The sequence below is a fragment of the Hamadaea tsunoensis DSM 44101 genome (assembly GCF_000428945.1).
GTDB lineage: Bacteria > Actinomycetota > Actinomycetes > Mycobacteriales > Micromonosporaceae > Hamadaea > Hamadaea tsunoensis.
In genome coordinates, this window is sequence record NZ_AUAX01000016.1 from 114,497 (window position 1) to 169,392 (window position 54,896).

Consider the following 54,896-nt stretch of genomic DNA (forward strand, 5'->3'; position numbering starts at 1 on the left):
TGGCGTTGGTGAGCCGGTACATGTCGGTGTGCACGCCGAACAGCTTGGCCTTCATCAGCTCCACGTACATGACGTCGCTGAGCAGGAACGTCATGCACGTCGTGCCGTGGTTGGCGTTCTGGGTGTACACGCCCTGGAGCTTGCCGTTGTTCCAGCCCCGCGCCTCGATGCCCTTCCACCAGGTCACGTCGACCGCCGTGTGCAGGCAGACCTGCACCGAGCCCGGCGCGACGTTCTGGATCTGCGTGACGCGGATCGAGTCCTCCGACGACACGGTCGGGAAGTTGGACCAGGACAGCGACGTGTCGGCGTTCGCCGGGCCGGCGAGCGCGACGACGGCCAGCACCGCGAGTCCGACCGCCACCGCGGCCCGCTGCATCATCTTCATCGGTTTCCCCCTTGTCCAGTGCGTCGCGTCCGTCTGATCGCGACGGTCAGCGTCGTGCTGACGAGTACCGACGGTAGGAACCGGGGCCCGGGCGGACATCCGTGCCAGCACGTAATCGGCGGCGATCGTCGGATGGCCGACGATCACGCTCGCCGGGCGCCGCGGCTGCGCACCATGTGGTCATGGCGATCGGACGAGCGGCGGTACGGTCGGCCGCGCTGCTCCTGGCCGCCGCGGCGACCACGGCCGCGGTGTGCGTACGCGGTGCGCCCGGCGCGGCCGACCTGATGCCCTTCCTCGGCGTCGGCCTGCTGCACGTCGAGGTCGGCCTGCGGCTGCGGTCCCGCCGCCCGGAGAGCCGGATGGGCCTGCTCATGATCATCGCTGGGGGGATCTGGCTGGCCGACGAGATCGGCCGGCAGCTCACCCCGGGCCGGTTCGCCGACAACATGCTGCTCAGCGTCGTGTACGGCCCGATCATGCTGCACTGCGCGCTCATCATCCCGGTCGGCCGCCTCACCGGTACGCTCGACCGCCGGGTCGCCTGGGCCGGCTACCTGTTCTGGCCGGTCCTGGTCGGCGGCCACCGCCTGCTCGGGCTGCGGCCGGCGGGCCTGGCGGAGCTGCGCTCGGCGTACTATCCGCTGGTCGGCGCGGCGCTGGTGGTGTTCTTCGTGGTGCGCTACCACCTGGCGAGCCCGCTGTACCGCAGATCCTTCACGCCCTTCTGGACGGCGATGGTCGCCAACACGGTGATGACCGCGGTCGCGGGCGTCCTGTTCGACGCCGAGCCGACGTGGTCGCAGCTGGCGCTGTGCGCGGGCGCGGTCGCGGTCCCGCTCGGCGCGGCCGGCAGCCTGGCCCGCAGCCGCCCGCCCGGCACGACCCTCGCACTGGTGGCGGAGCTGGGCCGGACCGAGACGGATCGCGCGGCCCTGCGGGCTTCCGCGGCCCGCGCGCTCTCGGATCCCACCGCCCGGATCCTGCTCCCCGATGCCGCGGGGATCCTCGTCGACGCCGAGACCGGCGCGGCGCCGGCCGCCGGGAGCGCCCGTACCGTCCTGTATGGAGGCAGCCGGGTCGTCGGCGCCATCGCCCACGACCCCGCCGTCGCCGCCTCCCCCGACGTGCTCGCCGCCGTCCAGCGGATGGTCGCGCTCGTGCTGGCCAACCAGCTCCTGCTCGCCGAGGTCGAGGCGCAGCTGCGCGACGTGCGCGACTCCCGCCGCCGCATCGTCGAGGCCGGTGACGCCGAGCGCCGCCGGGTCGAGCGCAACGTGCACGACGGCGTACAGCAGCGGCTCATCGCCGCCTCCCTGCTGCTGCACCGGGGCCAGCGCGGCACCGGCGATCCGGCGCTGGTCCGCCAGGGCGCCGCCGAGCTCGACACCGCCATCGGCGAGCTGCGCGAGATCGTCCGCGGCCTGAACCCCTCGGTCCTCGCCCAGCACGGCCTGCTCGGCGCCGTCGAATCGATCGCCGAGCGGTCCGCGGTCGCGGTCACCGTCGAGGACACCCTCGAACGTGAGGTGCCGGCCGATCTGGCGGTCACCGCGTACTACGTCACCCTGGAAGCCGTGGCCAACGCCGAGAAGCACGCAGCGGCCTCCGTCATCAGCGTGCGGCTCGCGAACACCGGCTCCGCGATCAGGCTGACGGTACGCGACGACGGCGCCGGCCGGGCCGGCTTCGTGGCCGGCGGCGGCCTGATCGGCGTACGCGACCGGGTCGAGGCCTGCGGCGGCACCCTGGACCTGTGCAGCCCGCCCGGCTCGGGCACCACGCTGACGGCTGTGCTGCCCCTGGCGGCGGCATGACCGGTGTCGTCCTGGCCGACGATTCGGTGCTGCTGCGCGCGGGTCTCGAACGCCTGCTCGCCGCCGAGGGCTTCACCGTCCTGGCGTCGCTGCCCGACACCGGCGTACTTCTCTCCACTGTGGAGGCAACCCGGCCGGACATCGTCGTGCTCGACATCCGGATGCCCCCCGCGTACGCCGACGAAGGCCTGCGAGCCGCGCAAGCGTTGCGGCGCGACCATCCGACGCTGGCGATCCTGCTGCTCTCGCAGTACGTCGAGACCCGGGACGTGCTGGCCCTGCTGCGCCAGCGCGGCGGCGGGATCGGCTACCTGCTCAAGGACCGCATCACCGACATCGACCGCTTCCTCGACGACGTACGCCGGGTCGCCGCCGGCGGCACGGCCGTCGACCCGCTCGTCGTGGCCCGGGCGCTGGACCGCCCCCGGCCGCCCGGGCACGACCTGGACGCGCTGTCGGACCGCGAACGGGAGATCCTCGGCCGGATGGCGGCCGGGCATTCCAACGCCGGGATCGCGGCGCTGCTGTTCCTCGGCGAGCGGACGGTCGAGGCGCACATCCGCAGCATCTTCGCCAAGCTCGGCATCCCGGCGGAACGCGACGTCAACCGGCGCGTCCTCGCGGTGCTCTCCTACCTGCGCACCTGAATCTCACTCGGCGGCCGGTGCATGGATCTCGCTCAGCAGGCGGGCCCGCAGCCGCTTCGCCAGCGGGCCGCGGTAGTACGCCAGCACGTCGGCCAGCGCCTCGCGTACATCGGGATCCTCATGCTCCGCCAGGTACGCGAGCTCCTCCGCGCCGCCGCGGCTGCGCCCGCCGAGCCCCCACAGGGCGTCCACAATAGACTCCGGGTCGGCGGCGGCCAGCAGCGCGGCCATGAGCTCCGGCTTCGACGGATCGGGCTCGTCACGGTCGAACCGCGCGCGGATCCGGGCAGCCTTCGGTGTGCCCCGCGACAGGCACGCCGGGCAGGCACAAGGCCGGCGGCCATGCGCGTCCGGCAGGTACCGCCCATTGTTCTCCGGGCCGGTTCGCAAGCGACAAGATCAAAATAAAGATCACATCCATGTCCCGGGTTCGCCGATCTCACCTCCGCTCCTCACGCGGGAGACCGTTCCGGCCCGTCGCTCACGCGACGGGCCTCCACTGCCAGGTGAGTGGGGCGAAGCATCGTTCGCCGCGGATCGGGCACCCCTCCACCGCGCAGACGTCGGCGATCACGATCGTGCGCGCCGGGCGCGGAAGCCGGCTCGATCATGGCGGCCGGCCGGGTGATCGAGTACCCGGATGCTGCAGAAGTGGATCTCCATGGCTTGATCAAGTACCGGGGAGCTGCACAATCGGACGGTTTTCTGCAGGATGCGGGAACTTGATCAAGCCGGCACCCCACGAACGAGCAATCCCGTCAAGCCGGCCCGGGACGGTTGATCGCTTACCGCTATTTCGGCAAGCCGGGCCTGAATGCCTTGATCAAATACCGTCTATCCGGCAAGACGGCCCTCCCGTGCCGACATAGAGGTATTTGATCAAGGGAATCAGGGTCACGGTGCCGTAATAGCGGTATTTGATCAAGGTGATGCACGTCGGCGGGTGAGGCGGGAAGCGGCCACCGCCCATGGATCCCACACCCGCGACGCGCGCCACGAACTTGATGACCGCGGGGGAACCGCTCACCCATGTGGCCGGAGCCCGCTTTGTCGCCAAGATCGGCCGCCTCGATATCGGACGGACGAGGCGCCCTTCGTTGGCTATTGCCGGGTGACGGCCACCTTGAGCCGGTCCTCCCCGCTGATCATGTGCGAGTGGTCGTCGTCGCCGACGCTGATGCGGACCCAGTTGACCACCCCGGTGAACTTGCTGTCTTGCGGCGTGTACTCGTCGCTGACCGGTGACGCGTTGTCGATGCCCACGTCGACGGTCTCGTCCGTGGAGAAGATCATCGGTACGGTGCCGTCGACCCGGCCCTCGCCGTCGAGTTTGCTGTTGATGAGCAGGGCCACCTCGCCGCCCTTGCCGACGCCGCCGCCGTCGTAGGTGAACTCCATGCGTACCTGGTGGGTGCCGGCCGGGACCTCGGCGGTGCCGCCGACGTAGAAGCGGCTGACACCGAACAGGTTGTAGCAGTAACGGAGTTTGCGTTCGTGCACGTAGAGGCACCAGCCGCCGAACTCGCCGCCCTGGACGACGATCACGCCGCGCGCCCCGCCCTCGGGGACGACGATCTCCGCGATGACCGTGTGGGACTTGTTCTTGATGTTGATCACCGAGTTCTCGGTGAGCCGCCGCATCCCGCCGAACAGCGTCTGGGTGTCGCCGCGGATGAGCACCGGGCGGCCGGCGAGGTCGGAGTTGAAGCGTTCGACCCGGCGGTCGTCGAGCGGGAAGACGTTGTACTGGCGGGCCTCCAGCAGGAAGAGCCGCTGCAGGTCGGCCAGCCTGTCCGGCTGGTCGGCGGCGAGGTCGCGGGCCTGCGTCCAGTCGCTGTTCGTGTCGTACAGCTCCCAGACGTCCTCGGCGAAGGGGCCGCCGTCCTTCGGGTCCCAGGGTGTGGAGTGCTTGGTCACCGCGGTCCAGCCCTTGTGGTAGATCCCCCGGTTGCAGACCATCTCGAAGTACTGCGTCTCGTGCCGCTCGCCGGCCGCCGCGTCGTCGAAGGCGTACGCCATGCTCACCCCTTCGTACGGCTTCTGCTGTACGCCGTTGACGAACTGCGGCTCGGGCAGCCCGGCGGCTTCCAGCACGGTCGGGGCGACGTCGATGACGTGGTGGAACTGGTCGCGTACCTCGCCGCGGGAGCGCATGCCGTTGGGCCAGTGCACGATCGTGCCGTTGCGCGTACCGCCGAAGTGGGAGGCGACCTGCTTCGTCCACTGGTAGGGCGTGCACATCGCGTGCGCCCAGCCGACCGCGTAGTGGTTGTAGGCCCTCGGCGTACCGAAGTCGTCGATGCGGGCGGCCATGAACTCGGTGGTCTGCAGGTCGTTGGCGCCGTTGAGGTTGATCAGCTCGTTGAAGCTGCCGTGGAGGTCCCCTTCGGCGCTCGCCCCGTTGTCGCCGATGATGTAGTAGATCAGCGTGTCGTCGAGGACGCCCAGGTCGGCGAGCGTGTCCACGAGCCGGCCGACGTGATGGTCGGTGTGTTCGAGGAAGCCCGCGTACACCTCCATCTGGCGGGCGAGGATCGGCTGGAGGTCGTCGGGGATCTCGTCCCAGGCCGGGATCTCGTCGTGCCGGCGGGTCAGTTCGGCGTCGCGCGGGACGACGCCGAGTTCCTTCTGCCGTTGCAGGGTCTGCGCGCGCAGCACGTCCCAGCCCTGGTCGAACGCGCCCCGGTACCTGTCCGACCATTCCTTCGGCACGTGGTGCGGGGCGTGCGTCGCGCCGGGCGCGTAGTACAGGAAGAACGGCTTGTCGGCGGCGAGCGCGCGCTGCCGGCGTACCCAGGCTATGGCCTTGTCGGTCATGTCCTCGGTGAAGTGGTAGCCCTCCTCGGGCGTGCGGTCGGGCTCGACCGGGGTGGTGCCCTCGTAGATGGCGGGGTAGTACTGGTTGGTCTCGCCGCCGATGAAGCCGTAGAAGTGCTCGAACCCGCCGCCGGGCGACGGCCAGTGGTCGAAGGGGCCCATCGGGCTCGCTTCCCAGACCGGGACCTCGTGGCACTTGCCGAACTGGGCGGTGGAGTACCCGTTGAGCCGCAAGGTTTCCGCGAGCGGCGCGCAGGTGTTGGGGCGCAGGGAGTTGTAGCCCGGCGCGGCGGTGGCGATCTCGGTGATGCCGCCCATGCCGACGGTGTGGTGGTTGCGCCCCGACAGCAGGGCCGCGCGGGTGGGCGAGCAGAGCGCGGTGGTGTGGAAGCGGGAGTACCTGAGCCCGTGCGCGGCGAGCCGCTCGGCGGTCGGGGTCCGGCATGGGCCGCCGAACGCCGAGGACGCGCCGAAGCCGGTGTCGTCGATGAGGATCACCAGCACGTTCGGCGCCCCTGCCGGTGGCCGGACGAGCCGGATGGGCGGGTGGACCGCCTCCGGGTCGCGGGCGTCGTACACCGCCGTCGCCGGTCGCTGGACGTCCGGGATGGGCAGAACGGTACGAGGCAGATCCTGATCCGGCACGGTGACCCCCGAGGGTGAGCACGATTCGGATCCCACGCTATCAGCGCATAAGCCATCTCACCGTACTAATACGGACTATCCGAACACTCGGCCGCGCAGGTCTCCGCCCTGCAGGGCCAGCTCACCGATCTCCCAGAGGAAGTCCGGTACGCGCGGGTCCACCCCCGACGGCAGCCGGTAGCCCTCCTGACGGACGCCGACGGCCAGGTCGAAGAGGCGCACGAGCAGGTCGGTGCCGGCCTCCTGCAGGTCGCGGCCGTTGCCGTAGGTGATGCCCTCCAGATGCAGGCGGCAGTGCCCGGTGCGGGTCTCCAGGGTCAGAGTGGGGGTCCAGGGGGTGTGGTCCACAATCCGAGTCTGCCCGGTGAGCTGCTCGTCCCACAACCGGGTGACCCGTCACGGCACGCCCGCAATTCATCGATCACGTATTCCGATCACGATCGCGGTGACGCGAGGGGCAGGACGCCTTGACGGCACGGTGGACGAGACCACGTCGGCACGATATCCGGCATACTGGCTAGTCATGGTGGAAATCGGGACGATCGTCCAGCTGCCCGGTGGCGAGTTCACCATGGGCTCCGACCGGCACTACCCGGAGGAAGCACCGGCGCACCGCGTACGCGTCGACGCGTTCGGCATCGACGCCCACCCGGTCACCAACCGCCAGTACGCCGCCTTCGTCGCCGCGACCGGCTACGTGACGCTGGCCGAGACCGCCCCCGACCCGGGCGACTATCCGGGCGCCGATCCGGCCCTGCTCGTCCCCGCCTCCGCGGTCTTCGTCGCGCCGGCCGGGCCGGTGTCGCTGGCGGACGCGTACCGGTGGTGGATCAGCGTCGCCGGGGCGGACTGGCGCCACCCGCAGGGCCCCGGCAGCGATCTGTCCGGACTGGACGATCATCCCGTGGTCCACGTCGCGTACGCCGATGCGGAAGCGTACGCGGCCTGGGCCGGAAAGGCCCTGCCGACCGAGGCCCAATGGGAGTACGCGGCCCGCGCCGGCAGCTGTTCGTCCTACGCCTGGGGCGAGGAGCTCACGCCCGGCGGCCGGCATCTCGCCAACGTGTGGCAGGGCGATTTCCCCGTCGCCAACTCGCAGGACGACGGGTACTACTACACGTCGCCGGTGGGATCCTTTCCGCCCAACGATTTCGGCCTCTACGACGCCATCGGCAACGTCTGGGAGTGGACGTCCTCGTGGTGGTCGTCCTTCAAGGCACCGGCCGCTTCCTGTTGCGGCCCAGCGGTTCGCGTCAACCCGTCCGGCGGGCGCGAGGCGCTGTCCGTCGATCCCGAAGTGCCGATGGCGGCGCGCATCGGGCGGCGCGTCATGAAGGGCGGCTCGTACCTCTGCGCGCCCAATTACTGCCGGCGGTACCGGCCGGCGGCGAGGCTGCCGCAAGCGATCGACACCACCACGGGCCATCTCGGCTTCCGCTGCGTCTCACCATAAGCGCGATCGGTGTGCGGCGGCGCGTCGCGTTGCCCGCTTATTGAAAATGGAATTCAATATCGGTGTGAAAGTTGCCTTCGTCGGGAAGGGCGGCAGCGGCAAGACCACCCTGGCCGCCCTCTTCGCCCGCACCCTGACCACCGATACCCGCGCCCTGACCGCCGACCGCACCAGGACAGAGCAATCCACCAGGGCAGAGCAAGTCACCAGGGCAGGGCACGTCACCAGGACAGGGCACGTTCTCGCCTTCGACGCCGACATCAACCAGCACCTCGCCGCCGCCCTCGGCGCCACCGACGAGGAAGCCCTGCTCCTGCCCGCCATGGGCGATCATCTGCCCGCGATCAAGGAGTACCTGCGCGGCGACAACCCGCGCATCTCCTCGGCCGCCGCGATGGTCAAGACCACGCCGCCGGGCCGCGGGTCGCGGCTGCTGTCCGTGGCGGGTCCGAGCCCGCTGCACGATCTTCTGGTACGCGAGGTCGGCGGAGTCCGGATCGCCGTCACGGGACCGTTCGCGACCGAGGATCTCGGCGTGGCCTGCTACCACTCGAAGGTCGGCGCGGTGGAGCTGTTCCTCAACCACCTCTACGACGGCCCCGGCGAGTACGCGATCGTCGACATGACGGCCGGCGCGGACGCGTTCGCCTCGGGGCTGTTCACCCGGTTCGATCTGACCTTCCTGGTGTGCGAGCCGACCGTGCGCAGCGTCGGGGTCTACCGCCAGTACGCGGGCTACGCGGCGGAGTACGGCGTACCGATCGCGGTGGTGGGCAACAAGGTCGACGACGAGTCCGATGTGGAGTTCCTGCGGGAGCACACCGGCACGGCCCTGCTGGCCTGGATCGGCCGGTCGGCGTACGTGAAGGCGGCCGAGCGCGGCCACGTCGGCCCGATCGGCGGTCTCGAACCGGCGAACGCCGCCGCGCTGGCCGCGATGCGTACCGCCCTCGACGCCCGCCCCAAGGACTGGCGCCGGTACGCCGAGCAGGCCGCCCTGTTCCACCGGCGCAACGCGACCGGCTGGGCGAACGACAAGGTCGGCGAGGACCTGAGCGCGCAGATCGACCACGGCTTCGTCCTCGGACGGCCGGGCGACGTCATCACCGCATAGAGACCACCGCACAGGGATCACCGCCAGAGATCACCGCACAGAGATCACCGCACAGTGAGGAGAACCATCATGTCCCTGAACGTACCCACCGCCGTGCTGGAACGGGCCGAGGCCGGAGCCGTCGGCGACGACGAGTTCATGGCCGTCGTCCGGGAGTCCCTGCCGTACGCCTGGAGCGTCGTCGGCCGGGCCGTCGCCGCCCAGCGGGTCAGCCCGGACCGGGTCGGCGAGCACGAGGTGCCGCCGCCGAGCGAGACCGAGCGCGGGCAACTGCTGCGCGCGCTGGCCAGCGATGCCATCCGCGGCGGCCTGGAGCGCCACTTCGGCGTCAAGCTCGCCTTCCAGAACTGCCACCGGGTCGCGGCCTTCGATCCGTCGCTGGTGGACGGTCCGGCGTACCGGGCGTTCGTGTCGCCGCGCGGGCAGCTGCTGAACCAGTCGCCGGAGCTGCGGGACTGCTGACGGTACGCGGGTGGCCGTCCGTCGGGGCGGCCACCCCGCGGCGGTCCGCCGGCACGGACCGAGCGGCCAGGAAGGGCTGACCGTCCACGCGATCCCCGCCAGGCTATCGGCCCTACCGTCCGTCCACTCGTGACGGTCAGACTCGGGGCATGATACGAGCGGCCGCCCGGTGGATCAGCACGCGCAGCGTACCGTTGGTCAGCGCCGGGACGGTGCTGGTGTGGTCGATCCTGTGGCTGCCCCCGATCCTCGACCTGGTGGCCGGCTGGTTCCCCGCCCGCGGGATGGGGCTCGCCCTGGACTGGGTACGCGGACTCGGCCCGGTCGGCCTCGCGACGGCCACCTTCACCTGGCTGGACGGCATGCGCCGGAAGTTCCTGCGGAGCCGGCTGCGGGCGGAGACCTCGGTGGACGGCTCCGACGTCGAACGGCCGGACGAGCTCGAAGCGGTGGTCGGGGCGCTGCTGGGGACCGGGGCCGCCCAGGGCGCGACCGTCGGCCTGACGACCGGCCTGCACGGGGCGGGCGGCTTCGGCAAGACGACGCTGGCCCGGATGGTGTCGGCCGATCCCCGGGTACGCCGCCGGTTCGCCGGCGACGTCATCTGGGTGACGCTGGGGCGCGACGTGATCGGCAACGGCGCCCTGGCCGCCAAGGTCAACGAGGTCACGCTGCAGGCCGGGCCGCCGGACACGGTGGCCGCTTCGACGGACGCCCGGGAGGCCGGCAGGCAGCTGGCCTACGTGCTGGAGAACGGGCCGCCCCGGCTGATCGTCATCGACGACGTGTGGCTGCTGCGGCAGCTGGAACCGTTCCTGGCCGGCGGGCGGCACTGCGCCCGGCTGGTGACCACCCGCAATCCCGATCTGATGGTCGGCCGGGGCGCGGCCGTCGAGGTCGACCAGATGACCGAGGCCCAGGCCCGCCGGCTGCTGCTGAGCGGGCTCGGCGGGACGATCGACCGGCCGGTCCAGGACACCCTGCTCGCGGCGACCGGCCGGTGGCCGCTGCTGCTGGGGCTGGTCAACAAGATCCTGGCCAGCGCGGAGCGCACCGGCGTCACGGATCTGTCGGCGTACGCGGCGCAGTTGTGCGGGCGCATCGAGACGCGCGGACCGGGCGCGATCGACGCGGTCGGCGGTGGGACGGCCGCGGACCTCGACGTCGGCGATCCACGGCAGCGCGCGGACGCGGTGCAGGCGACGGTCGCGGCGAGTACGGGCCTGCTGGGCCCCGACGAACTGGAGCGCCTGCGGGAGCTGGCGGTGTTCGCCGAGGACGAGTCCATCCCGGTCGACCTGATCGGGCGGCTCTGGGCGGCCACCGCCGACCTGGCCGAGATCGACACGCGCACGCTGCTGCGCCGGCTGGCCGAGCTCGGCCTGATCACGCTGAACGCCGAGCAGGGCGGCCGGGTCGCCCAGCACGACGTCCTGCGCGACTACCTGCGCGGCGAGCTCGCGCCCGAGGTGCTCGCCCGGCTGCACACCCGCCTGCTGGAGATCGTCGCCGCCGACCTGCCGCGGGCCGAGGACGGCGGGACGGCCTGGTGGCGGCTCGATGCGCAGCACCGCTACCTGTGGGATCACGTCGTGGAGCACCTGCGCGACGCGGACGGCCCGGCGGCGGCCGAGCGGCTCGCCACCGACCTGCGCTGGGCGATCCTGCGCCTGCTGCGCAACGGGCCGGAGGCTCCCCAGGCGGACCTGCTCACCGCGGGCACCGAGCGGTCGGTCCGCATGCGCCGCATCTGGACGCAGAGCGCCCACCTGCTCGGGCGTACGCGGTCGTTCTCCGGGCTGGCCGACATCACCGTCGCCGTGCTCGCGACCGATCCCGACTGGGCGCCGCAGGCCACGACGATCAACATCGGCGCCCCGGACCGGCCGCGGCTGCGGCCCCGCGATCTCCTGCCCGCTCCGGCGCCCGCCGTCCGGATGGTCCACGCGAACTTCGCCAACCTCGTGTACGCCGTCCGCATCGCACCCGACGGCGGCTGGCTCGCCGCGGCCGGGGACTGGCACGTACGCCTCTGGGATGCCGCGACGGGCGTCGACCGGGGCGTCCTGCACTACCCCGACGGCCGCGTACGCTCGATGCGGATCGCGCCCGACGGCACCTGGATCGCCACCGGCCACTCCGACGGATCCGCCCGCACCTGGGACACGGTGAAGGGCGAGCCGCTGGCCGTCCACACGCGACACACCGGCCAGGTCGTCGGGCTGGCCGTCGACCCCGGCGGGACCTGGGTGGCCACCCGGGACGACAAGAAGCGGCTGTCCATCTGGGATCCGCGTACCGGGCGGACCATGAGCACCTTCCTCAGCGTGACCGCGATGGCGGCCCTGCCCGACGGCCGGCTCGTGACCGGCCGGTCCAACGGCGACCTGCAGATCGTCACCGCCGGCGCGGTCTTCGCCCAGACGACCCTGAAAGGCCACACCGCCGAGATCGACGTGATCGTGGTGGCACCCGACGGAACCTGGTGCGCCAGCATCGGCAGCGACATGTCCGTACGCACCTGGGACCTCGCCACCGGCACGCAGCGCGCCCGGATCGAGGGGTGGGAGTCCGCCCTGGCGATCTCGCCGGACAGCCGCACGCTGGTCACCGGGCCGTCCGTCGGCGGCGTCCTGCGTACCTGGGATCCGGTGACGGGGCGGCAGCGCCAGACCCTGGTCGGCCACGGCGGCGCGGTCTACTCCATCGTCTTCGCGCCCGACGGGTCGTGGTTCGCCTCGGCCGGCGACGACGGCGCGATCCTGCTGTGGGACGCCGACACCACCGGAGCACCCTGGGCGGTCCTGCGGGGGCACACGCAGTGGGTGGAGACCGTCACCGTCGCACCGGACGGAACCTGGCTCGCCAGCGGCTCCATCGACGGCAGCGTACGCGTCTGGGACGTCGACCGCGCCGAACCCGCCGGTGAGCCGGACACGTACGCCGTCGCGACCGCGGCCCTCACGGCGGACGGCTCGGCCGGGCTGCTCGGCCGGCACACCACCGACCAGGTCACCGGCTACGACGCGGCCACCAACGAGACCACCGGGTACGCCCTCGGCAAGCCGGCCGCGCTCGCGCTGGCCCTCGGCGGCCGGCGGGTGGCGTTCACCTCGTCGGCCGTCGAAGGGCTCCGGCTGGCGGATCCCGCGGGTCAGGCGGCACCGGTCGTCCTCGACGAGCAGGCGACCGGCGGCCGCCTCGCCTTCTCGACCGACGGGCGGTACCTCGCGTACACCGGCACGGATCATCGGCTGCGGGTGTGGGACTGCGAGTCGCGCGAGGTCGCGTACACCGGGCCGGAGCCGGTCGGCTGTGCCGGGTTCTTCCCCGGGCAGGCCCGTCTCCTGCTCTACGGAACCGACGAGTCGGTCCGCGCCGTCGCCCTGGACGGCACCGTCACCGGGCCGTACACGACACCGCCGTTCCCGGTCACCACGGTCGCGGTCGCCGCGAACGGGATCTTCGCGGCCGCCGGCGACTACGGCTACATCTGCCTGGAGGCGGCCGACGGGCCGGACACCACCGGGCCGGACGCGCCGAACCGGTGGACCAACTACCTGGAAGGTTTCGAGGAACCGATCCGGGCGCTCGCCTTCTCCCCCGACGGCACGAAGATCTTCGCCGGCGGGTCGCGCGGGCTCGTCGCGGTCTGGGCCGTCGACGGCCGGGAGCCGCTGGCCGACTTCCGGCTCGACGCCGGCGTCCTCGCCGTGGCCTGGAACGAGGCGGGCATCGTGGCCGCGACCTTCGGCGGCGTACGCCGGCTGGCGTTCTGGCTCCCGTCTCCGGCAACCGCCGCATCCCACCCGGCCGGCGAGATGCCGCGGTCGACGGAGACGGGAGACGCCCGCGCCGCGGCGGTTGCCTGACCGGACCCGGACATAGGACGCCAGTCCCCGCGCGGGACGGAGGAACGGCCCGGAGAATCGCGTTTACCAGCGCGGACGCGGGGTAGGCCGACCGGGTGACGTCATCCGTTCGACCTTCACGCCGGCTGCGCGTGGGAATGATCTCCGCGACGGCCAGCCCGCTGACCCCACCCGGCGGGTCCGGCGCGGGCGGCCAGAACGTGCACGTCGAGGCACTGGCGACGGCGCTCGCCCGGCGGGGGCACGACGTCCGCGTCTACACCCGCCGCGACGATCCCGGGCTGCCCGACGTCGTGCAGACCGCGGCCGGCGTACGCGTCGTGCATGTGCCGGCCGGCCCGGCCGAGACCCTCGCCCGCGAGGACCTGCTGCCGTTCCTGCCGGAGTTCGGGCGCTGGCTCGCCGGGCGGTGGGCCGAGGGCGAGCCGCCGGACGTGCTGCACGCCCACTTCTGGCTCAGCGGTGTCGCCGCCCTGGAGGCGGCCAAGTCGCGCGCGGACGGGCGCATTCCCGTGTCGGTCACGTTCCACGCGCTGGGCGGGGTCCCGCGCCGCGGGCAGGACGGGGAAGGCCTACCGGCGCGGCGGGCCGGGTTCGAACCGCTCGTCGCGCGGCTGGCCGACCGCATCGTGGCGCGCAGCGGGGACGAGGTCGACGAGCTGCTGCGGTTGGGCGTGGCCCGCTCGCGGATCGAGGTGGTTCCGTCCGGAGTGGACATCCGGCTGTTCCTGCCGGGACCGCAGGGTCCCGCGGACCGCCCGCTCGGCCGCCCGGCCCGGCTGCTGTCCGTCGGCCGGCTGGCCGAGCGCAAGGGCCACGCCGACGTGATCCGGGTGCTGCGCGCGCTGCCGGGCGCCGAGCTGTTCATCGCGGGCGGCCCGCCCCGGTACGCGCTGCCGTCCGACCCGTACGCGCGCGAGCTCCGCACGGCCGCCACGGCGTACGGGGTGGCCGACCGGGTCCACCTGCTCGGGGCGGTCCCCCGGGCCCAGATGCCCGGCCTGTACCGCGGGGTGGACGTCGTCGTGTGCACGCCGTCCCGCGAGCCGTCCGGGCTCACGCCGCTGGAGTCCATGGCCTGCGGTACGCCGGTCGTCGCGTACGCGCTCGGCGGCCTGACCGACATGGTCGTGCACGGCACCTGCGGGCTCCTCGTCGAACCCGGTGACGTGGTCGCCCTCGCCCGGGCCCTGAAGTCCCTGCTGGACTGCGAACCCCTGCGGTACGCGTACGGGGTCGGCGGGTTGCAGCGGGTGCTGGCCCGCTATCCGTGGCCGCGGATCGCCGAGCAGATCGAGGCGACCTACCGCGGGCTGATCCGGACCCGGATCGCCGTGCCCGTCGCGGCCTGAAACCTCGGCCGCGACGAACCCCGGCTTGCGACAAGCCCGGCTGCGACGAGCCCGGCCGGCGACGGCTGCCGCGGGCGCCGGTCTCATCGCCGGATTCCCCTGCGCCGCAACGCGTCCGCCCGCCACCAGGCCGGCGGGGTGGGCCCGACGATCCGGGCGGCCGGCTGGTCCGGGTGCAGGCCGAGCTTCCACAGCGCCTGCGCCCGGATCCGGATGTTCAGCGAGCCCCACGGCGTCCCGTCCGGGTACCGTCCACAGATCAGAGCCACCCGCACGTCGTCGTCGAACGGGTTCCAGTCGATGCCCCGGTCGAACAGTCAAGCCGCCAGTGCCTGGGCCGGCTGCGGGTTCTCGGGGAGGTTGTCGTAGGCGAGGATGCTCACCCACTCGGGATCTTCCGGGTGCATGCCGGCCAGCCTACCGCCGGTCGCCCCGTCAGGCGGCCCTGAGGCGGTCCTCGCAGAACCGGCGGAACGTCGTCGGCGTCGTCGCCTCGGGCGTACGCGTCACCCAGTTGTCCAGCCCCTCGTCCTTGGCCCGCACCATGTCGATCATCGCCTGCGCCATCGACGGCGACTGCCCGCCGGCCAGCAACCGTTCCCGGTACGCGTCCAGCCCGGTCTGCTGGAACCGGACCGGCCGGCCGAGCACGTCGCTCATGATCTCGGCAAGGTCGTCATTGGACAGATCCTCGGGCCCGAGCACCGGCTGCTCGGCCGCGCCGGTCCAGCCGGAGTCGAGCAGGAACCGGGTGGCCACGTCGGCGATGTCCCGCGTCGCGACGATGGGTGCCGGGCGGTCGGGGCGCACGGGCGAGAAGTACAGCCCGGTCTCCCGGATCGACTCCGCCTGCCAGAGCACGTTGTCCATGAAGGACGGCATGCACAGCGCCCGGTACGCGACGCCGCTGCCGGCGATGAGGTCGTCCATGGCCAGCGAGGCGGAGACGAGTCCGGCGCCCGCTTCGAGCCCGGACCCGCGGCCCAGCGCCGAGATCCCGACCACCCGCGGTACGCCGTTCTCCGCGAGCGCGCGTACGGCGGGGCGACTGAAGTCCACATAGGTCGCCAGCGCGTCGGCGGCCTGGTAGTTGGCCGGGGCCAGCCAGAAGACCGCGGCGGCGGCGGCGAACGCCTTCGCCACGACGTCGGGGTCGGCGTGCGATCCGGTCACCACGTCGGCTTCGCGGCGGACCCGGTCGGTCAGGCGGGCCGGGTCGCGGGCGACGACGCGTACCTGGGCGTGGGCTTCGAGGAGGTTCTCGGCGACGCGGCGGCCGATGTTGCCCGTCGGGGCGGTCACAACGATCATGCCGATCAGTCAACCCGCGACCGGCGCCGGGCTGAAGGACCGATCCGGTCCGCATTGATACCCTCAGAGTATGAGTGACCTGGAGGTACGCCAGCTGCGCTACTTCGTCGCCGTCGCCGAGGAGCTGCACTTCGGCCGGGCGGCCGAGCGCCTCGCCATGGCGCAGCCGCCGCTCTCCCGGGCCATCCGGGAGCTGGAGCGCCGGCTCGGCGTACCGCTCTTCGAGCGCACCACGCGGCAGGTCACGCTCACTCCCGCCGGCGAGGTGCTGCTGCGCGACGCGCGTACCGCCCTGGACGCCGTCAGCGCCGCCGAGCACCGCGCCCGCAACGCCGGCCGCCCCCGTCCCGCCCTGCGCGTCGCCCTCAAGGCCGACTACGACGCGGGCCTCCTACCGCAGATCATCTCCCGGTACGCGCGGGAGCCCGCCGCCCTGCCCGTGGAGGTGTCGCTCGGCGGGCGCGGCGATCAGCTGCCCGCCCTGCGCGAGGGCCGGGCCGACGTCGCGCTGCTGCCCGGCCCGGTCGAGGACGCCACGCTGGACGTCGAGCCGCTGCTGACCGAGCCGCGCCTGGTCGCGCTGGCGGTCGGCGACCCGCTGGCCGCCCGGTCCGGCCTGATGCTCGCAGACCTCGCCGACCGCTTCCTGCCGGACGGCACCCTCGCCAAGTCGGGTGGGCTGGAGGCGCCGCCGCCGGACGCCCCGAAAAGGGATCTCGCCCAGATCTTCAGCCTCGTCGAGCTCGGCGAGATCGTCTGGTTCACGCCGGTCTCGGTGACGCGGCTGCACGCGCGGCCGGGGATCGCGTACCGGCCGGTGCTCGACCTGTCGCCCTCGACGCTGGTGCTCGCCTGGCCCCGGGACTCCCGATCGCCCGCCGTCGCCGCCTTCGTCCGCGTGGCGACCGAGCTGGCACCGCGCTGACCAGCACATTTCCGTATTGCCTCGCGCTTCCGGTTACCCCTGCGATCCAAGTACCTTGACAGTCACAGTACTGCGAGCTACCTTGTATCTCAGGAGGTGAGGTATGAGCACCAACAAGATCTCGTCGGACCTGCTCCGCGGGAACACCGACACGATGATCTTGCGGCTGTTGACGGAGTCCGACCGCTACGGCTACGAGATCGTCAAGCTGATCGCCGAGCGCTCGCAGGGCGAATACGAACTCAAGGAAGCCACGATGTACTCCAGCGTCCGCCGCCTGGAGGCCGACGGCGACATCACCTGGTACTGGGGCGACGAATCCCAGGGCGGCCGGCGCAAGTACTTCCGGATCACCGACAAGGGCCGCGCCACCTACGAGACCAACAAGACCACGTGGGAGTACGCGAAGCGCGTACTCGACACGCTGCTGTGAGAGGGACGAACACCATGACCGACAAGCTGAACGAGTACGTCGACGGCGTCTTCGCCCCCTATGAGGGCACCAAGAGCCTCGGCGACCTGAAGACGGATCTGCTCGCCGACCTGCAGGAGCGGTACCGCGAGCTGCTCGCCGAGGGCAAGGACGAGGCGGCGGCGTTCGAACTGACCGTCGACAGCATCGGCGACATCGAGGAGACGGTACGCGAGGTGTCCAACCTGTCCCGCGTCCTCGAACGACAGGTGGTCACCCGGTTCGACGCCAGCGCCCTGGAGAACAGCGACTTCGCCGGCGTCGCGGCCCGCAAGGGCCGGTTCGGGGCGAGCGCGCTGCGCGGTTCCGACTTCTCCAACGCCGACCTGACCGGCAGCAAGTTCAAGAGCAGCGACATGCGGGACGTGAACTTCGACGGCGCGAACGTGACCGACGCGAACTTCACCACCTCGGACCTGTCCAACGCCACGTTCCGCCGTTCCCGCCTGGTACGCACCGAGTTCAGCTCGTCCGGGCTCAACGGCGTCCGGTTCGCCGACGCGGCCCTGACCGACGTCGCGTTCCGCAAGACCGACCTGCGCAAGACCGTCTTCGAGCGCTGCACCTTCACCGGTGTGGACTTCTCCGTCTCCGACCTGCGCGGGCTGAACTTCGACGGCGCCGTCTTCACCAGCGTGCGGTTCGACAAGGCGGGTCTGGAAGGCATCTCGATGCGCGGCGCGATCCTGCGCGACTGCTCGTTCCGGGGCGGCTGGAGCAAGCGGTACTACAAGGCCCTGCAGACCATCGACTTCACCGGCGCGCGGATGGACAAGCTCACCTACGCCGCCCTCAAGGGTTTCGGGGTCGCGCCCACCGGCGTGATCGTCGAGTAAGGAGACATCGGAGATGGCAACCACACCCCTCGCCCTCGAAGTCCGCGGCCTGCGCAAGTCCTACGGCAAGCTCGACGTCCTGCGGGGCGTGGACTTCGACGTGGCCGCCGGCAGCATCTTCGCGCTGCTCGGCTCCAACGGCGCCGGCAAGACGACGGTCGTGCGCATCCTGTCCACGCTGCTCAAGCCGGACAGCGGCACGGCCGGGGTGCACGGGTTCGACGTGCTCGCCCAGCCGGAGAAGGTCCGCGAGTCGATCAGCCTGACCGGACAGTTCGCGGCCGTCGACCAGATCCTCACCGGCCGCGAGAACCTGATCATGGTGGCCCGGCTCCGGCAGGTACGCGAGCCCGGCAAGGTCGCCGACGACCTGCTCGAACGGTTCGGCCTCACCGACGCCGGCGGCCGCCGCGTCGGCACCTACTCCGGAGGTATGCGCCGCCGGCTGGACATCGCGATGAGCCTCATCGGGGACCCGCCGGTCATCTTCCTCGACGAGCCGACCACCGGCCTCGACCCCGAGGCCCGCATCGAGGTGTGGCAGGAGATCCAGAGCTTGGCCGGCAAGGGAACCACGATCCTGCTGACCACCCAGTACCTGGACGAGGCGGAGAAGCTGGCCGACCGGATCGCCATCCTCCACGAGGGCACGATCATCGTCTCCGGCACGCTCGCCGACCTGCGCAAGCTCCTGCCGCCCGCGAAGACCGAACTCGTCGAACGCCAGCCCACCCTGGAAGAGATCTTCCTGTCCATCGTCGGCAAGGGCGCCGCCACCCCGGAAGGAGCACAGCGATGAGCGCGCACGTCGTCGGCAACACCAACGTCATGCTCGGCCGGTCCATCCGGCACGTCACCCGCAGCATGGACACCATCATCACCGTCACCATCATGCCGATCGCGTTCATGCTGCTGTTCCGGTACGTGTTCGGCGGCGCCATCCAGACCGGCACCGCCAACTACACCAACTACCTGATGCCCGGCATCCTGCTCATCGCCATCGCCAGCGGCATCTCCTACACCGGCTACCGGCTCTACAACGACCTGCAGAGCGGCATCTTCGAACGCTTCCACTCCATGCCCATCGCCCGCTCGGCCGTCCTCTGGGGACACGTCCTGACATCGGTGGTGTCCAACGCCATCTCCGCCGTCGTCATCATCGGCGTCGGGCTGATCATGGGCTTCCGGACCTCGGCGGGCATCCTGGCGTGGCTGGCGGTCGCGGGCATCCTGCTGCTGTTCACCCTCGCCCTCACCTGGGTCGCCATGATCGCCGGCCTGGCTGCCTCCTCCCCCGACGGCGCGACCGCGTTCTCCTACCCGCTGGTCTTCCTGCCCTTCATCAGCTCCGCGTTCGTCCCCACCGCCACCATGCCCGGCCCGGTGAAGGCGTTCGCCGAGAACCAGCCCGTCACCTCGATCGTCAACGCCGTCCGCGCGCTGTTCGACGGACAGCCCGCCGGTCACGACATCTGGATCGCCACAGGGTGGTGCGTCGGCATCCTCGTCCTCGCGTACGCGCTGGCGATGCGGGTCTACCGCCGGAAGATCTCCTGACGTGCCGCGAACCGGGTTACCCGCGCCATCGGGGCGCGGGTAGCCTGCTGTCGTGATCATTCGTACCGCCGAGGCCGCCGACTGGCCGTTGATCTACCCGTTCTTCACGGCGATCGTCGAGGCCGGCGACACGTACGCCTTCCCGGAGAACCTGACCAGCGAGGCCGCCCGTCCGTGGTGGATGGAGCAGGCACCGGGCCGGACCGTCGTGGCGGTGGACGACGAGCGGATTCTGGGCTCGGCGAAGATGGGTCCGAACCGGCCCGGCCGCGGCGCGCACGTCGCGACGGCGAGCTTCATGGTCGACTCGGCCGCCCGCGGCCGGGGGGTCGGCCGGGCGCTCGGCGAGCACGTTCTGGCCTGGGCCCGGGCCGAGGGCTACCACGGCATGCAGTTCAACGCGGTCGTCGAGACCAACGCACCCGCCGTGCACCTGTGGCAGGCACTCGGATTCCAGATCATCGGCACGGTGCCCGAGGCGTTCGACCACCGCCGCGACGGGCTCGTCGGCCTGCACGTGATGTACCAGCGGTTCGCCTGACGCGGCCTCGGCCGCCCTCCCCGACGGCACCCGGAACGCCTGCGATGCCGGGGTTCTCGCGTTGCGGCGCAACCGTTTCGACCGGCGCACGACCCGGACATCCCGCCGTTTCCACTGGTCAGGCGGTCCGTCCGCCGTACAGTCGTCGAGCGGGGGTCCGCTCGAGGAGGGCATCATGAAAGCCGTCGTCTGGCATGGCGAACGGGATGTACGCGTGGAAACCGTTCCTGATCCGAAGATCGAAGAGCCCACCGACGCCGTGATCCGGGTGACCTCATCCGGCGTTTGCGGCTCGGATCTGCACCTGTACGAGGTTTTGACGCCGTTCATGACGGAGGGCGACATCCTCGGCCACGAACCGATGGGCATCGTAGAAGAGGTAGGCGACCAGGTCACTCATATCGTGCCCGGTGACCGGGTGGTGGTCCCGTTCAACATCGCCTGCGGCCATTGCTGGATGTGCGCCGAAGGCCTCTACAGCCAGTGCGAGACCACCCAGGTACGCGAATTCGACGAAGGCGCCGCCCTGTTCGGCTACACCCGCCTCTACGGCCGGATACCCGGCGCGCAGGCTGAGTACCTGCGCGTGCCGCAGGCGCAGTTCGGGCCGGTCAAGGTGCCCGAAGGACCGCCCGACGACCGGTTCGTCTACCTCTCCGACGTGCTGCCCACGGCCTGGCAGGCGGTCGAGTACGCCGCCCTGCCGCCCGGCGGCACGTTGCTGGTTCTGGGCCTGGGCCCGATCGGCGACATGTGCTGCCGGATCGCCCTGCACCGCGGCGCCAGCCGCGTCATCGGCGTCGACCGGATCCCCGACCGGCTGCGGCGGGCCGGTGAGCGGGGCGTCGAGACCCTCGACCTCACCGAGCACGACAACATCGTCGACGTCATCCAGAGCCTCACCCACGGCCGCGGCGCGGACAGCGTCATCGACGCGGTGGGCATGGAGGCCCACGGTTCCACCTCGGCCCGCCTCGCCCAGCAGGCCGTCGGGCTGCCGGACGACGCCGACACCCGCACGACCGTCCAGACCCCGGGCGTCGACCGGCTCGCCGCCCTCGACCTCGCCATCCACGCCGTACGCCGCGGCGGCACCGTGTCCCTCGCCGGCGTGTACGGCGGCATGCTCGATCCGCTGCCGATGATGGTCCTCTTCGACAAGCAGATCCAGCTGCGCATGGGACAGGCGAACGTGCACCGCTGGGTGGACGAGATCCTGCCGCTGCTCACCGGCGAGGGCGGAGCCATGGACGAGGTGGATCCGCTCGGCGTCGACCAGTTCGCCACCCATCGCGTACGCCTCGCGGACGCGCCCAAGGCGTATGAGAACTTCCAGAGCAAGGCGGAGGGAACGGTCAAGGTCCTGCTGCGGCCCTGACGCCCCGATCCCGTTGGAGGGACCCCCGGACGGGTGTCCGGTATCGACGGAAACACTCGCTACGCCATAGTTTGCCGTCATGGCGAACATCATCCAGCAGCGCAAGCTCGACAAGGCTTTCGGCCACCTCGACGTCGACCGCAACGGCTACGTCGAGGCCCAGGATCTGACCGCGCTCGGCGTACGCCTCCTGGCGAACTTCGGCGTCGGCTACGAGGATCCGCGCGCCCGCAAGATCGCCGACGGCTTCAGCACGTTCTGGGTGGCGCTCGCGGCCGCCCTCGACGCCGACGGCGACGAGCGGCTGAGCCCCCAGGAATACCGCGACGGCATGCTCGCCGGCTTCGGCGGCCCGGACGACGCGTTCGACCGGCACTTCCGGCCGGGCGCGCTGGCGGTCCTGGAACTGGCCGACACCGACGGCGACGGCTACCTCGGCCCGGAGGAGTTCGCGACCATGCAGAACGCCTTCGGCACCACGCGCGAGGAGAGCGACTTCGCGTTCGGCCGCCTGGACCTCGACGGCGACGGCCGCCTGTCGCTGGACGAACTCATCGTCGCGGTACGCGAGTTCTACGTCGGCGGCGACGAGAACGCCGTCGGCACCTGGTTCTTCGGCCGCGTCTGACCGCAGCGGAATCGGCGCCACCGCCGGGCATCAAGATCCCGCTTGGATCAGGGAAATCACCCGGATCATCGCCCATGATTCGGGTGAAACCCCTGATCCAAGCGGGATCTTGTTACGCCTTGAGTACGTCGTCCAGGAAGTCGGCGGACTCCTCGATGAGGCCGCCGATGTCGGCGTACCCGTCGAAGCAGTGCTCCGCGCCGGGAACCCTGTGCAGGTCCGCGCGTACGCCCAGGTTTTGCAGCGCCTCGGTGAGCTGCACGCTTTCGCCGACCGGGACCGTCGAGTCCGCCTCGCCGTGGATGCTGAGGACCGGCGGGGCCGCGGCGTGGACGCGGTGGAGCGGGCTGGCCCAGCGCGCGAAGTCGGTACGCTCCGCCGGCGGGCCGCCCAGCAGGGCGACGAGGGGGTGGCCGGGGTCGATCGCCTCGGTGAACCCGGTCATGTCGGCGACGCCGTACCAGTTGACGACGGCCTGGATGGCGGTCTCGCCGGCGCCGGTGAAACCGGCCATCAGGGCGAGGTGGCCGCCCGCGGACTCGCCGAGGGTGGCGAACCGGCGCGGGTCGAGCCGGAGGGCGGCGGCGTGGTGGCGCAGCCACCGGATCGCCGCCTGGACGTCCACGATCTGCGCCGGGTACGCGGCCTCGCCGGACAGCCGGTAGTCGACGTCGGCGACGGCGTAGCCGCGGGCCAGCAGCCGCTCGTGGAAACGGTGCGGCCCAACGGTGTCCGGCATCCAGACACGGCTGCCTTCCCAGAACGCGCCGCCGTGGATCCACAGCACCACCGGGAAGGGACCGTCACCGGGCGGCAGGTGCAGATCGAGATGCAGCGGGCGGAATCCCTGGATCGCCGACACCGTGCAGTTGGCGTAGGTGACGGTGGGACGCGGGCTTGGAACGGGGAGGAACTCAGTCACTCATGAACCGTACGCTCAGCGGCGGACAGACCGGACGCGGTGTTCCACTCCATGGTCATCCGGCCGGAACCTGCGTTTAGGATGGCATGCCTCGACCCACCCAAGATCCAGGTGAGCCCATGATCGCGAGTTCCGGCACCGGACCACCGTTCAGCATCCTGGGGTCGGTCGAGGTGCGTGATCCCGACGGCACGGTGGTGGCCGTCAGCGGTCCGAAGCGCCAGGCGATTCTGGCGCTGCTCGTGCTGGAGGCCGGGCGTACGGTCAGCACCGACCGGCTCATCGAGGGCCTGTACGCCGACGGCCCGCTCGCCGACGCGGCCAACGCCCTGCACGGGCAGATGTCCCGGCTGCGCCGGCTGGTCCGGGCCACCGGGGCCGTGATCGAGTCCGGGCCGACCGGGTACCGGCTCGCCGTCGATCCTGACCTGGTCGACGCGCACCTGTTCGCCCGGCTCGCCGAGGACGGGCGCCGGGCCCTGGCCGCCGATCCCGCCGCCGCCGAGGCCCTGCTGGCGCGGGCTCTGGAACTCTGGCGCGGGCGGGACCGGCCGGACCTTCCCGACGTGCCGTTCCTCGACGCGTACGTGGCCCGGCTGGTGCAGGTGCGGCTGGCCGCGATCGAGGACCACGCCGAGGCCGCCCTCGCCCGCGGCGGGCACGTCGCCGCCGTCGCCGAGCTCACCGAACTGCTGGCCGCGCATCCGCTCCGCGAGCGGGCCTGCGCGCTGCTGATGCGCGCCCTCTACAGCTCCGGGCAGCAGGCTCAGGCTCTTGAGCTGTACGAACGCACCCGCCGGGCGCTGGCCGCCGACCTCGGCGCCGACCCGTCTCCCGAGCTCGCCGCGACCCACCTGGCCATTCTCCGCGAGCGGCCGGCACCGGGGCCGCGGCGCGTACCGGCGCAGCTGACCAGCTTCGTCGGCCGCGACACCGACCTCGCCCGGCTCGCCGGCCTGCTGGCGGAGGCGCGGCTCGTCACCCTCACCGGCCCCGGCGGCACCGGCAAGACCCGGCTGGCGATCGAGGCCGCCGCGGCGCACGGCGAGCACGCCTTCGTCGAGCTCGCGCCGCTGACCGACGCCCGGCTGCTCGCCCAGACCGTCACCGCGGCCCTCGGCCTCAACGATCCCCATCTCCTGTACGCGGCGGCCGGCCCGCCCGCTGCCGAGGAGCATCTGGTCACCGCGCTGGCCGATCGGCGGCTGCTGATCGTCCTGGACAACTGCGAGCACCTGGTCGACGAGACGGCGCGGCTCGCGTACAGGCTGCTCGCGGGCTGCCCCGACGTGCGGATCCTGGCCACCAGCCGCGAGTCGCTGGGCCTGACCGGGGAGGTGCTGTTCCCGCTCGGGCAGCTCACCGTCGCCCCGGCCGGCGCCTCCGTCTCCGAGCGGCTGAACTGCCCCGCGGTACGCCTGTTCGCCGACCGGGCGCGTACGGTGCGCCCGGATTTCCGCATCGACGACGCCATCGACGACGTGGTACGCATCTGCGGTGAACTCGACGGCCTCCCGCTGGCCGTCGAGCTGGCCGCGGCCCGGCTGCGCTCGCTGACCCCGGCCGAGATCGCCGACGGGCTGTCCGACCGGTTCCGGCTGCTGTCGCGGGGCAGCCGCGCCGCCGAACCCCGGCACCAGACGCTGCGGGCGGCCGCCGAGTGGAGCTGGGAGCTGCTCGACCCGGCGGAGCGTACGCTCGCCCGGCGGTTGACCGTGTTCGCCGGCGGCGCGACCATCGCCTCGGCCACCGCGGTCTGCGGCCTGCCGGAAGCGGACGTGCCCGATCTGCTCGCCGGCCTCACCGAGAAGTCCCTTGTGGACTTTTCCGGCGGCCGGTACCGGATGCTGCAGACGATCCGGGCCTTCTGCGCCGAACGGCTCGCCGAAGCCGGGGAAGAGTCCGCCGTGCATCAGGCGCATGCCGACCACATGTGGCGGCTCGCCGCTGCGGCCGACCCCCACCTGCGCGGCTCGGAGCAGTTGACCTGGCTGGACCGGCTGGCGGCGGAGAACGACGACCTGCGCGCCGCGCTGCGCTGGGCGACGTCCGCCGATCCGGCGCTCGCGCTGCGGCTGGTCGCGGCGATGTCCTGGTACTGGTACCTGCGCGGGCTGCGTCGCGAAGGGGCCGCCCTGTCGCGCGAGCTGCTGTCCCGGGTGGGCGACCGCGCGCCCGAGGGCCTGGCCGAGGAGTACGCCCTGTGCGCCGCCGGCGCGCTGTCCACCGCCGACCCGGATCCCGGCGCGCCGGACCTGCTCGCGTACGCGATCTCCCGGTCCGCCGGCACGCCGCCCCGCTGGCCGGCCACGGCCGTGCTGTGCCCGTCACCGGAACGGCCGGGCGCGGCGGATCCGTGGTCGCGGGCTCAGGGACATCTCGAGGAGGGCAATCGGCACCTCGTGCACGGGGACTCGGCACCGGCCGAGGCCGCGCTCGCCCGCGCCCTCGCGGGTTTCCAGGCGGTCGGCGACCGCTGGGGCGCCACGAACGCCTTCGACGCCCTGGCCGAACTGGCCGCGTGGCGGCGCGACTGGCCGCAGACCATCGCTTTGCAGAGCCGCGCCGTCGAGCTCGCGGGCGAGTTCTCCTCGGCCGAGGCGCTCACCGATCTGCTCTGCCGCCGCGCGAAGGTGCACATGCTCGCCGGGAACCCGACCGCCGCCCGCGCGGACCTCGAACGGGCGACCGAGACGGCCGCGCGTACCGGCCGGCCGGACGCGCTCGCCGAACTCCATCAGGGCTTCGGCGACGTCGAACGGCATCAGGGCGACCTGGCCGAGGCCGCCCGCCGGTACGAACTCGCGCTCGCCTGCACCGGTGCCGGCGGGGACGCGTACCGCGTACGCCTCAAGTCGTTGCGCGGCCTGGGCTGGATCGCGGTGGCCGGCGGCCGGTTCGAGGAGGCCACCCGGTGGCATCGCCGGCTGTTCGACGAGGCGACCAGTCACGGCAACTACCTGCTCGCCGCCGACGGCGTCACGGGCCTGGCCGCCGCCGCGGCGGTGGAAGGCGACGGCGTACGCGCGGCCCTGCTGCTCGGCGCGGCCCGGGCCGTCCATGGTGGACGGCGCGCCGACGACGCGGACAGCAGGCACGTCGCCGAGACCGCGACGGACCTCATCGGATCCGAGCGCTACGCCGCGGCGCTCGCCGACGGTGAAGCTCTGAGCCGGGAGGAAGCGCTCGCGGTGGTACGCGGGTAGCACGCTTCGGCGCCAGGGGTATATCTGCGTGAGGGTGTCGGCGTCAGGGTGTCGGCGTCAGGTGAGGCTCTTCGCGCGGTCGATGAGCGCCAGCCCGGCGTCCACGACCTCGTCGGCGGTCCACTCCAAGGCGGGGCCCGCGATCGTCACCTCGGCCATGCTGCGGTCGCCTGGCGGCTGCGCCGACCATCGCGACACGAACGACACACCGTCCTGTTCGGACATCTGCAGGTTGGCCTCGCGCAGCGCGTCGGGGGCGTACGGCAGCCAGAGCTGGAACTGGTGCGTGTGCGGCGGGTTCGGCGTGACCACCGCGCCCGGCAGCTGCGCCAGGGCCGCGGCGACCACCTTCGCGTGCGCGACGTACGCGGGCAGCCGCGGCAGTTCCCGGTCCAGCCCGGCGAGGGCGGACAGGACCGCCGGCCACTGCGTGAACAGCTGGCCGCCGTGCCGGTGCCGCCACGCCTTCGCGGCCGCGACGAAGTCCGCGGGCCCGGCCAGCGCCGCACCGGACAGGCCGCCGAGCGACTTGTAGAACGAGACGTAGACGCTGTCGGCCAGCTCCGCCACCACCGGCAGCTCCTGGCCGAGGTGCGTGGTCGACTCCCACAGCCGCGCCCCGTCGAAATGCACGTACGCGCCCCGGTCGCGGGCGGCCCGCGTCACCGCGTCCAGCTCGTCGAAGGTCGGCAGCACGAAGCCCGGTTCGCGTAGCGGCAACTCGACGGCCAGCACCGAGAACCGGTCCGGGACGGCGCGGATCTCGTCGGCGGTGGGCTGGCGCGGCTCACCGGTCGGCCAGACGGCCCGCAGCCCGGACAGCTGCGCGTACGCCTTGCGCTCGTGAACTTCCGTGTGGTGCAACGGGTGCAGTGCGACAGTCGGCTCGGCGGCCCGTTCCGCCCACAGCCGCAGGGCGATCTGCTGCGCCATCGTCCCCGTCGGGAAGTACGCGGCGGCGGGCTTGCCCAGCAGGCCGGCGACCCGGGCCTCCAGCTCCGCCACGATCCCGTCGCCGTAGACGTCCTGCCGCCGGTCGAGGTCGACGCCCGCGCCGGCCAGCGCGGCCAGCTGCTCGGCCATGGTCTCGGGATGCTTGCCCGAAAGGATCCGGGTGCAGGAACGCAGGGCATTGTGCGCGCGCTGGGCGTCGTCGGCCATACCGCGAAACTACCGGAGGGAGTCGTAAAGCACAGATCGCTTTCCGCAGCCCCCCTTTCCCTCGACGAACATGTTCGTTACGATCGTGTTTGTGAGTACGCGCCGAACGCCCGTCAGCCGCCGGGACCGCCCCGCCAAGCCCGCCCTGAGCCGGGACGGGGTCGTGGCGGCCGCGCTGGACATCATGCGGGCCGAAGGGCTGGAGCGGTTGACCATGCGGCGGCTGGCGGCCGGGCTGGACACCGGGCCGGCTTCGCTCTACGTCTACGTGCGCAACACCGCTGAGCTCCATGGCGCAGTGCTGGACGCCCTGCTCACCGAGCTCGACGCGATCGAGCGGGCGGCCGAGGGCACCGACGCGGACTGGCGGGAGCGGCTGATCGAGCTGCTGTTCGCGTACACGGAGATGCTCATGCGCTATCCGGCGCTGGCGCGGTCGGTGCTGACCATGCTGCCGTCGGGGCCGCGGTACGTGACGATGATCGACACGATGCTCGGCCTGCTGCGGAGGGGCGGAGTGCCGGTACGCCAGGCGGCCTGGGGAGTGGACCTGCTGCTGCTGAACGCCACGGCGGTCGCGGCCGAACACGGCACCCGGGAGGCGTCGGGTGCGGCGGAGCTGGAATCCGATCAGCTGGCCGCGACGCTGCGGGAGATCTCCTCCGACGAGCACCCGAACATCGGGTGGGCCCGGCCGGAGCTGATGTCCGGCGCCGGCGTCGAACGGCTGCGATGGGTGTACACGACACTCATCGCCGGGATCGCCGGCACGTAGGCGCCGCCGGGATCGCCGGCCCCGGCAGCAGACACTTCTTGCTCCCAACAAACTACGCACGTCCGTCGCGAACATGTTCGTTACGATCACGTTCGCGACGATCACATCTACTACAAGGAGGACATCATGACTACAGAGATCGCGATCGTCGGCGGTGGGCTGGCCGGGCTGACGCTGGCCCGCGTACTGCACCTGCACGGGATCGCCTCGACGGTCTACGAGCTGGACGCGTCCGCCGATGCGCGTACGCAGGGCGGCATGCTCGACATCCACGAGGACACCGGTCAGGTCGGGCTGCGCCTGGCCGGGCTGATCGACGGCTTCCAGGCGATCATCCACCCCGGCGGCGAGGCGATGCGGATCCTCGACAAGGACGCCACGGTGCTGTTCGACCAGCCGGACGACGGCGGCCGCGGCCGGCCCGAGGTCGACCGCGGGCAGCTGCGCCGGCTGCTCATCGACTCGCTGCCGGCCGGTGTCGTCCGGTGGGGCAGCAGGATCTCCGAGGTCCGATCGCTCGGCGGCGGGCGGCACGAGATCGTGCTGGGCGACGGGACCAGGGTCGCGACGGACCTGCTCATCGGGGCGGACGGCGCCTGGTCACGCGTACGTCCACTGGTGTCCGACGCGACGCCCGCGTACCTGGGACTGTCGTTTGTGGATCTGGAACTGCCCGAGGCGGACCGCCGCCATCCGCGCGCGGCGGCGACGGTGGGCGGCGGCATGATGTTCGCGCTCGCGCCGGGGCGCGGCTTCCTCGCGCACAAGGAGACCGACGGCAGCCTGCACGTGTACGCGGCCCTGACCACCCCGCAGCCCTGGGCCCCGGACACCGACCCGGTACGCGCCAAGGACGAGCTGCTGGCCGAGTTCGCGGACTGGGCACCGGAGTTCCGCGCCATGGTCACCGATGCGGAGGGGGTGCCGACGCTGCGGGCGATCCACGCCCTGCCGGTCGGCCACCGGTGGGACCGTACGCCCGGCGTCACGCTGGTCGGCGACGCGGCCCATCTGATGTCGCCGTTCGCCGGGGAGGGCGCGAACCTCGCCATGCTCGACGGCGCGGAACTCGGCCAGGCGATCGCCGAGCGGCCCGACGACCTCGAAGCGGCGCTGGGCGCGTACGAGGAGAAGATGTTCCCGCGCAGCGCGGAGAGCGCGGGTATCGCAGCGGCCAGCCTGGAGCTCTGCTTCGACGGTTCCGCGCCGCACAGCCTGGTGAACTGGTTCGCCGAGATGACGGAAACGACGGCCGGAACGGATCCGATTTTCTCCTGACACTACATGTCAGTGGGCCGGCCCTAGCCTCGTCTCATGAACACGGACTTCGACTTCCAGAACGGGACCTGGGCCGTCGCCCACCGGCAGCTCGTGAAGGCTCTCGCCGGCTGCACCGAGTGGAAGGACTTCACCAGCACCTCCGTGGTGCACGGCTTCTTCGGCGGAGCCGGCAGCTTCGAGGAGCACACCTTCCACGACCACGGCACGGGAGGGGTCGCGATGCGCCTCTACGATCCGGCCGCCGAGCACTGGACGATCTACTGGGTGAGCAGCCGGGACGGCCGGCTGCAGACGCCGGTGACCGGCCGCTTCACCGACGGCGTCGGCCTGTTCGAGGGCGACGAGGAGTTCGAGGGCCGCCCGATCAAGACCCGGTTCTTCTGGTCGGAGATCACCGCCACCTCGGCCCGCTGGCATCAGGACTTCTCCGATGACGGGGGCCGGACGTGGGAGACCAACTGGATCATGGAATTCACCCGGGTCTGATCGGGGTCACGACGGCTCGCAGGCGGAGGTGATCGTAGGTCTGCCGGTCTTCGGCCTGGGCGGCCGCGATGCACCCCTGAGGCGTACGCGCGGCGTCCCGGGCTGTTGTGGGCGGCTGTTCGGCGGCCCGGTCGGGCTACTCCTCGTCCTCGTCGAGGGGCACCGAACGCGCCTGCTCCTGCGCGTCGGCCTCGGGCACGTCGTCCCGGGCGCCCGCGAACTCGTCGTCCTCGTCGTCGGGGCGTACCGGGATCTGCTGCTCCTGGAAGTCCGCGTCAGGTACGTCGGTCACAGGTCCACCGTAACGGCATCCGGGTACGCGCGCAGCCGGGCCGGGTGATCCTCGTCGCACCGATGACTTGCCCGAATCGTCCGGGTACGCCGGAGAGGGAGATATCGTCGACTTCAGGCGGTGCCCAGTCCCGCCGCCGGAACGAGGACCCGTGCTCGCACGCTGGCCGATCCGCACCCTGATCGCGGTCGAGGCCGGGCTGACCGCGATCTACTTCGCGGCCGATGACCCTTGGGTACGCGCAGCCACCTGGGCGACGATCATGCTCGCCGGGGTGATGGCGATCGTGCTCGGGGTGCGCCGGCACCGCCCGGCCCGCGCCCGCTCCTGGTACCTCGTCGCCGCGGGCGCGTTCCTGCTCGGCACCGGCGACACGGCCTCGCTGTGCCTGCGGGCGCTGGGCGCGGCCGATCCGCAGCCGGTGGCGGTGGACATCTGCTACCTGGGCATGTTCGTGCTTCTCACCGCGGGCATGCTGGGCCTGTCCCGGACCGGCGTACCCGAGCAGGACCGGGCCGGCCTGCTCGACGTGGTGACCCTGACGATCGCCGGCGGCCTGCTGTTCTGGATCTACCTCATCGCTCCCAAGATGGCGCCCGACGCGAACGGGATCGGCGTCGTGGAGGCGCTCAACGACATCGGCTACCCGATCGGCATGCTCCTCCTGGTCGCCATGGTCGTACGCCTCGGCGCCGCCACGTACGCGAGCCCCGCGCTGGCCCTGTTCAGCGGCGGCTTCTACGCGCTGGCCGTCGGCGAGACCGCGTACCTGGTGGCCTCGCTGACCGACGCCTGGCAGCCCGGCGGGCCGGCCGACCTCCTGTGGGTCCTGTTCTACCTCGGCTGGGGCGCGGCCGCGCTGCATCCTTCGATGACCCGGCTCGGCGCGCCCCGCCGCAACCACGGCGGCGTTCTCACCCTGCAGCGGTTCGCGCTGCTGTCCCTGTGCGCCCTCATCCCCGGCCTGGTCCTGCTCAACATGGCCATTCGCGGCCGATACCACTCGATCGGGGTCATCGGCGGCGCCGGCCTGCTGATGGTGCTGCTCGTGCTCGGGCGGCTGTTCGGCGTACTCCGGCGGCAGTGGCGGGCGCTGTCCCGGGAGCGGGCACTGCGGGCGGCCGGCGCGGACCTGCTCGGCGCGACCGACCTGGCCGGCGTCGAGCGGGTCGTCCACGACATCGTGCAGCGGCTGGCCGGCGGGGTCCCGCAGCGTACGGCGCTGGTGCTGAGCGCCTGGCCGGAACAGGTCACCCAGATCCCGCCACTGCGGGCGATACCGCGCACCACCCTGGCCCTTCCGGCGGCCGGGGCACCCCCGTTTCCGGGATCCGGGGCGCTGGCCCACCCCGCCGCCGCGCCGCACCTCGCCGAGTACCCGCTCGCGACCGGTGACGGCGAGGACCTCGGCCGGCTGCTGGTCGCCGGCGATCGGCGTACGCTCACCCGGCTCGCCGGGCCGCTGGAGATCCTGGCCGGCCAGACCGCCCTCGCCGTGACCCGGATCCGGCTGGCGGACGCGGTCACCCAGCGCGAGGCCGAGGTCTACTTCCAGAACCTCGTCTACCACTCCAGCGACGTGATCCTCATCGTCGACGAGACCGGCGTGATCCGGTTCCGCAGCCCCTCGGCGGTGCCCACGTTCGGCGACCAGACCGAGGTCGGCAAGATCATCACCGACCTCGTCCCGCCGGCCGAGCGCGCCCGCGCCGCCGACCTCATGGGCCGCCTCGCCCGCGGCGACTCCTCGGTTCCCAACGACCTCGAATGGCCGATGAGCGACGGCCTCGGCACCCCGCTCATCGTGGCGGCCTCCTGGCGCGATCTGCGCTCCGACCCGCTCGTCGGCGGCTTCGTCATCACCCTGCGCGACGTCACCGAGCAGCGCCGCCTCGAAGACGAGCTGACGTACCGCGCGTACCACGACCCGCTGACCGGCCTGCCCAACCGCGAGATGTTCAGCCTTGAAGCCGACAAGGCCGTGCACCGCACCACCGCCGGGGGCGGGATCACCGGCGTCCTCTTCCTCGACCTCGACGACTTCAAGCAGGTCAACGACACCTTCGGGCACGTCGTCGGGGACCAGATGCTGCGCGCGGTCGCCGAGCGCCTCGCCGCCGCCGTCCGGCTCGGCGACCTGGCCGCCCGCCTCGGCGGCGACGAGTTCGCGGTCCTCGTGCCGGGCGCGCGTACCGTCGAGCAGATCGAGGCCGTCGCCGACCGCGTCGTCTACTCCCTCAACCGGCCGCTCGCCCTCGGCTCCCACATCATCGACCTGTCCGGCAGCCTGGGCGTGGCCACCACCGCCGACAGCGACGCCAACGCCCTGCTGCGCGACGCGGACCGCGCGCTCTACCAAGCCAAGCAGGACGGCAAGGGCCGGTGGAGACGGCACCGCCCGACCGTTTCCGCCGAGGCCGTCCGGGGGACAATGATCGGATGAGCGATCTGCCTGTCGGCTTCACCACCGTCACGGTGAACGGCGACCTCGACGCCGGCAACACCGAGAAGGTGTTCACCCAGCTGGCCGACGCCATTTCGACCGGCGCGCACGTCACCGTCGACATGAGCGGCGTACCGTTCATGGACTCCGCCGGCATCTCCGCCCTGGTACGCGCGCACAACCTGGCGATCGCCCGGGGGCAGCGGCTGCGGGTCACGGGGTTGCAGCCCCGGCCCAAGCGCATCCTCCAGTTCACCGGCCTGCTGGAGACGCTGACCTGAGTTCCGCGTACGCGTCGTCCTCAGGCCGTACGGCGGAGGATGGCGGGAACCACCTTGTCCCATGTGGACCGTGGTGGGACCTGGTGCCCCATTCCCTTGACCGGCAACAGTTCCGCGCCCGGGATCTCCGCCGCGAGCGCCCGCCCGTGGGCCGCGGGAAAGAGCGGATCGGCGTCACCGTGGACGACCAGAGCCGGCGCGGTGAGGCCGGCGAGATCCGGGGAACCGCCGTCGTCCTCGCCGATGACCAGCCAGTGATTCCCGGCGCTGGCCAGGTTCCTCGACCGTTCGAAGACCCGCTCGGCGATCTCCCGCGTCTGCCCGGGGTCGAAGCCCTCCCCCGCGTACAGCTCCTCCTGCGCGAGAAAATGGTCGATCACGGCTTCCCGGTCCGTCCAGTCGGGCTCGGCGGCCGGCCGGGCGAAGGCCGCCGCGACGTGTGCCGCCATGGGCGGCAACGGTTCCGTGGACCGCCGCCGCGAGATCGGGCTCGTCGCGATCAACGTGAGCGAGGCGACCGCCGACGGACGGCGTACGCCGATGGACTGGGCGAGACCACCACCCATGGAGATGCCGACAAGATGGGCCCGGCCTCCCGCCAGCGCGGACACGAGGCCGACGGCATCCGACTCCAGGTCCGCGGCGCGGTAGCCCGGCTCGCCCGGCGGGTAGGTCTCGGACCGTCCGGTGTCGCGGTGGTCGTAGCGGACGACGTACCGGCCACCGGCCGCGAGACGGCCGCAGAAGTCCGCATGCCACCAGTCCATCGACGCGGCGGCGCCGCCGATGAGGAGGATGGCGGGATCAGCCGGGTCACCCACGGTCTCGGCGCAGATCAGGACCTCGCCCAGCCGCACGATCGTCTCGTCCATGACCCGACCCTAGATCCGGTCGACGAATCTGTCCCACCGGCCGCGCCAGTCCCACCGGTACGCCTCTCCCGGCACTACGATGTCGCGATCATCATGGGAGGCATGCATGGCATCCGCGCAGATGCGACGCACCTGGACCGTGGCGGCGTCGCGGGACGACGTCTTCGCCCACCTCGCCACCCCTGAGTCGTACGTCGGCATGACGCAGTTCGTCACCCGCGTCTACGACGTCCGCGACGACGGTGACGCCGTGCGCTACGTCGCCGTCGAACGCTTCCGGCTCGCGGGCCTGCCCGTCTGGGACAACCACATCAAGGTCACCCTGCGGGCCGATCGCGCGGCCGGCGTCGTGGTCCAGGCGGTCGACAGCCCCGCGGGCGTACGCCTGCACTCCCGCGTCGAACTGCGCGAAGTCCCCGGGGGCACGAGCGTCGACGAGCTGATCGAGGTGACGATGCCGAAGCTGCTGGCCGGATACGTCGTCAAGCAGGCCGCCGCGGCGCAGGCGTACCGGGCGGCCGAACAGGAACGGCGCTTCGCGGGTTAGGTCAGCGGGATTCCGTTGGCGGGCAAAGGTATCTCTGCCTTCGGGTCGAAGTCCTTCGCCGCGCCGCCGAGCGGCACCTCGACCCTGATCGGCTTCGTGCTGCGGGCCGACAGCTGGGCGCGCAGGGTGCCGGACCCGGCGGACAGGTCGGTGATCCGGCCGCCGCGGACGATCGCCGCCAGCGCGGCCAGTTCGATCTCCAGGTGGACCACGAACGTCAGCGAGCACACCGTCTTGCGGTCGATCAGAACGTCCACATCGGACTCGCGGTCCCACGGGATCGTAATGGTGCGCAGGCGTACCTGGCGGTAGCTGCCGGGCGAGGCCGCCGTCTCGCGCGCCGCCTTGCGCAGCGCCGTGCCCAGGCCCAGGCCGCCGACGAGAACGCCGCTGACCTCGAAGTTCAGCACCTCGCTCAGCCGGCCGAGCGCCGCCCGCGCCACCTGCGACTGCGTGTACCCGGACAGCGCGGGCACCGCGCCGCTCGCCGCGAGCTGCGTGGTCGCCTGCTCGGCGGCGAGTCCCCAGGCGCCGAGGTCGCTGCCGAAGATCACGTCACGGATCGTCGTCATGCCTGCTCCCGATAGTCCTTGTTCCGGTACGCCTGCCGCTGCGCGCGTACCACGACCTGGAGAACGCCGGTGGTGTCGTGCCGCACGTCCGCCGCCTGGGGACGGACGGTGGCCGTGGCGGGTCCCGCGAGCCGGGGCTGACGGCGGCGCGCGAGCAGGAACAGGCCGCCGACCGCGACCGCGGCGAGGCACACGGCGCCGGTGATGCCGGAGTAGTCCTTCGGCTCGGCCGCAGCCGCCTGCGCGGCGGCCGAGGACGGCGGCCGTTTCGGCGGCGCGGCCTTGCTCTGCGCCGGGAGGTCGGCTTTGAGGCAGATCGCGTACGCCTGCAGCGCGAAGCTGTTGCGGTCGTCGGTCGCCACGTGCGCCTCGATCCGGTAGCTGCCCTCGGTGCGGGCGTGCATCGAGGTGAACCCGAAGCTCGACGGCGGCGTGCCGGTGGCGTACCGCCAGCCGCCGCCCGCCGGTACGCGCCCGCCGGCGCAGGTCTGGTCGACGGCGGCGTGGCTGGTGCACTGGGGTGCGAAGACGCCGTCGCTCGACGGGCAGGCCGCCGGGAGGGCGTCGAAGTCGAGCGCGCCCGGCTCGCCCGTCACCACGGGGCCGGTTCCGGTGACGCAGACGGCGAACACCGATGCGGACTCCAGCGCCTTCGCCGGTCTTGCCGCCTGCCCGACGGTGTACGCGCGCAGCACCGGCTTGAGGTTCGCCAGTTGCACGGTCCAGGTGCGCTGGCCCGTCGGGTAGTCGGCGACCGCCGTCGGCGCGGACCCGGTCGGCCAGACGAACCAGTATCCGCCCCCGGTACGCGCCGCCGACGCGGGGCACGAGACGGCGAGCGTGACGTCGGACCCGGCCGGGTCGGACACCTTGGACCGGACGGTCGAGCGCGCCGAGGTCCCGGTCAGGCAGACGGCCACCACCTGGAACTGCACCGGCGCGGTCCCCGCGTTCTGTACGCCGATCGCCCACCGCGCCGCGGTCTCGCCGTCGGTGACCGGGATGCCGTCGGCGTCGGCCGGATAGCTGAGCACGACGTGCAGCGGGGCGTCCCCGGCACCGTCCATGCCGCCGCCGAGCAGGACGCCGTCCTGGCAGCCGGCCGTGAAGACCTCGGGGTCGCCGCCGGGACCGCGTACGGCGGCGGTGTAGGTGGTACTGAACGTCACCACCTGCGCGGACTGCGCGGACGCGGCCGCCTTGCCGGTGCCGGCCAGGCCCAGGGCGGCCAGCAGTCCGACCGCCGCCGGGAGGAGGACGGTGTGCCACGGTCGCCGCATACGTTCCACCATCCGAAGCCCTGGAGAAGACGCCGGATCCACTGTCCCATGAGGAATCAACTCCGCCCATGGGATATTCGGACGGCCCGTCAGCTCTCCGACGCGCGGCGGGTTTCGAGGCGGGTTTCGAGGCGGGTTTCGAGGAGGGTGAGGTCCCGCACGGCGAAGCGGTGGTGCTCGATCTCCTCCTCCATGACGACGGCGAGGCATTCCGCGACGATCCGGTCCTCCTTCGGGTAACCCGGCGCCGGCGGTGATGCGCACGGACGGCCGAGGTCGGCGTCGCTCAGGCCGTCCACGATGGCGCGGACGACCGCCGTCCGGCCGGCCCGCACGGCCAGAACGTCCGCGAGGGGCGGACGGGCGCCGAGGTCCATGCCGAGCGCGGCCGCGTCGCCCGGCGCGTACGCGGTCTGCGGCAGTGCCCAGGGATGAAACGGGTTCGGTTCGCCGAGGATCGTCCGGCTCGCCCACGAGTCGGTGATGAAGATCAGGTGGCGCTGCGTCTCGACGAACGACCATTCGCCGCCGACGCGCTCGTCCAGCGCGGCCGCCGGCAGCCGCCCGGCCCGCTCGACGGTCCCGGCCCACAGCCGCTCGACCGTGTCCCACATGGCCCGGAAGCCGTCCGAGGAGCGGATCTCCCGCAGCTGCACCCGCTCCGGATGACGCCGGTCCAGTTCCGCCGCCACGTACGCGGTCACGTCGACCCCGTTGACGACGAGCCCTTCGACGTGGCCCGAGATGCTGACGTCGACCAGGTGCGAGTCGACGATCGTGACCCCGCCGAGGTCGCAGTCGACGAACCGCGCCCCGGCGAGGTCGTTCACCAGGAACTCGTGCCCCCGGAGACGGTCGTTCTGCCCATTGTCGTGATAACCCGCCGACCAGCGGTGCGGTCCGTACTGCGCCATGCGTACATCCTGGCAGGAGATCACGACATCCTCTGTCGTATACCCCGCCAGGAGGTCGTATCCCCCGTCAGGAGGCGGTGAGGAGTGCCGAGAGGCGGGGCAGGAAGTACGCCCACCCCGCCTCGTGCGACGCCCGGTCCTCGGCCTCGGTGCCGCCGTCGGCGTACGGCCCGTGGGAGAGGTGCAGCGCGGAGCCGTCGGCGTACAGGTCCACCCGGCGGGTCGGCAGGTCCGGCTCGTGCTCCCAGGCCCAGCTGAACGAGAACCGGTCGGGTTCGTGCCGCAGCACCGCGCCGGTCATCGTCTGGCCGAGGGCCGGGAAGTACGCCGTGTACGCGGTCCCGTCCGTCGTCAGCTCCGCGCCCCACCACTGCCGGACGAGAGCGGGATCGGTGAACGCCCCGATCACCCGGCCGGCCGGGACGCCGGGCAGCGCGACGGTGATCTCCACGGTGGACATGAATACCCCGTTCGGATTCAGACGCCGTTCGGATTCAGGACGCCGGCGCGTACTTCTTGAGGAAGTCCTCGACCGCCGTCCGCACCCCGGGTACGCCGATCGCCGGATCGGTGAGGTACAGGCCGTGGTTGAGCGAGGCCTCGCCGAGAACGGTCTGGTGCGGCACGTTCTTCGGCGTCTCGGCGGCGAGCTTCGCGATGTTCTCAGGGTACTCGGACTCCAGCGCGCCGGCCGCGTACAGGACGGGCATGCTCAGTTTGGCCGCACCGGCCTCGGCGTTGTCATTGCTGAAGAGGAGCGGCGGGCTGAGCGCGACGACCGCCGCGGGCGGCGGCGTGATGCCGGGTGCGGCCGCGAGCGTCGCGGTGGCCCCCATCGACCCGCCGAGCAGCACGATGCTCGTGGCGCCGTCGGCCCGCAGCGCCGCGGCGGCGGCCTTCACCTGGTCGGCGTAGGTCACCCCGGCGGCCGCGCTCGACACCCCGAACCCGGCGAAGTCGAACACGAGCACCCGGTAGCCGGCCTGCGCCAGCTCCTTGCCGAACGGGGTGCCCTGGCAGACGTCGCCGCCGTTCATGTGGGAGATGACGACGCCGGTCTTGCCGGTACCGAACACGAGCCCGTAGAGATCGGCCCGCAGATCGGTGCCGAAATGCACCGGCTTCGCGCCGGTCGTCTGGTCTGGACAGTTCACTTGACCCGCCACCGGCCCGGACGGGCTCGGTGCGGCGGAAGGCTTCCCCGTGCCACAGGCCGCCAGCATCATTGCCGCGGCGAGGGCGATCACCATCCGTGGAGTACGCAACATACGCACCAAACGCCGAAGTGCCCGCTCTGGGTTGCCGTGCAGTCGCCGTGCGGCAGACTGTCCGGGTGGATCTCCTGGACACCGAGGCGCTCACCCGGTCCGCGGTGGTCGCCAACAACGCCATGAACCGCGAGCGCCGGCTGTCCGGCCCCAACAGCTACGCCCGCGAGCTCGGCTTCGACCCGTCCGCCTTCCTGCGTACGCGGCCCGGCGCGGCCTGGCTCGACCTGTGCTGCGGGGCCGGGCACGCGCTGCGGCAGGCCGCCGAGGCGTTGCCGGACAACGGGATCACCCTCGTCGGCGTGGACCTCGTCGACCACTTCGCCGCACCGGACGCGGCCGGGGTCGCGTACGTGTGCGCCGAGTGGACGACCTGGGATCCCGGCCGGCGGTTCGACCTGATCACCTGCGTGCACGGGCTGCACTACGTCGGCGACAAGCTGGAAGCGTTGCGCCGCGCGGCCTCCTGGCTCACCGACGACGGGACCTTCGTCGCGGACTGCGACCTCGACGGCATCGCCCTCGACCGGCGCACCCTACTGTCGTCGTTGCGCCGCAACGGTTTCCAGTACGACGCCCGAAAACGTCGGATCACCCTCACCGGCCGGCGCGAGGTCGTGTTCCCCTTCGCGTACCTGGGCGCCGACGACCATGCCGGCCCCAACTACACCGGCCAGCCCGCCGTCCGCTCCCACTACCGCTGAGGTCACGATGCCGTTGCTCGTCCGCGTCCGCCCGAACCCCGCCTACCTGGCCTTCCTGTTCGCCATGGTCGCGGCGGCGGCGTACACGCTCTACCGGGGCGGGCTCTTCATCATCGCCGCCGTCGGGGTCCTGGCGTTCGCTCTCCTGCTCGCCTATCCCGTCCTCGCCAGCACGCTGTTTCGCGTACCGGCGCTGAGGGTGACGAACGAGGGGATCGCGTTCCCGCTCATGGGACCGTCCCTGCCCTGGAGCGAGGTCTCCGACGTCCGGTGGGGCGAGCTGCCCGTCGGCACGGGGACGCGGCCGGTGGTCCTGGTCGTGCCGGCGCGGCCGGACCAGGTCCTCCACCAGGTCCGGCCGTGGCTGCGCGGCGACGTCCGCAAAAGGGTCGCCCAGTTCGGTACGCCGCTGGTCATCGCCGACACCAGCCTGGACCGGCCGATCGACGACATCTTCGCCGCGATCGAGTACCTCCGGCCGCCGCGGTGAGCCCTACTTCTGGCAGGTCATCGTGCCTTTGACGTGGAGCTTGCCGCCGGAGAAGTTCGGCGCGTCGACGTCGAAGGTGATCTTCGGCAGCGCCGGGGCGAACGTCCCCTTGCTCCCGGCCTTGAGCGCCGTGTAGGAGTCGCCGCCCGCGTGCACCGCCAGCGTCGGCATGCTGCCGAGATCCACCCGCAGGTCGAAGTCCGACTTCGCGCCGACCTCCTTCGACGTGAAGGCGAAGTAGGCGCTCTGCTCGTCGTACGAGCACGTTCCGGCCGTCTTCTTGATGGTCTCGTTCAGCCCGCCGGTGAGTACGAGGTCGATGGCCACGACGCCGCCTTCGATGCCCGATCCGCCGCCGGAGGTGCCGGTGCCGCCCGCGGTACGCGCGCTGCTCGCGGGCGCCGCCGCCGGGGTGGTCGGGCCGGCGTCGGGGCCGCACGCCGACAGTCCGAGGATCAGGGAGAGGCCGCAGGCCAGGGCGAGGGAAGTACGCATGTCGACCATGATGGAAGCCGGCGGCACCCGGCGCGTGAGTACCGGCCACTCAAAAACTGTCCGGACTTGGCGACTGTCCGGACTCGCCGACGGTCAGGACTTGGCAGCGGTCAGGGCTTGGTCTTCGGGCGCACCCGGACGTGGGCGCGCTCGCCCTGGCGGCCGAACAGGCTGAGGAACTCCACCGCGCCGTCGTCCGCCGCCCCGAACCAGTGCGGCACCCGCGTGTCGAACTCCGCGGCCTCGCCCGGCTCCAGGATCAGGTCGTTCTCGCCCAGCATCAGCCGCAGCCGGCCGTTGAGCACGTAGAGCCACTCGAAGCCCTCGTGGGTCTTGAGCTCCGGGCTGCGGCGCGGGCTCTTCGCCTCGATCACCATCTTGTACGCCTGGATGCCGCCGGGCCGCCGCGTCAACGGCAGGATCGTCATCCCGTACCCGGCCAGCGGGCGCAGATGGATGCGCGGGTCACCGGTCAGCGGGGCGTCCACGAGTTCGTCCAGGGTGACGCCGTGTGCCTTGGCCAGCGGCAGGAGCAGTTCCAGCGTCGGCCGCCGGGCGCCCGACTCCAGCCGCGACAGCGTGCTCACCGAGATCCCGGTGGCCGCCGACAGCTCGGCGAGGGTCGTCTCACGCTGGCGGCGCAGCGTACGCAGCCGGGGGCCGACGGCGTCGAGCGCCTGGTCGATCTGCGGATCCATACGGTCGAGTTTGCCAGAACGGCAACAGACTTTGCCGGTCCTCCGCCGACCGGCGCATGGTCGACGCATGGAGACAAGCACCGATACAGGCACTGAGACACTGAGCGATCACCTGGAAGACGCGTACGAGGTCGTGGTCGTCGGGGGCGGCGCGGCCGGCCTGAACGGCGCGCTGATGCTCGCCCGGTCGCGGCGTACGGTGGTGGTCCTGGACGCCGGGGAGCCGCGCAACGCCCCGGCCGACGGCGTGCACGGGCTGCTGGGCCACGACGGGATCAAGCCCGCCGAACTGCTGGCCACCGGCCGCGGCGAGGTACGCCGATACGGCGGCCACGTCGTGCGCGCCGCCGTCGACGCCGTCCACCGCGACGGTGACGGATCCGGTGCCGGTTTCGTCGTCGCGCTGGCCGACGGGCGTACCGTGCGGGCCCGGCGGATCCTGGTCGCGACCGGCCTCGTCGACGACCTGCCCGACCTGCCGGGGCTGCGCGAACGATGGGGTCACGACGTCGTCCACTGCCCCTACTGCCACGGCTGGGAGGTACGCGACCAGGCGATCGGCGTACTGGCGACGGGGCCGATGTCGGTGCACCAGGCACTGCTGTTCCGGCAGCTGAGCGACGACGTCGTCTACTTCACCGATGACCGGGACCTCGCACCCGGTCAGGCGGGACAGCTGGCCGCGGTCGGCGTACAGGTGAAGGAGGGAAGGGTGACCGGGCTCGAAGCCGGCGGCCTGCGACTGGCGGACGGCGCGCTGGTGGCGCGCGAGGCGGTCGTGGTGGCGCCCCGGATGCGGGTGCGAGCGGATTTCCTTGCGCCGCTGGGGTTGCGGCCCGTGGAGCACCCGAGCGGGGCGGGCGATCACCTGCCCACCGATCAGGCCGGCCAGACCCCCGTCCCCGGCGTGTACGCGGCGGGCAACGTCACCGACCCGTCGGCGCAGGTGGGAGCGGCGGCGGCCGCGGGTGCGTGGGCCGGGGCGCGGATCAACGCGGAGCTGGTCATGGCGGCCGCTACAGTGACCTCATGATCGATCTCGCCCGACGGGTCTACGACGCCTGCCACCTCACCGGGACCTTTACCCTCCGATCTGGACAGACGAGCGCGGAGTACTTCGACAAGTATCTGTTCGAGGGGCAGCCCGCGCTGCTGCGCGACGTGGCCGAGGCGATGGTGACGCTGCTGCCGGAGGGTGACGTCCTGGCCGGGATGGAACTGGGCGGCATCCCGATCGCCACCGTGATGTCGCAGCTCACCGGCTTGCCCGCGGTGTTCGTCCGCAAGCAGGCCAAGGCCTACGGGACGATGAAGGCGGCCGAGGGCGGCCCGGTACGCGGACTGCGCGTCACCGTGATCGAGGACGTCGTCACCACCGGCGGTGCGCTGCTGGCGTCGTGCGCGCTGCTGCGCTCCGAAGGCGCCGTCGTGGACACGGTCGTCTGCTCGATCGACCGCGAGCAGGGCGGCCGCGAGAACCTGGCCGCCGAAGGGCTGGAACTGCGGGCCGCGCTCACGCGTACGGACCTGGAGGCGCACCTGTGACGGTGCACCACGTCGAACTCTGGGTACCCGACCTCGACCGCGCCGTACGCAGCTGGGGCTGGCTCCTCGAACGCCTGGGCTACACGGAGTTCCAGAACTGGCCCGGCGGGCGCAGCTGGCGGCTCGGACCGACGTATCTCGTGGTGGAGCAGTCGCCCGCGCTGTCCGCCACCGACCACGACCGCCGCCGGCCAGGGCTGAACCATCTCGCGTTCCACGCCGGAGAACGGGACACTGTGGACTCTCTGGTGGCCGATGGCACCGACCACGGCTGGCGTCTGCTCTTCCCCGACCGCCACCCGTACGCCGGCGGGCCCGAGCACTACGCCGCCTACCTGGAGAACGAGGACGGATTCGAGGTGGAACTCGTCGCCGACGAGCCATAGCCCGCTGACCTCGGCTGCCCGCCCGATAGACCCCGGACGGTCCCCGGTTCTACGATCACCCGCGTGTACGCAGTGGACACCCGCCCCCTTCCCGCCACCCCTCGGCGATCGGCGCTGCCGACCGGCGTACGGCGGTTCCTCTGGGCGGTCGGCACGGTGGCGGTCGTGGTGGCCATGGCCGCGGCCTGGTTCGCCGTCGAGATCCTGCGGCAGTACCCGGCGCACATCCGCGAGCCGCAGACGGTCCTGGGCATGCCCAAGTCCGATGCCGTCACGCAGGCATTCGTTCGCCAGTTCCCGCCCGACTTCTTCGGGCCCGCCGGGAGCTCCTCGTTCTTCATGAGCGGCTACCAGGGCGACGACCGGTTCCTCCTGGTGTTCGCCTCGGTGGGCTTCGTCCTGCGGCCGGACCGCGATCTCCACGCCGAGCTGGAAGCCTGGTCGGGACAGTTCGACGACCTCGGCGACATCGTCGAGGTGGACGCCGGCGAGCTGGGCGGCACGGCGCTCTGCCGCAACGTCCGGTCGAAGGCGGTCCCCGACCGGCCCGGTGTCGCCTGCGGCTGGATGGATCACGGCAGTCTCGGCGTCGTGCTGTTCGGCAACGCGTCCGGCCGTGACGAGGCGGCGCGCCAGCTGCTGGACGTACGCGCCGCCGTCGAATCCCGCTGACCGGACTCAGGCCGGCCAGGCTCAGGGCTGGTAGAAGTTCCGCTCCCAGCGGTGCCCGGCCAGCTGCCCGACCGCCTTGTCGGTCAGGCGTACGCCGTCGCTGACCGCCACGTTGCGCTCCACATTCCGCACCGTACGCATCCCCGGGATCACGGTGGACACGGCCGGATCCGCGAGGGTGTAGCGCAGGGCGACACCGGCCAGCCCGTCGGGCTCGATACCGAGGTCGTCGACGATCGCCTGAGCCCGGCGGCCGACCTCGGCCCGGCGCTCGCCCGCGAAGTACCGCTCCCGGAAGTCGCCTTCGGGGAACACGGTCGAGGCGTCGACCCGGCCGGTCAGTCCGCCCTCGTCGAGCGCGACCCGCACGATGACGCCGACGTTGTGCTCGGCGCAGGCGGGCAGCAGGGCCTCGGCGGGCTCCTGGTGGAAGACGTTGTAGATGACCTGCACGGTGTCGACCGCGCCGGTGCGGATCAGCTCGATCGCGTTGGCCGGCTCATAATCGTTGATCGATACGCCGAAAGCGCGGATCTTGCCCTCGCGCTTGAGGTCGTCGACCGTCTCCAGCCAGTCGCCGCGGCCGACCCACTCGTCGCTCCAGACGTGGAACTGCAGCACGTCGAACGCGTCCAGCCCGGACGCCCGCAGGCTGGTCTCCAGGCTGGCCCGGATGTGCTCGCCGGGGAAGGTGACGGCGGGGTCGAGCCCGCCCGGCGCCGGCCAGATCAGGTTCTTCGGCGGTACCTTGGTCGCCACGTAGATCCGCTCCCCCGCCCGCTCGCGGACGACCGCGCCCACGATGCGCTCGCTCTCGCCGTAGCCGCGGGCGGTGTCGATGAAGTTCACGCCCAGGTCGATCGCGCGGTGCAGGGCGCGCACGGACTCGTCCTCGGCCGCGCCGATCCACATGCTGCCGCCGATGCCCCACGCGCCGTAGCCGATCTCGGATACGGCGAAGCCGGTCCGGCCCAGCGTCCGGTACTCCATCGGTGACTCCGTTCACTCGTGCGGGTGGGCGCGCGCTCGCGGTCACGATCACGCCGAGCGCGGCCCGGCTACCCTCCGACTCTATGGCACTGTCCTCGCGGCTGTGCCCGGACTGCGGTCGCCGGGTGCGTACGCCCTTCCAGAAGACGCTCACCGGACGCGAGGTGTGCCCGGACTGCGCCACGGCGCTGCGCGCGGGAACGACGGCCGGGGCGATGACCGGGGACGTCGGGGTGGGAATGGGCGTGTGGGCGATGCTCATGCGCCGCTTCCGTCGCCGCTCTTCCTGACCGCCGTTCCGGCCGCCCTCATTATATCGACAGGGATAAGATCCAGTAGGAATATTGTCCTTCCCTGGAGTTCTTCCTAAAGTCGGTGCATGACCCGCCGCATCAGCGACCCGGACGTCCTCAAGGGACTCGCCCAGCCCGTCCGGCAGAAGATCTACCGGCTGCTCGCCCAGATCGGGCCGGCCACCGGTGGCGACCTTTCCCGCCGGCTCGGCACCGATCCCGGCCAGACCAGCTACCACCTGCGCGAGCTGGCCAAACGAGGGTTCGTCGAAGATGTTCCGGAGCTGGCCAGGGATCGCCGAGAGCGGTGGTGGCGGCTGATACCGGGGGCTGTGTCCTGGTCCAACCTGGAGTTCGAGGGCCCCGAAGGCGCGGCGGTCGCCTCGGCGGCCAAGGCGCAGATGGTGATCGACGAGTTCGAGCGGCTGCGCGGATACGAGCGCACCCGTACGGAGTGGCCGCTCGCCTGGCAGCAGGCGGCCATGAGCAGCGACTCGTTCCTGCGGCTGACCGCGGAGGAACTGGCCGCGCTCAACCGGGAACTGCTGGCGATCGTCCAGGCCTACGCGGCGCGCACCCGCGACCTGCCGCTCGGCGACGGTCGCGAGAACGTCTTCCTCTTCCACCACTCCTTCCCCGAACGCCCCTGAGCCCTGACCGCCCTGAGCCCCGAACATCCCTGAGCCCCGAACGCCCCTGAGTCCCCAGCGTCCCCGATCACCGAGAGGCACAGCAGATGACCACCGCCACCCTCGCCGCCGCGACCCCGCCGGCGTACCGGGTTCCGCAGTTCCGCCGCTACGCGGCCGGCCAGGCCGTCTCGGTCCTCGGCGACCAGGTCTGGTACGTCGCGCTGTCCTGGGCCGCCGTGCAGGTCGCCTCCCCCGGCGTCGCCGGCTTCCTGCTGGCCGTCAGCGCCCTGCCCCGGCTGGCCCTCATGCTCTTCGGCGGCGTCCTGGTCGACCGCCGCGACCCGCGCCGCCTGATGATCCGCAGCGACCTCGGCCGCGGTGCCGTCTGCCTGGTCGCCGCAGCGTTCGCCCTCGGCCGGCCGAGCATCGCGCTGCTCGTCGTGGTCGCGCTCGTCTTCGGCACCGCCGATGCCGTCTTCCTGCCCGCCGCCGGCGCACTCCAACCACGCCTGCTGCAGCCCAGCCAGTACGCGCAGGGCAACGCCACGGTCACGACGGTGAACCGGCTGGCGCTGACGCTCGGCGCGCCGCTGGGCGGCGTACTGGTGGCGACGGGCGGGCTGGCGACCGCGCTGGTCGTCAACGCGGCGACGTTCCTCGTGTCGGTGCTGGCCCTGCGGTCCCTGAGCCCGCGGGCAGCCGAAGAGGCCAAGGAAACCCAGAAGGCCGGCCACTGGGCGTCCCTGGGTGCCGGGCTGCGCTACATCGCCGGGCACCGTACGCTGCGCGGCGTCCTGCTCATCGGCCTGATCGCCAACATCGGCTTCGTCGGACCGATGAACGTCGGCCTGGCCCTCGCCTCGCAGCACGCCGGCTGGGGCGCGACCGGGATCGGCGTACTGCTGTCGGGGTTCGGGGCGGGCGCGATCCTGTCCGGGCTGGTCATGCTGCGCCGCCGGCCGTCGCGCTTCGTCGGTCCGATCATCGCCGTGTCGTTCGCGGTACAGGGTGTGGCCGTCGTCGTCCCGGCGGTCACCGGCAGCCTGCCGCTGGCCGCGGTCGCCACGTTCGTCGCCGGTCTCACCACCGCACCGGCCGGCATCCTGCTGTCCTCGCTGACCCAGTCGCACACCGACGACGCGTACCGGGGACGGGTGTCGAGCGTGAACGCGCTCGCCTCGCTGGGCCTGACGCCGCTGGCCATGGCGCTCAGCGGGGTTCTGGCCGACCGGTGGGGCCTGGTGCCGGCCATCGCCGCCAGCGGCGCCCTGGAACTCGTCGCGGCCGCCGCCTGCCTGGTCATCCCGGCCGTACGCGCCGCCCGCCTGCCCGCCTAGCTCCCTGCGGGTACGCGACTCACTCCGGATAAGCGCTGCCCGGTGCCGCGGCGATCAGCACGTCCGCGGTGGCGGTCCAGCCGAGCCGGGCGTACAGGAGCTGGCCTTCCTCGCTGGCGATGAGGATGGCGCGCTCGGCGCCCCGCTCGGCGGCGGCGTCGGCGAGCGCGCTCATGACGGCGTTGCCCAGCCCCCGGCGGCGATGCTCGGGCCAGGTGAGGATCCGGTCCATGACGGCGTCGGCGCCGGACAGCCCGACGGCGCCCCGGGCGGCGATCTCACCGGCGGGATCGTGCAGTTCGACGGAGACCGTGGCGTCGCCGGCCACGGTGACCAGCCGGTAGGGCTCGGGCACCGGGAAGCGGGGATGCTCGCGCAGGTCGATCGTCATCAGCTGCTCGGAGGTCTTCAGCACCGACAGACCCGCCCGGCCGTACGCGGCCAGCACGTCCTGCGGATGGTGGGTCGCCACGGTCAGCCAGGTCGGCTCGGGCGTGGCGAGGACGCGGGCGGCGAGCCGGTCCACCGTGGCGGGATCCTCGTCCGCCCGCCCGGAGAAGATCTCGTACTCCCGGCCGGGCTGCCGGCAGTGCACCAGCAACCCGTCACCGAGATCCTCGGGTCCGGGCAGCGTACGCGCCGCGGCCCAGCCGGCGACCCAGCGAACCGTCACATCTCGAAGATCAACCATCGGCACAGTAGATCGCATCCGCCCGCGCCGCGCATCCGGGTAGCGGGGTGGCGGAGAGGTTGCACACTCGGATGCCGAGTGCATCAGCGAGCTCATTCCTGGGGAGATAGACCGCATGTCCACCGATCCGACCGCGCCACTGCCGCCGTCCTCGGACGAGGAACCCACGCTCATCCACGGCCGCGCCACCGTACCGCCCTATCAGCAGGCCGGCCGGCCCGAATATCCCGCGACGGCGATCCCGTACCAGCGGCCGCCGCGCAGCGCCGCCGTGCCGATCCTGGTCACGCTGGTGGTGATCCTGGTCCTGGCCCTGCTCGGGCTGACCGCGCACACCGTGTCGGCCGGCGACGACGCGCGGCGCAAGCAGAACCAGCTCACCGCCCAGATCGCCGACCAGCAGCGGCAGATCCAGGAGCTCCAGGCGCAGGTCGCCGCCGCGACGGCCGAGGCGCAGAAGGCGCGGACCGGCGACGCGGGCAAGGCCGAACAGCTCGGCAGCTGCGCCGACGCGCTGACGGACGTGCTCAAGGCGCGATCCGGCGACGACTTCGGCAAAGCCTGGCGGGAGATGCAGGAACGCTGCAAGGTCGCCGGTATCCCGCTCTTCTGAGCGCGCCCCCGCGTCCGCCGCGTGGTGAGTTCGGGACGTCGCGCGCCCCGCGTGCTCTTCGGCACGCGGGGCCGGGCGCGGTGGGCCGAACGGACGATCATGACGCCCGCCGGGGTGAGTCACCTCACCACCGCTACCAGCCGGGGCTCGCGCTTCGCAGACTTGGCAGGTGTCCCCACCACTCCGGGCACCTCTGGGAGTCGTCATTCACCGCATGCTCGCCGCCCTGCGCCACCTTCCCGGCCGTCTCGCCGCCACCGTGGCCCGGTTCCCGGCCGCCCTCGGCAGCCTGTTCGGCTTCGGGCGCCCGGGACGGCACCATGCCCCGCGGGCGCTCCCGCCCGACGCCGACGCGCCGACCGCCCCGGTGACGCGTCCGCAGCAACGCCACGTCGCGCCGATCACGCACCGCCGCGCGACCCGCACCCGGGACCGGGCCTCACGCCGGCCGCCTCGCCGGATGCGGACGGGGCCGCGCGGCTGAACCGCGGCTGAGCTGCGGCTGAGCGGTGACAGCCGGGACGCCGTGACGGCGGGTGTCAGCTCCAGGCGTCCGGCCAGCAGCAGTTGATCGCCTGCTGCCGCTTGTAGTGCCACGCCGAGTCGGTGCCGTAGACCACGATGCCGATCTTGAACAGGGTGGCGGGCGGCTGCGTCGACGGGAACGACAACGACGCGCAGTACACGCCGCTGGTCGACGACAGGCCGCCGCCGAGGGACGCGAAGCCGCTCCAGCCGCCGCCGGGCGTCTTCTGCCAGATGTGCTCCACCTCGTTCTGCGGGCCTTGCATGAACAGTTCGAGCCGGCCGTCGTCGTTGTAGGTGACGCAGATGCCGTTCTTGGCCGCCAGCGTGCCCAGCTTGGCCGGCGACGTCCACGCACCGGTCGCCGTCTGCCAGCGGTGGTAGACGTAGCCGGAGGTCGTCCGGGTCGTGGCCGTACCGACCCAGAAATCCTCCAGCCGGCCGCCGTCCACGTTGATCTCTTCGTAGATGTGTCCGGGGAGGGCCGTGCAATAGAGATTGCCGTCGCTGAACGTCGCGCAGTACGGCGGATCGCCGGCCGCCATCGCCGGAACGCCGCCGGAGAAGACGGCCGTCGCAGTGATCAGCGCGATGGTGGCCCACTGGGAGAACTTCTTCATGCTCGTCCTTCGGGTAGTCGAGTCGGTCGACCGCCACGCAACCAATCCGGGAGGTTGTTCGAAAGTGCCCCGGCGCTCCGGACAACCTTCTGGGGGCCTCTGATCAAGATCCTTTTAAGGCCTTTTCTGGCCCGGGTTCGTCGATCTCACCTCCGCTCCTCCCGCGGGAGACCGTTCCGCCCCTATCGCTGCGCTCCGGGGACTCCACTGCCAGGTTTCTGGGGCGACGCATCCTTCACCACGGTCCGGTCACCGTTTCACCCGAGCCCCGTTCGGCTTCACCCCAGCCCAGGTCAGCTTTTGTCGCGACTGTCCAGTCTGCGCGCTGGGCACATCGCCAACGGGGTGATCGTTTACGGCCGAGGTGTGAATCTGGCGGGTCTGCGCATGATCGTTGACGGTTTCTGAACGCGCTGACCGGCTTTGCCTACACCTGGCGCGTAATTGATCATGCAGATCGGGTCGGATTTACGCCTCAGCCGCGAACGATCAAGAAATCGACGGCCTTCGCCCACTGAGTGGAAGATCGTTCTCGCATGACGGACTTCGGTCGAGGACTGGACGGCCTGGGACCGACCCACAGGAGATCTTGAACAGATGTACTGGATCGACGCGCAGGGAGCCGGGTGCAACAAACCTGCAAATGGAAATCATTGATTCTCGGAAAGCGCTTTCCTACGCTGACCCGGACAGTGGGTTTCGCACATGTGTCGATCTCGTATCGGCCGGCGCCCGGGAGGCAGATCTATGATCCGAACGACGAACAGGCGGCGGGGCCTGCTGGCGGCAGCAGCCGCGCTCGCCCCGGTCGCGCTGCTGGTGATCGGGCTTTCCTCGCCCGCCTCAGCGGCCACCCTGTTCAGCGACGACTTCAACGACGGCGACGCGGCGGGCTGGACCACCTCCGGCGGCACCTGGTCGGTGGTGACCGACGGGACCGGCGCGTATCAGCAGGGCGGGACCAGCTCGGACGCCCGTGCCCGAGCGGGCAGCACGAGCTGGACGAACTACACCGTCACGGCCAAGGTGAAGCCGACCGCGGTCAACGGCAGCAACCGCTTCGTCGCCCTGCTGGCCCGCGTCCAGTCGAGCACCAGCTATTACTATCTCGCCCTGCGCAGCAACAACACGGTCGAGCTGAAGAAGCTGGTCAGCGGCTCCTCGACCACGCTGGCGACGGCGTCGGTCACCTTCACGACCAACTCCTCGTACACGCTGAGCCTGACCGTCTCGGGCAGCACGATCAGCGGCAACGTCAACGGCGGGACCGCGCTCACCGCGACCGACACCCAGTTCTCCGCCGGGCAGGTCGGCGTGGCGACGTTCAACGCCAGCGCGCGCTTCGACGACGTGGTGGTCACCGACAGCGCCGGGCCGTCGCCCAGCGCGTCCGCCTCTCCCTCACGCAGCGCCTCCCCCAGCGCGCCTCCCAGCGCCTCGCCGAGCGCTTCGCCGAGTCCGAGCAGCTCGCCCAATCCGAGCGGGACGCTCTACGTGGCGCCGAACGGCACCGACGCGGCGGCCGGAACCATCTCCGCGCCGACCACGCTGGTCTCCGCGCTGGGCCGGATCGCCGCCGGCGGCACGATCTACCTGCGCGGCGGCACCTACAACCTCAGCCAGACCGTGACCATCGCCCCGGCCAACAGCGGCACGTCGAGCGCCCGCAAGACCCTTTCGGCGTACGCGGGTGAGACCCCGGTGCTCAACTTCTCGGCGATGGTGGAGGACTCCGCCAACCGCGGGCTCGCCGTGAACGGCAACTACTGGCACGTCTACGGCATCGTCGTGGAGTACGCCGGCGACAACGGGATCTTCGTCGGCGGCAGCAACAACATCATCGAGCGTACGGTGACGCGGTTCAACCACGACACCGGACTGCAGCTGTCCCGGATCGCGTCGGACACGCCGCAGAGCCAGTGGCCGGCCAACAACCTCATCCTCAGCGCGGAGTCGCACGACAACGCCGACTCCGACGGCGAGGACGCCGACGGGTTCGCGGCGAAGCTGACGGTCGGGGCGGGCAACGTGTTCCGCTACGACGTGTCGCACAACAACATCGACGACGGCTGGGACCTGTACACCAAGCCGGACACCGGCCCGATCAGCCCGGTGACCATCGAGTACTCGCTGTCCTACAACAACGGCACGCTGTCCAACGGCGGCCAGGCCGGCGCGGGCGACCGCAACGGCTACAAGCTCGGCGGCGAGGACATCGCGGTGAACCACATCGTGCGGCACGACATCGCGTACCACAACGGGAAGCACGGGTTCACCTACAACAGCAACCCGGGCTCGATGACGATCTCGAACAACGTGAGCATCGACAACAGCGAGCGCAACTTCTCGTTCGACGCCGGTACCTCGGTGTTCCGGACCAACACGTCGTGCCGCAGCAGCAGCGGCACCAACGACCGGACCATCGGTGACGTCGACAGCTCCAACCAGTTCTGGAGCGGCACCAACGGGTCCCGGTGCGCGTCCTACTCGGGCGCGATCGGCTGGTCCTTCGCGTCCGACGGCCACCTGGTCGTCACTTTCGGGGGTGTGGTGGTCAATCCCTAGCGGGGCTCCATCTTCAACCGTGGGTGGTTGCTGCCCTCGGTGGTTGCTGCCCTCGGTGGTTGCTTCCCCCGGTGGTCGGGGGAAAGGTTGCTGCCCGTTCGCCCTTCGGGCGAGACGAGGGCACTCGGCCCTTATGCGACGTCCGGCAGCACAAGATCCTCAAACGCTTCGCGCTTGCGGATCTTGCACTGCCGGACGTCGCGGCCGAGTGCGGGTCCCATCTGGCCGTGACAACAGTGAGGTCTGCCTGGCCGTGATAACAGTGCGGTCTGCCTGGCCGTGACGGCAGTGCGGTGTGCCTGGCCGTGACGGCAGTGCGGTCTGCCTGGCCGTGGCTACGGTGCGGTCTGCCTGGCCGTGGCTATACGGCGCGGAGGCGGCGTACGGGCTGGGTTTCGGTGAGCTGGGCTACCAGGTCTTCGCGGGCGCGGGCCACGCGGGAGCGGATCGTGCCGACCGGGCACTCGCAGACCTGAGCGGCCTCCTCGTAGCTCAGGCCGAACACCTGCGTGAGCACGAACGCCTCGCGCCGTTCGGGCGGGGTCAGCGCCGCCACCAGGTCCCAGACCGCGTGGTGGTCGTCGAAGCGCCGGTGGTGCCGGCTGGACGCGACCTCCACCCAGTCCTCGACGTCGGCGACGCGGGGGCGGCGGGTCAGCGTACGGATGTGGTCGGCGGCGGTGTGCCGGGCGATCGCGAGCAGCCAGGTCCAGGCCGACGAGCGCCCCTCGAACGACGGCAGCGCCCGCATCGCGCGGATGTAGGTGTCCTGGGTCACGTCGTCGGCGTCACCGGGCCCGACCAGGATCGCGACGTAGCGCAGCAGGCGCGCCTGGGTCAGCCGGACGAAGCTGTCGGCCGCCTCCCGGTCGCCGGTGCGGGCCGCCAGCGCGTACTCGGTGATCTCGGCGTTGCTGGCGGTCGGCATGGGTTCGAATGTACCGGGCCGGCCGGGGCGGGGTTCGGGCACCGCGGCCGCGTCATCCTCGCGGTCACACGCTGGAACTTCCGTGCCCGTGTCGGAGACCATAGGTACATGCAATGCGACGAGACCCGCGACATCCTGTCGGCCCGGCTCGACGGCGAGGCCGCCGAGGAGGAGCTGGCCCGCGCCGACGAGCATCTGGGCGGCTGTGCGGCCTGCGCCGCGTGGCTGGACACCGCGCAGGGTCTCGACCTCATGCTCGCCGCGGATCATGGTGACGCCGACCTGGGCGACGAGCGCATCGCCGCCATTCTCACCGCCGCGCCCCGCCCGCGCCGCCATCTCGCGCTCACCCTGCGGTACGCCCTCGGCCTGCTCGGTCTCGCCCAGTTCCTGCTCGGCGTGGCGCAGATCAGCGCCAACGCGGGCGCGACCCACCTGCACGGCACGCTGCTGTCGGGCACCGGCGCCGATCACCTGTGGCACGAGTCGGCGGCCTGGAACGTCGCCGTCGGGGCCGCCTTCGCCTGGGTCGCGTGGCGGCGTTCCCGCCCGGCCGGCGTACTGCCGATGCTGACCGCGTTCGTGCTGGTGCTCACGCTGCTGACGGTCAACGACGCGCTCACCGGCACGGTCGACACGAGCCGGATCCTCTCGCACATCCTGCTGGTCGCCGGGTACGCCCTGCTCGTCGTGCTCGGCCGGCCGCGGTTCACCGACGTGGACCCGCCGCGGCGGCGCGAGCGGCCGGGCTGGCGGATGCGGCTGGAGGAGGACGGCCCGCTGGCGACCGTGCACCCGCTGCCGATCCGGCCGCAGCCGACGGCCCGGTACCGCAAGGCGGCCTGACCTCCGCCGGCCGGCAGGATGGGCCCGGTGACCAAGGCGGCCTGACCTCAGCCGACGGGCAGGGTGAAGGTCTCGATGCCGGCCGGGACAGCCGAGCCGCCGATCCAGTCGGCGACCGCGGCTCCCGTGGCGGCCGCCATCATCACCCCGGTGGTGAAGTGCCCGCCCGCGAACCAGCCGTTGTCGAGTCCCGGCAGCCGGTCGATCACCGGCTGACGGCCCTCGATCCAGGGCCGCAGGCAGCACCACCGGTGTGAGACCCGCGCACCGGCCGCCGCCGGCAGTACGCGTACCAGGTCGGCGGCCAGGCCGTCGGAGAGTTCGGGGCGCACCTCGGTCGTGGTGTCCTCGTCGAAGGTCCCGCCGCAGACGACGGAGCCGTCCGCGAGGGGTGTGCCGCCGCCGACCGGGCCGGCGAGGACGCTGCCGAGCCGCCACGGTCCGGGTGCCACCGAGGCCATGTGCCCCTTCGCCCACCGCTGGCGTACGCCGTCCGCCCACGGGCGCGGGACCAGCCCGGTCGCGAAGACGACAGCGCCCGGCGTGAACCGGCCGTCGGAGGTGTCGACCGAGCCGTCCGCGGCGACGCCGAGGACGCGTACGCCGGTGATCACCTGTCCGGCCCGGCTCGCCAGGGCGGCCGACAGCCGCTGCGGATTCACGCCCAGCTGGCCGTCGACCAGCAGTGCCGTGCCGCCGTCGGGTACGCGTACGTCCGGTTCGAGCTCGCGTACAGCTGACGGGTCGAGCTCGGTGAAGGCGGCCGCCGCGGTGATCGCGGCGCCCGGAGCCTGCCGGGAGACGTGCGGCGCGGCGCCGGGCGGGAAGATGTTGAGCCAGCGCGTGGGCCACAGGCCGAGGGCGCCGTCCCATTCGGCATCCCATCGGCGGTAGAGCTCCCGGCTCGACCGTCCGAACGCGACGAACTCGGGGCTGTCGGTGAGCAGGTGCATGTCGGGCGCGATCGCGCCGCCGTTCGCGCCCGAAGCGCCGTATGCGAGCCGCGGCGCCCGCTCGACGACGGTGACCCGGCCGAGCCCGGCCCGCCGGCAGGCGATGGCGATCGCGAGGCCGACCACGCCGCCGCCCACGATCAGCACATCCGGGCTGCGGTCCAGTGCTTCGGGCCGACCGGGCGCGAGGGCGGCCCGCTCAGCGGGAGTGAGGCGGTCGTCCCAGACGGTCACCCGGTCGTCCCAGTTCATCCGGCTCTCGTGGTCTGTCCGGCTCTCGTGGTCCATCCGGCGATCATGCCCTTACAGCTCCAATCGCCGCCACACATGCCGGATGCGCCAATCGGGCCGGCCGGCGCGGAAGTCGCGCAGGAAGGCGACCGCCGCCGTCACGTCCT

Annotated in this window: 58 protein-coding genes (2 of these 58 running past the window's edge); 35 read left to right on the top strand and 23 right to left on the bottom strand. The window is 71.8% G+C overall.

Annotated elements, in window-relative coordinates; genetic code table 11:
• On the bottom strand, positions 1 to 388 hold the 5' portion of the coding sequence (locus tag G401_RS0122395) for a hypothetical protein (RefSeq protein ID WP_027344260.1). It extends 56 nt beyond the left edge of the window; only the first 388 of its 444 coding nucleotides appear in the window; it begins with the start codon at positions 386 to 388; the stop codon falls past the left edge of the window.
• A 182-nt stretch (positions 389 to 570) separates the two neighbouring features.
• Here G401_RS0122395 and G401_RS0122400 point away from each other — a divergent pair, with 182 nt between their 5' ends.
• Both G401_RS0122400 and G401_RS0122405 read left to right on the top strand, forming a co-directional pair.
• Complete coding sequence (locus G401_RS0122400; protein WP_157546120.1) at positions 571 to 2,205, top strand: sensor histidine kinase; 1,635 nt, start codon at positions 571 to 573, stop codon at positions 2,203 to 2,205.
• Complete coding sequence (locus tag G401_RS0122405; RefSeq protein ID WP_027344262.1) at positions 2,202 to 2,852, top strand: response regulator transcription factor; 651 nt, start codon at positions 2,202 to 2,204, stop codon at positions 2,850 to 2,852. The genes G401_RS0122400 and G401_RS0122405 overlap by 4 nt, the downstream gene beginning before the upstream one ends.
• A gap of 3 nt (positions 2,853 to 2,855) precedes the next feature.
• On the opposite strand, the gene G401_RS56050 is transcribed toward G401_RS0122405, so the two are convergent.
• The 3 genes from G401_RS56050 to G401_RS0122420 all read right to left on the bottom strand — a co-directional run bounded on the left by G401_RS56050 (position 2,856) and on the right by G401_RS0122420 (position 6,662).
• On the bottom strand, positions 2,856 to 3,242 hold the full coding sequence (locus G401_RS56050) for a hypothetical protein (protein WP_157546123.1): 387 nt from the start codon (positions 3,240 to 3,242) through the stop codon (positions 2,856 to 2,858).
• Between the two features lie 711 nt (positions 3,243 to 3,953).
• The gene (locus tag G401_RS0122415) at positions 3,954 to 6,314 is read right to left on the bottom strand and encodes an arylsulfatase (RefSeq protein WP_027344264.1); all 2,361 of its coding nucleotides are present in this window, start codon (positions 6,312 to 6,314) and stop codon (positions 3,954 to 3,956) included.
• Positions 6,315 to 6,389: 75 nt separating this feature from the next.
• Positions 6,390 to 6,662, bottom strand: a complete 273-nt coding sequence (locus G401_RS0122420) for a hypothetical protein (RefSeq protein ID WP_157546126.1) — start codon at positions 6,660 to 6,662, stop codon at positions 6,390 to 6,392.
• Positions 6,663 to 6,837: 175 nt separating this feature from the next.
• Between G401_RS0122420 and G401_RS47570 the strand changes: the two genes are divergently transcribed.
• The 5 genes from G401_RS47570 (at position 6,838) to G401_RS0122445 (ending at position 14,567) form a co-directional block, all read left to right on the top strand.
• A complete protein-coding gene (locus G401_RS47570; protein WP_034592662.1) occupies positions 6,838 to 7,767 on the top strand; it encodes a formylglycine-generating enzyme family protein in 930 nt (309 codons plus the stop codon).
• A 64-nt stretch (positions 7,768 to 7,831) separates the two neighbouring features.
• The gene (locus tag G401_RS0122430; protein WP_027344266.1) at positions 7,832 to 8,881 is read left to right on the top strand and encodes an ATP-binding protein; all 1,050 of its coding nucleotides are present in this window, start codon (positions 7,832 to 7,834) and stop codon (positions 8,879 to 8,881) included.
• Between the two features lie 69 nt (positions 8,882 to 8,950).
• Positions 8,951 to 9,343 (top strand): SCO5389 family protein, encoded by a 393-nt coding sequence (locus G401_RS0122435; protein WP_027344267.1) that lies wholly within the window; start codon positions 8,951 to 8,953, stop codon positions 9,341 to 9,343.
• Positions 9,344 to 9,492: 149 nt separating this feature from the next.
• The gene (locus G401_RS47575; RefSeq protein ID WP_034592663.1) at positions 9,493 to 13,215 is read left to right on the top strand and encodes an NB-ARC domain-containing protein; all 3,723 of its coding nucleotides are present in this window, start codon (positions 9,493 to 9,495) and stop codon (positions 13,213 to 13,215) included.
• Between the two features lie 125 nt (positions 13,216 to 13,340).
• Entirely contained in the window at positions 13,341 to 14,567 is a 1,227-nt protein-coding gene (locus G401_RS0122445; protein ID WP_027344268.1) for a glycosyltransferase, read from the top strand.
• An 83-nt stretch (positions 14,568 to 14,650) separates the two neighbouring features.
• On the opposite strand, the gene G401_RS0122450 is transcribed toward G401_RS0122445, so the two are convergent.
• Positions 14,651 to 14,842: a hypothetical protein gene (locus G401_RS0122450; protein ID WP_211240805.1), complete on the bottom strand. Its 192-nt coding sequence runs from the start codon at positions 14,840 to 14,842 to the stop codon at positions 14,651 to 14,653.
• 160 nt (positions 14,843 to 15,002) lie between these two features.
• Positions 15,003 to 15,878, bottom strand: coding sequence for an NAD(P)H-binding protein (locus G401_RS0122460; RefSeq protein ID WP_027344270.1), 876 nt, complete (start codon positions 15,876 to 15,878; stop codon positions 15,003 to 15,005).
• Between the two features lie 70 nt (positions 15,879 to 15,948).
• On the opposite strand from G401_RS0122460, the gene G401_RS0122465 reads away from it, so the two are divergent.
• The 8 genes from G401_RS0122465 (at position 15,949) to G401_RS0122500 (ending at position 22,215) form a co-directional block, all read left to right on the top strand.
• Positions 15,949 to 16,803: a LysR family transcriptional regulator gene (locus G401_RS0122465; RefSeq protein WP_027344271.1), complete on the top strand. Its 855-nt coding sequence runs from the start codon at positions 15,949 to 15,951 to the stop codon at positions 16,801 to 16,803.
• A 103-nt stretch (positions 16,804 to 16,906) separates the two neighbouring features.
• Positions 16,907 to 17,236: a PadR family transcriptional regulator gene (locus G401_RS0122470; protein WP_027344272.1), complete on the top strand. Its 330-nt coding sequence runs from the start codon at positions 16,907 to 16,909 to the stop codon at positions 17,234 to 17,236.
• 14 nt (positions 17,237 to 17,250) lie between these two features.
• Entirely contained in the window at positions 17,251 to 18,111 is an 861-nt protein-coding gene (locus G401_RS0122475; protein ID WP_027344273.1) for a pentapeptide repeat-containing protein, read from the top strand.
• Positions 18,112 to 18,124: 13 nt separating this feature from the next.
• Positions 18,125 to 18,910, top strand: coding sequence for an ABC transporter ATP-binding protein (locus G401_RS0122480; RefSeq protein WP_027344274.1), 786 nt, complete (start codon positions 18,125 to 18,127; stop codon positions 18,908 to 18,910).
• Positions 18,907 to 19,668 carry an ABC transporter permease gene (locus G401_RS0122485; protein WP_027344275.1) on the top strand — a complete coding sequence of 254 codons (762 nt, stop codon included), beginning with the start codon at positions 18,907 to 18,909 and terminating at the stop codon, positions 19,666 to 19,668. Before G401_RS0122480 ends, G401_RS0122485 begins: the two co-directional genes overlap by 4 nt.
• A gap of 52 nt (positions 19,669 to 19,720) precedes the next feature.
• The gene (locus tag G401_RS0122490; protein WP_027344276.1) at positions 19,721 to 20,209 is read left to right on the top strand and encodes a GNAT family N-acetyltransferase; all 489 of its coding nucleotides are present in this window, start codon (positions 19,721 to 19,723) and stop codon (positions 20,207 to 20,209) included.
• Between the two features lie 175 nt (positions 20,210 to 20,384).
• Complete coding sequence (locus G401_RS0122495; RefSeq protein ID WP_027344277.1) at positions 20,385 to 21,587, top strand: alcohol dehydrogenase catalytic domain-containing protein; 1,203 nt, start codon at positions 20,385 to 20,387, stop codon at positions 21,585 to 21,587.
• A 79-nt stretch (positions 21,588 to 21,666) separates the two neighbouring features.
• Complete coding sequence (locus tag G401_RS0122500) at positions 21,667 to 22,215, top strand: EF-hand domain-containing protein (RefSeq protein ID WP_027344278.1); 549 nt, start codon at positions 21,667 to 21,669, stop codon at positions 22,213 to 22,215.
• A 112-nt stretch (positions 22,216 to 22,327) separates the two neighbouring features.
• Here the strand turns inward: G401_RS0122500 and G401_RS0122505 are convergent, their stop codons facing one another.
• Positions 22,328 to 23,137 carry an alpha/beta hydrolase gene (locus G401_RS0122505; protein ID WP_027344279.1) on the bottom strand — a complete coding sequence of 270 codons (810 nt, stop codon included), beginning with the start codon at positions 23,135 to 23,137 and terminating at the stop codon, positions 22,328 to 22,330.
• A gap of 119 nt (positions 23,138 to 23,256) precedes the next feature.
• Here G401_RS0122505 and G401_RS0122510 point away from each other — a divergent pair, with 119 nt between their 5' ends.
• A complete protein-coding gene (locus G401_RS0122510) occupies positions 23,257 to 26,343 on the top strand; it encodes an AfsR/SARP family transcriptional regulator (protein WP_034592667.1) in 3,087 nt (1,028 codons plus the stop codon).
• Between the two features lie 57 nt (positions 26,344 to 26,400).
• On the opposite strand, the gene G401_RS0122515 is transcribed toward G401_RS0122510, so the two are convergent.
• Entirely contained in the window at positions 26,401 to 27,504 is a 1,104-nt protein-coding gene (locus tag G401_RS0122515) for a threonine aldolase family protein (protein WP_027344281.1), read from the bottom strand.
• A 91-nt stretch (positions 27,505 to 27,595) separates the two neighbouring features.
• Between G401_RS0122515 and G401_RS0122520 the strand changes: the two genes are divergently transcribed.
• From G401_RS0122520 to G401_RS0122530, 3 genes are all read left to right on the top strand, one after another.
• Positions 27,596 to 28,279, top strand: coding sequence for a TetR/AcrR family transcriptional regulator (locus tag G401_RS0122520; protein WP_211240806.1), 684 nt, complete (start codon positions 27,596 to 27,598; stop codon positions 28,277 to 28,279).
• A 126-nt stretch (positions 28,280 to 28,405) separates the two neighbouring features.
• Entirely contained in the window at positions 28,406 to 29,557 is a 1,152-nt protein-coding gene (locus G401_RS47580) for an FAD-dependent oxidoreductase (RefSeq protein WP_051366993.1), read from the top strand.
• Positions 29,558 to 29,593: 36 nt separating this feature from the next.
• Positions 29,594 to 30,046, top strand: coding sequence for a hypothetical protein (locus G401_RS0122530; RefSeq protein ID WP_027344283.1), 453 nt, complete (start codon positions 29,594 to 29,596; stop codon positions 30,044 to 30,046).
• A 136-nt stretch (positions 30,047 to 30,182) separates the two neighbouring features.
• Here the strand turns inward: G401_RS0122530 and G401_RS56055 are convergent, their stop codons facing one another.
• On the bottom strand, positions 30,183 to 30,338 hold the full coding sequence (locus tag G401_RS56055) for a hypothetical protein (RefSeq protein WP_211240807.1): 156 nt from the start codon (positions 30,336 to 30,338) through the stop codon (positions 30,183 to 30,185).
• 151 nt (positions 30,339 to 30,489) lie between these two features.
• On the opposite strand from G401_RS56055, the gene G401_RS0122540 reads away from it, so the two are divergent.
• A complete protein-coding gene (locus G401_RS0122540) occupies positions 30,490 to 32,781 on the top strand; it encodes a GGDEF domain-containing protein (protein WP_027344284.1) in 2,292 nt (763 codons plus the stop codon).
• Positions 32,778 to 33,062 carry an STAS domain-containing protein gene (locus G401_RS0122545; RefSeq protein ID WP_027344285.1) on the top strand — a complete coding sequence of 95 codons (285 nt, stop codon included), beginning with the start codon at positions 32,778 to 32,780 and terminating at the stop codon, positions 33,060 to 33,062. The genes G401_RS0122540 and G401_RS0122545 overlap by 4 nt, the downstream gene beginning before the upstream one ends.
• A 20-nt stretch (positions 33,063 to 33,082) precedes the next feature.
• Here the strand turns inward: G401_RS0122545 and G401_RS0122550 are convergent, their stop codons facing one another.
• Positions 33,083 to 33,934 carry an alpha/beta fold hydrolase gene (locus G401_RS0122550; protein WP_027344286.1) on the bottom strand — a complete coding sequence of 284 codons (852 nt, stop codon included), beginning with the start codon at positions 33,932 to 33,934 and terminating at the stop codon, positions 33,083 to 33,085.
• 106 nt (positions 33,935 to 34,040) lie between these two features.
• On the opposite strand from G401_RS0122550, the gene G401_RS47585 reads away from it, so the two are divergent.
• The gene (locus tag G401_RS47585; protein ID WP_157546132.1) at positions 34,041 to 34,481 is read left to right on the top strand and encodes an SRPBCC family protein; all 441 of its coding nucleotides are present in this window, start codon (positions 34,041 to 34,043) and stop codon (positions 34,479 to 34,481) included.
• On the opposite strand, the gene G401_RS0122560 is transcribed toward G401_RS47585, so the two are convergent.
• The 5 genes from G401_RS0122560 to G401_RS53160 form a co-directional block, all read right to left on the bottom strand.
• On the bottom strand, positions 34,478 to 35,053 hold the full coding sequence (locus G401_RS0122560) for a hypothetical protein (RefSeq protein WP_027344287.1): 576 nt from the start codon (positions 35,051 to 35,053) through the stop codon (positions 34,478 to 34,480). The two genes, G401_RS47585 and G401_RS0122560, sit on opposite strands and share 4 nt — an antisense overlap.
• The gene (locus G401_RS53155; protein ID WP_027344288.1) at positions 35,050 to 36,333 is read right to left on the bottom strand and encodes a hypothetical protein; all 1,284 of its coding nucleotides are present in this window, start codon (positions 36,331 to 36,333) and stop codon (positions 35,050 to 35,052) included. Before G401_RS53155 ends, G401_RS0122560 begins: the two co-directional genes overlap by 4 nt.
• 89 nt (positions 36,334 to 36,422) lie before the next feature.
• The gene (locus G401_RS47605) at positions 36,423 to 37,247 is read right to left on the bottom strand and encodes a DinB family protein (protein ID WP_051366994.1); all 825 of its coding nucleotides are present in this window, start codon (positions 37,245 to 37,247) and stop codon (positions 36,423 to 36,425) included.
• A 67-nt stretch (positions 37,248 to 37,314) separates the two neighbouring features.
• Complete coding sequence (locus G401_RS0122575; protein ID WP_027344289.1) at positions 37,315 to 37,707, bottom strand: SRPBCC family protein; 393 nt, start codon at positions 37,705 to 37,707, stop codon at positions 37,315 to 37,317.
• Between the two features lie 34 nt (positions 37,708 to 37,741).
• The gene (locus tag G401_RS53160; protein ID WP_169734237.1) at positions 37,742 to 38,401 is read right to left on the bottom strand and encodes an alpha/beta hydrolase; all 660 of its coding nucleotides are present in this window, start codon (positions 38,399 to 38,401) and stop codon (positions 37,742 to 37,744) included.
• A gap of 179 nt (positions 38,402 to 38,580) precedes the next feature.
• Between G401_RS53160 and G401_RS0122585 the strand changes: the two genes are divergently transcribed.
• Together G401_RS0122585 and G401_RS0122590 are read left to right on the top strand one after the other, a co-directional pair.
• Positions 38,581 to 39,219, top strand: coding sequence for a class I SAM-dependent methyltransferase (locus tag G401_RS0122585; RefSeq protein WP_245601809.1), 639 nt, complete (start codon positions 38,581 to 38,583; stop codon positions 39,217 to 39,219).
• A gap of 7 nt (positions 39,220 to 39,226) precedes the next feature.
• Entirely contained in the window at positions 39,227 to 39,709 is a 483-nt protein-coding gene (locus tag G401_RS0122590) for a hypothetical protein (protein ID WP_027344291.1), read from the top strand.
• Between the two features lie 3 nt (positions 39,710 to 39,712).
• Here G401_RS0122590 and G401_RS0122595 read toward each other — a convergent pair whose 3' ends face one another.
• Both G401_RS0122595 and G401_RS0122600 read right to left on the bottom strand, forming a co-directional pair.
• Complete coding sequence (locus G401_RS0122595; protein WP_157546135.1) at positions 39,713 to 40,204, bottom strand: hypothetical protein; 492 nt, start codon at positions 40,202 to 40,204, stop codon at positions 39,713 to 39,715.
• A gap of 110 nt (positions 40,205 to 40,314) precedes the next feature.
• Positions 40,315 to 40,902 carry a helix-turn-helix domain-containing protein gene (locus G401_RS0122600; protein ID WP_027344293.1) on the bottom strand — a complete coding sequence of 196 codons (588 nt, stop codon included), beginning with the start codon at positions 40,900 to 40,902 and terminating at the stop codon, positions 40,315 to 40,317.
• Between the two features lie 100 nt (positions 40,903 to 41,002).
• Between G401_RS0122600 and G401_RS0122605 the strand changes: the two genes are divergently transcribed.
• The 4 genes from G401_RS0122605 to G401_RS0122620 all read left to right on the top strand — a co-directional run bounded on the left by G401_RS0122605 (position 41,003) and on the right by G401_RS0122620 (position 43,505).
• A complete protein-coding gene (locus tag G401_RS0122605) occupies positions 41,003 to 41,935 on the top strand; it encodes an NAD(P)/FAD-dependent oxidoreductase (protein WP_211240818.1) in 933 nt (310 codons plus the stop codon).
• The gene (gene pyrE, locus G401_RS0122610; RefSeq protein WP_027344295.1) at positions 41,932 to 42,447 is read left to right on the top strand and encodes an orotate phosphoribosyltransferase; all 516 of its coding nucleotides are present in this window, start codon (positions 41,932 to 41,934) and stop codon (positions 42,445 to 42,447) included. Before G401_RS0122605 ends, pyrE begins: the two co-directional genes overlap by 4 nt.
• Positions 42,444 to 42,833: a VOC family protein gene (locus tag G401_RS0122615; protein WP_027344296.1), complete on the top strand. Its 390-nt coding sequence runs from the start codon at positions 42,444 to 42,446 to the stop codon at positions 42,831 to 42,833. The genes pyrE and G401_RS0122615 overlap by 4 nt, the downstream gene beginning before the upstream one ends.
• A gap of 63 nt (positions 42,834 to 42,896) precedes the next feature.
• On the top strand, positions 42,897 to 43,505 hold the full coding sequence (locus G401_RS0122620) for a hypothetical protein (protein ID WP_157546138.1): 609 nt from the start codon (positions 42,897 to 42,899) through the stop codon (positions 43,503 to 43,505).
• Positions 43,506 to 43,526: 21 nt separating this feature from the next.
• Here the strand turns inward: G401_RS0122620 and G401_RS0122625 are convergent, their stop codons facing one another.
• The gene (locus G401_RS0122625; RefSeq protein WP_027344298.1) at positions 43,527 to 44,495 is read right to left on the bottom strand and encodes an aldo/keto reductase; all 969 of its coding nucleotides are present in this window, start codon (positions 44,493 to 44,495) and stop codon (positions 43,527 to 43,529) included.
• Between the two features lie 83 nt (positions 44,496 to 44,578).
• On the opposite strand from G401_RS0122625, the gene G401_RS0122630 reads away from it, so the two are divergent.
• The 3 genes from G401_RS0122630 to G401_RS0122640 all read left to right on the top strand — a co-directional run bounded on the left by G401_RS0122630 (position 44,579) and on the right by G401_RS0122640 (position 46,757).
• Positions 44,579 to 44,785 (top strand): hypothetical protein, encoded by a 207-nt coding sequence (locus tag G401_RS0122630; protein WP_027344299.1) that lies wholly within the window; start codon positions 44,579 to 44,581, stop codon positions 44,783 to 44,785.
• A gap of 89 nt (positions 44,786 to 44,874) precedes the next feature.
• Positions 44,875 to 45,438, top strand: coding sequence for an ArsR/SmtB family transcription factor (locus tag G401_RS0122635; protein ID WP_027344300.1), 564 nt, complete (start codon positions 44,875 to 44,877; stop codon positions 45,436 to 45,438).
• A gap of 86 nt (positions 45,439 to 45,524) precedes the next feature.
• A complete protein-coding gene (locus tag G401_RS0122640; protein ID WP_027344301.1) occupies positions 45,525 to 46,757 on the top strand; it encodes an MFS transporter in 1,233 nt (410 codons plus the stop codon).
• Between the two features lie 19 nt (positions 46,758 to 46,776).
• Here G401_RS0122640 and G401_RS0122645 read toward each other — a convergent pair whose 3' ends face one another.
• Positions 46,777 to 47,430, bottom strand: coding sequence for a GNAT family N-acetyltransferase (locus G401_RS0122645; protein WP_211240808.1), 654 nt, complete (start codon positions 47,428 to 47,430; stop codon positions 46,777 to 46,779).
• Positions 47,431 to 47,563: 133 nt separating this feature from the next.
• Between G401_RS0122645 and G401_RS0122650 the strand changes: the two genes are divergently transcribed.
• Together G401_RS0122650 and G401_RS0122655 are read left to right on the top strand one after the other, a co-directional pair.
• A complete protein-coding gene (locus G401_RS0122650; RefSeq protein WP_027344303.1) occupies positions 47,564 to 48,061 on the top strand; it encodes a hypothetical protein in 498 nt (165 codons plus the stop codon).
• A gap of 169 nt (positions 48,062 to 48,230) precedes the next feature.
• Positions 48,231 to 48,545: a hypothetical protein gene (locus G401_RS0122655; protein ID WP_157546141.1), complete on the top strand. Its 315-nt coding sequence runs from the start codon at positions 48,231 to 48,233 to the stop codon at positions 48,543 to 48,545.
• Positions 48,546 to 48,600: 55 nt separating this feature from the next.
• Here the strand turns inward: G401_RS0122655 and G401_RS0122660 are convergent, their stop codons facing one another.
• On the bottom strand, positions 48,601 to 49,206 hold the full coding sequence (locus G401_RS0122660) for a hypothetical protein (RefSeq protein ID WP_027344305.1): 606 nt from the start codon (positions 49,204 to 49,206) through the stop codon (positions 48,601 to 48,603).
• Positions 49,207 to 49,953: 747 nt separating this feature from the next.
• Between G401_RS0122660 and G401_RS0122665 the strand changes: the two genes are divergently transcribed.
• The gene (locus G401_RS0122665; RefSeq protein ID WP_027344306.1) at positions 49,954 to 51,771 is read left to right on the top strand and encodes a cellulose-binding protein; all 1,818 of its coding nucleotides are present in this window, start codon (positions 49,954 to 49,956) and stop codon (positions 51,769 to 51,771) included.
• 361 nt (positions 51,772 to 52,132) lie between these two features.
• On the opposite strand, the gene G401_RS0122670 is transcribed toward G401_RS0122665, so the two are convergent.
• On the bottom strand, positions 52,133 to 52,699 hold the full coding sequence (locus tag G401_RS0122670) for a sigma-70 family RNA polymerase sigma factor (protein ID WP_027344307.1): 567 nt from the start codon (positions 52,697 to 52,699) through the stop codon (positions 52,133 to 52,135).
• Positions 52,700 to 52,807: 108 nt separating this feature from the next.
• Between G401_RS0122670 and G401_RS0122675 the strand changes: the two genes are divergently transcribed.
• A complete protein-coding gene (locus G401_RS0122675) occupies positions 52,808 to 53,545 on the top strand; it encodes a zf-HC2 domain-containing protein (protein ID WP_027344308.1) in 738 nt (245 codons plus the stop codon).
• A gap of 47 nt (positions 53,546 to 53,592) precedes the next feature.
• On the opposite strand, the gene G401_RS0122680 is transcribed toward G401_RS0122675, so the two are convergent.
• On the bottom strand, positions 53,593 to 54,786 hold the full coding sequence (locus G401_RS0122680) for an NAD(P)/FAD-dependent oxidoreductase (RefSeq protein ID WP_027344309.1): 1,194 nt from the start codon (positions 54,784 to 54,786) through the stop codon (positions 53,593 to 53,595).
• 15 nt (positions 54,787 to 54,801) lie between these two features.
• Positions 54,802 to 54,896, bottom strand: partial view of a hypothetical protein gene (locus tag G401_RS0122685; protein WP_027344310.1) — the 3' end only. The gene runs 598 nt beyond the window's last position; 95 of the gene's 693 nt are visible here — the last part of the coding sequence; its start codon lies beyond the right edge, outside the window — the gene reads right to left on this strand; the stop codon is at positions 54,802 to 54,804.

Excerpts from the sequence above, each read along its gene's own strand:
- G401_RS0122680 (WP_027344309.1), bottom strand. The coding sequence starts at position 54,786 with ATGGACCACGAGAGCCGGACAGACCACGAGAGCCGGATGAACTGGGAC.
- G401_RS0122500 (WP_027344278.1), top strand. The coding sequence starts at position 21,667 with ATGGCGAACATCATCCAGCAGCGCAAGCTCGACAAGGCTTTCGGCCAC.
- G401_RS0122400 (WP_157546120.1), top strand. The coding sequence starts at position 571 with ATGGCGATCGGACGAGCGGCGGTACGGTCGGCCGCGCTGCTCCTGGCC.
- G401_RS0122660 (WP_027344305.1), bottom strand. The coding sequence starts at position 49,206 with ATGAAGAAGTTCTCCCAGTGGGCCACCATCGCGCTGATCACTGCGACG.
- G401_RS0122470 (WP_027344272.1), top strand. The coding sequence starts at position 16,907 with ATGAGCACCAACAAGATCTCGTCGGACCTGCTCCGCGGGAACACCGAC.
- G401_RS47605 (WP_051366994.1), bottom strand. The coding sequence starts at position 37,247 with ATGGCGCAGTACGGACCGCACCGCTGGTCGGCGGGTTATCACGACAAT.
- G401_RS0122600 (WP_027344293.1), bottom strand. The coding sequence starts at position 40,902 with ATGGATCCGCAGATCGACCAGGCGCTCGACGCCGTCGGCCCCCGGCTG.
- G401_RS0122630 (WP_027344299.1), top strand. The coding sequence starts at position 44,579 with ATGGCACTGTCCTCGCGGCTGTGCCCGGACTGCGGTCGCCGGGTGCGT.
- pyrE (WP_027344295.1), top strand. The coding sequence starts at position 41,932 with ATGATCGATCTCGCCCGACGGGTCTACGACGCCTGCCACCTCACCGGG.
- G401_RS0122545 (WP_027344285.1), top strand. The coding sequence starts at position 32,778 with ATGAGCGATCTGCCTGTCGGCTTCACCACCGTCACGGTGAACGGCGAC.
- G401_RS0122510 (WP_034592667.1), top strand. The coding sequence starts at position 23,257 with ATGATCGCGAGTTCCGGCACCGGACCACCGTTCAGCATCCTGGGGTCG.
- G401_RS0122495 (WP_027344277.1), top strand. The coding sequence starts at position 20,385 with ATGAAAGCCGTCGTCTGGCATGGCGAACGGGATGTACGCGTGGAAACC.
- G401_RS0122485 (WP_027344275.1), top strand. The coding sequence starts at position 18,907 with ATGAGCGCGCACGTCGTCGGCAACACCAACGTCATGCTCGGCCGGTCC.
- G401_RS0122480 (WP_027344274.1), top strand. The coding sequence starts at position 18,125 with ATGGCAACCACACCCCTCGCCCTCGAAGTCCGCGGCCTGCGCAAGTCC.
- G401_RS47580 (WP_051366993.1), top strand. The coding sequence starts at position 28,406 with ATGACTACAGAGATCGCGATCGTCGGCGGTGGGCTGGCCGGGCTGACG.
- G401_RS47575 (WP_034592663.1), top strand. The coding sequence starts at position 9,493 with ATGATACGAGCGGCCGCCCGGTGGATCAGCACGCGCAGCGTACCGTTG.
- G401_RS0122595 (WP_157546135.1), bottom strand. The coding sequence starts at position 40,204 with ATGCGTACTTCCCTCGCCCTGGCCTGCGGCCTCTCCCTGATCCTCGGA.
- G401_RS0122590 (WP_027344291.1), top strand. The coding sequence starts at position 39,227 with ATGCCGTTGCTCGTCCGCGTCCGCCCGAACCCCGCCTACCTGGCCTTC.
- G401_RS53155 (WP_027344288.1), bottom strand. The coding sequence starts at position 36,333 with ATGCGGCGACCGTGGCACACCGTCCTCCTCCCGGCGGCGGTCGGACTG.
- G401_RS0122675 (WP_027344308.1), top strand. The coding sequence starts at position 52,808 with ATGCAATGCGACGAGACCCGCGACATCCTGTCGGCCCGGCTCGACGGC.
- G401_RS0122405 (WP_027344262.1), top strand. The coding sequence starts at position 2,202 with ATGACCGGTGTCGTCCTGGCCGACGATTCGGTGCTGCTGCGCGCGGGT.
- G401_RS0122515 (WP_027344281.1), bottom strand. The coding sequence starts at position 27,504 with ATGGCCGACGACGCCCAGCGCGCGCACAATGCCCTGCGTTCCTGCACC.
- G401_RS0122560 (WP_027344287.1), bottom strand. The coding sequence starts at position 35,053 with ATGACGACGATCCGTGACGTGATCTTCGGCAGCGACCTCGGCGCCTGG.
- G401_RS0122670 (WP_027344307.1), bottom strand. The coding sequence starts at position 52,699 with ATGCCGACCGCCAGCAACGCCGAGATCACCGAGTACGCGCTGGCGGCC.
- G401_RS0122460 (WP_027344270.1), bottom strand. The coding sequence starts at position 15,878 with ATGATCGTTGTGACCGCCCCGACGGGCAACATCGGCCGCCGCGTCGCC.
- G401_RS0122435 (WP_027344267.1), top strand. The coding sequence starts at position 8,951 with ATGTCCCTGAACGTACCCACCGCCGTGCTGGAACGGGCCGAGGCCGGA.
- G401_RS0122640 (WP_027344301.1), top strand. The coding sequence starts at position 45,525 with ATGACCACCGCCACCCTCGCCGCCGCGACCCCGCCGGCGTACCGGGTT.
- G401_RS0122575 (WP_027344289.1), bottom strand. The coding sequence starts at position 37,707 with ATGTCCACCGTGGAGATCACCGTCGCGCTGCCCGGCGTCCCGGCCGGC.
- G401_RS0122635 (WP_027344300.1), top strand. The coding sequence starts at position 44,875 with ATGACCCGCCGCATCAGCGACCCGGACGTCCTCAAGGGACTCGCCCAG.
- G401_RS0122465 (WP_027344271.1), top strand. The coding sequence starts at position 15,949 with ATGAGTGACCTGGAGGTACGCCAGCTGCGCTACTTCGTCGCCGTCGCC.
- G401_RS47585 (WP_157546132.1), top strand. The coding sequence starts at position 34,041 with ATGGCATCCGCGCAGATGCGACGCACCTGGACCGTGGCGGCGTCGCGG.
- G401_RS0122530 (WP_027344283.1), top strand. The coding sequence starts at position 29,594 with ATGAACACGGACTTCGACTTCCAGAACGGGACCTGGGCCGTCGCCCAC.
- G401_RS0122665 (WP_027344306.1), top strand. The coding sequence starts at position 49,954 with ATGATCCGAACGACGAACAGGCGGCGGGGCCTGCTGGCGGCAGCAGCC.
- G401_RS0122475 (WP_027344273.1), top strand. The coding sequence starts at position 17,251 with ATGACCGACAAGCTGAACGAGTACGTCGACGGCGTCTTCGCCCCCTAT.
- G401_RS47570 (WP_034592662.1), top strand. The coding sequence starts at position 6,838 with ATGGTGGAAATCGGGACGATCGTCCAGCTGCCCGGTGGCGAGTTCACC.
- G401_RS0122625 (WP_027344298.1), bottom strand. The coding sequence starts at position 44,495 with ATGGAGTACCGGACGCTGGGCCGGACCGGCTTCGCCGTATCCGAGATC.
- G401_RS0122650 (WP_027344303.1), top strand. The coding sequence starts at position 47,564 with ATGTCCACCGATCCGACCGCGCCACTGCCGCCGTCCTCGGACGAGGAA.
- G401_RS0122550 (WP_027344286.1), bottom strand. The coding sequence starts at position 33,934 with ATGGACGAGACGATCGTGCGGCTGGGCGAGGTCCTGATCTGCGCCGAG.